Here is a 54234-nt window from a genome sequence, read left to right as displayed (position 1 = left end):
ACCCTCACCGCGGACAACAATCAGATCAGGCAGTAGAGAGATCAATAAATCAGCGTCCGGGCTGGCAAAGGTGCAGTGTCCAACGAGCTGTTGAACTTCTGGATCCGCGTCAGATGCCCCAAGCCGGAAAATACCGTCTTCACCCTCCACCGGGTGGTTGACCAAATCAGTGGGTGGCGGAGGGTCCATGCTAGAGAAGGTGAAGGATTTGACCGCAGGGATCAGCACAAAATCACCCGCATTCAATACCAATGGTTCTTTTCCTTCGACCTCCAGGCGTGCACGTCCGGTTAGAAGCGAGCAGTAGAAGGCCTCGTTTACATCCTCGCGATGCACCCGAAATGGTCCTGATGCTTGCACCAGTTTGGAATAGGACGCTTTGGGTTGAAGGAGGGTGATGATTTCAGAGAATGGATCTGCCATTTTGGACCATCGATAAAAAGAAACGGACTATTGATTATTTATAATACTGCCGACACCGTCTACTTTCAAGGCATCAAAAAATAGGAGACAACGTCATGAAGACCGTATTGATCACAGGATGTTCTTCGGGATTTGGCCTGGAGACGGCGCGTTTCTTTCTCGAACAGGGCTGGTCGGTTCTCGCAACAATGCGCAAGCCAGATGAAACCTTATTGCCGGCCTCGGATCGTTTGACGATCCTGCCACTGGATATCTCGAACAGCGAGAGTATTGCAAAGGCAGTGGATGCTGCGGGCCCCATCGACGCGTTGGTGAACAATGCAGGCGTCGGTTGGCTTTCCCCTTTTGAGGGCACATCAGAGGATAACCTGCGCCGAATTTTTGAGACCAACACGTTCGGCACCATGGAAATGGTCCGTGCGGTGCTGCCACAAATGCGCGCCACGGGGTCAGAGGTGATCGTGAATGTCTCTTCCAGTGTCACACTTAAACCGCTGCCGCTGGCTTCGGTCTACACGGCAAGCAAAGCTGCGGTGAACGCCTTCACCGAGTGCCTTGCCCTTGAACTGGCTCCGTTGGGTATTCGGACCCATATCGTTCTACCAGGTCAGGCCCCAACGACGAATTTTGGCAAGAACGCAATGGCACTGATGTCAGAATCCAATGACACGCCTGAAGACTACAAGCCGTTCGTCGAGCAAACCATGGCGGCCTTCATGAACACCGAAGGGAAAGAGTTCACCTTCTCCGAGGATGTCGTTCAGGCAATCTGGAGAGCCGTCACCGACAGCACATGTCCACTTCGGGTTCCCGCTGGAAAGGACTCGGTCGCTCTGGCGGCTTGACACCTTCAACAATCAGAAGAAGCCCTCTCGAAAATCCAGCATGGCCGACCCCAATGGCTGGCCTTTTTTACCTCAAGCTAGCATTTTTCTCGAAGCGTCCCGTGTTTGGTGCGCCTTAATCGCAGCAAGCCACTCAACGGCAACCTTCGCGCCACCAAAAGGATAAAGGTGAACCGCAACATCAGCTAAATTGCGTCGTTGCAGCCCTTGTTCGATCATGTAGATCAGACAGGAGATATCAACGATCCTGTCCACGGTGTCACTCACGTTGTTCAACCCGCTAGCCGAAACCCCGAATGAGCGTGCAAACCTGAGCAGGAGATCCCTTTTGGTCGGCCCTGGTATCCCAATTTGGATGGTCTGGCTAACACCAACGTTTCGAAGCTGGCTTATCCAGTTGAGAATTCTGATTGGATCAAAGGCAAGTTGAGTGGTTATGCTCACGCTGCACTCGTAGGACTCCAGAAGTTTTACTTTTTCCTCCAGTAAGGCCACGTCAGAACGATAACCTATGGCTGCGTTTCCCTCTGGAAAACCTGGCAAGGTGACGCTCTTGATCGCATATTTTTTAATCCACTCGGTTCGAAGGAGATCCATCGTGTTGTTGAATGGACCCGACGCATCAGATGGGTCACCGCCAACGACCATGACTTGTCCTTGTGCGCCCGCAAACCGGAGTTTTTCGGTCAGGTCAAACAAGTGTTTCTTTGATTGAAGGCGTCGAGCTGCAAATACTGGCACCGGCAATAGTCCGGCATCGTCGATCCGGCGCACCGTTCGCAGCCTGTCATAGTCATCCTCATCGTTCAGCCAGGCCACATTGACAGCGGTTCTCGCAGGAATAAGGGGTGCGGCTGTTGTGAGATCCGCAATCGTCTTTCCTGTCGCCTCAAGTGAAAAGAAATTCAAATCCATCAAGGTAACCATCCTTCGAAAGGGCTGAGAACTCGTCGGGAGGGCGGCTGGCTAGAACCCGTGCATGCGTTTGGCCCATTGGTATCCGACAATCAGGCCCTTCATGACCGGTAGCAGTGCCAAGGCACCGACTACTGCGATGACCGACATGCTCAAAGCCAACACCCAGGGTTCTGGTCTCCATGTCACCCATGCGATGTGCAACGCGAACCCCATAAGGTGGCCTACGATCAGGATCGTAAGATAAGCCGGACCATCATCAGCCCGCTGATGGCTCAGATCCAAACCGCAATTCGAGCACTCATCGTTCACTTTGATGTAGCTATGCAGCAGTTTTCCTTCCCCGCACTTGGGGCACTTGAGGCGCATCCCATTCATGATCGCGGGTTTGATGGGGCGCTCTTCGCTGTCGTCGTGGGCATCAATTGCAAGGTCGGACATCTTTGATCTCCTTCAGTTGCGCCTCAGATAGTTCATCTTCAGACAAAATGCAATCAATAACCAATCAATGCGATGGAATATGCGACAATATGTTGAAATTCACTCTCCATAAGGGTAAAAGTGACAGAAACAATCTCCTGCATTGAATGGAGCAAAGCCTTGAAGTCATGGACGCCGAATCTGCGCAACGACGGGAAACCACTCTATGTCCAGATCGCGGAAGCGATCAGACATGATGTAGAGACAGGTGTGCTTGATGCAGGTGACAGGCTTCCGCCTCAACGCAGCGTCGCCAAGCTTGTTGGCTTGGATTTCACAACTGTCTCTCGCGGGTACTCTGAGGCTGCGAGGCGAGGGTATATCGACACCTTTGTCGGCCGGGGCTCGTTTATCCGGAAACCAGAAGAAACTTCAGAGAAAGCAGACCCACGCCGCGCGCTTGAAGAAGATCCGAACATGAACATGCCCCCGGAGCCAGATGATCCGGCTCTGGTGGCCCGTATGGAACAAGGCCTCACACATGTTGCTGCGAACCTCGTTCCTCTGCTTCGCTACCAATCCATTATCGGGAGCCGGCAAGACCGGGAGACCGCAGCACGCTGGATGAACATCAACGGTATCGACGTTACAGCAGACCAATTGGCAATCACGCCTGGCGCACATGCCAGTTTGCTGTCGATCCTGACATTGCTCGCCAAGCCCGGAGACACCGTGATCTGTGAGCGCGTGACCTATCCCGGTATTCGCGCCATAGGCGCTCAACTTGGCATCCGGCTAATTGGCGTGAGATCAGACGACAGCGGTATTCTTCCTGATGATCTGGATGCCGCTATCCAAGAGCACGCGCCTTCTGCTCTTTATCTGAACCCGACGCTGCAAAATCCCCTGACGCTTACAATTCCGATGGAGCGACGTCAGCAGATCGCGTCCGTTTTGGACAAGTATGGTTTGCCTTTGATTGAAGATGACGCTTGTCGTTTTGTGTCGTCGGATGCTCCACCTCCTATCTCACAGAATATCCCAGAATTGGGGTGGTACATCGCGGGTCTTTCGAAATGTCTGGGCGCTGGTTTGAGGCTTGCGCTTACGGTGGTTCCGTCTGGGCTGTCGAAAACCCACTTCACGCGGGCCTTGCAGGCATCGAATGTCATGGCGTCACCAATCACAACAGCTTTGATGGCGCGATGGATCGAGGATGGTACAGCCGCGGCAGTGCAAAAGTTTGTCCGCAAGGAGGCGAACCGCAGACAGAACTTGGCGGCCAAGATCATGCAGGACCAAGACTTCGTCGACTGCAACGAAGCATTCAATATCTGGCTCAAGCTGCCCGAAGGGTCGAGCAGAGCTGATGTGATGAGTCACATGGCCAATCGTCAAATCGGGATCATGCCGAGCAATGCGTTTACGGTGACAGGAGAGCCCGATGAAGCGGTTAGGGTTTGCCTTGGTGGCCCAATTTCATTCAGCCAGCTGACTGAAGATCTCGAAGCGTTGAATTATGCGATTACCCATAAAAATTGGGTTCCCTAGTCTGTTAGGCGGTGACGAATATCTGAAGCGACCTTCGCCTCAGTTCTTCAATTTGCTTTATGATTACTGTTTATTTTTATACACTTAGTACCAGATTGGTAAATCGTTGAATGTCTGCTGATCTGACAGGTCGATGCTGAACGATGACGTGCCAGTAGAGCGGTGCGATAAACATATCCAGGATCATTTGCCGATCTGTGTCTTTTGTCAGCTCGCCACGCTCAATGGCTCTGTCCAACATAATCATTGCTTGGGCCCGGCGATCCCGCGTCACACTCTCCAGCAATTCTGCCAATTCATCAGAACGAGCGTGCTCAGCATGTAGGTCCGGCAGAATCCGCCTCACAAGCGGATGGCGCAGAGTTGCAGCCATTCTGCGCATAAGCCTGGCAACGTCCTTCTCAAAAGATCCCGTGTCCGGAATTGGAGTGATATTCGTGGCAGCTGATTTCACCGCTTCGGTCACCAGTTCAAACTTGGATTTGCTCCTTCGATAGAGCGCCGCCTTTCCGACACCTGCGCGAGCCGCAATACGCTCCATGCGTAGAGCCGAGTAACCCGTTTCCGCCCATTCCTCAAACAAGGCGCGTTGGATTGCTTTCGTCACCGTGTCTTGCAAAACGGCAGCCCCGGCCGGCTTCCGACGCGGCCGATCAGAATATTTTACGTCGGAACTATTGCGTTCCATCGTAATTCTCCCTTATATAGGACGAAACGGTATCGTTCCGCTGTACTTTGAGGCAAACTTGTCGATACCGCAACCCGTTTTTGGCGGCTGATGAAAGGACGCAAAGATGGATCCGAAAATCGCACTTTTGTGGTTTGCGCCTCTGCTTTGCGGGGCCTTGATACCCATCCATGCCGGAATGAACTCCGAGCTCAGCCGCGCTGCCGGCCACCCACTCTGGGCAACTTTGTTGTCGTTTGGAATTTCATTCGTTTGCCTGGTGGTCGGCATCGCATGGCTTCGACCGACATTGCCAAGCTTATCATCACTGTACGCGGCTCCTCCTTGGGCATGGGTAGGAGGTGTGATCGGTGTTATTTACGTGATGGCGACCATGGTACTGATCCCACGCTTTGGGGCCGCCGCATTTATTGCCGCAGTCGTTGCTGGACAAATGACGATGGCACTCATCCTGGACCAGAACGGGCTTCTTGGGAACGCTCCTCGACCAGCCGACTTCTATCGCATCACTGGTGCTGTGCTGTCGATTGCAGGTGTTCTGATCATGCAGTTTGGAAGAGCGACATAAGCCAAGTCATCACTCACAGAACAACCCTCCCGTTAAGGGAACAACAAGAGGTAAAGAAATCATGTCTGACACGAATAACATACCCAGCTTTGGCGCGATGCTGCGCGGTGCCCTCGGAAATGCAATCATCGCAGAAGCAGGCGAGAACTTCCTGGACATGTGTGACGAAGGCATCGTGTTCGAGTTCCCGTTTGCTCCAGAAGGCTCTGTGCGAGAACTCCGCGGCCGAGACACGATGGCAGCCTATCTGCCAACGGCAGGCGGCCTAATCAGCTTTGAATCCATGAGCCCGGCAGTCACCCATGTTGCCAAAGACGGTGAAACCTATGTGTTGGAGTTCTCCTGCAAAGGTAAAGGCGAGGCCGGGCGCTACGATCAGAACTACATCTCGGTCATCGAGGTCCAAAACGGACGTATCACGCGCTATCGCGACTACTGGAACCCACAGGTTCTGCTGAATGCCGTCGGCGGCGTCGAAGTTCTTAAGTCCAAGCTAGGAGGCTTTATCGATGACTAATTCCATTCTTGTTACTGGCGGGACCGGCAAGACTGGCAGCCGCGTCGTCAAACAGCTACATGCAAAAGGGCTGGCCCCCCGCGTGGGAACACGCAGTCCTCGAAACAAAGATGAATTACGGTTCGATTGGAGCGATCCGCCTACGTTCACTGATGCTTTCGAAGGCGTCAGAGCGGTCTACCTCGTAGCACCCACAGACGCAGTGGATTCACTGGGAGCAATGCAGCTTGGTCTTGAGGCGGCACTTGCCGCGGGCGTCCAGCGCTTCGTGCTACTCAGTGCCTCTTCTTTGGAAGAAGGCGGACCAATGATGGGCGCAGTCCACGCTTGGCTGCGCGCCAACGCTCTGGAATGGGCCGTGCTGCGTCCAACCTGGTTCATGCAGAACTTCTCAGAGCTTCATCACCGAGATTCCATTCGCGATGAATCCGCCATCTACACAGCAACAGGGGACGGCCGAGTTGGCTTTATCGATGCTGGCGATATAGCAGCCTGTGCAACGACGCTGCTGGTCACTCCTTCAGTCAAAAACACTGACTATTTACTCACTGGACCGGAAGCGATTTCTTATGATGTCGTTGCCGAAACACTGAGCAATCAATTGGGGTGGAAGACCACCCATCATCGCCTAACCGTCGATGAACTGGCAGAGCGTCATCAAAGCCTCGGATTGCCGGAAGAATACGCTAGAACGCTGGCGGCAATGGACGGCATAATTGCTGGCGGGTCAGAGGATCGCGTCACTAACAGTGTGCTGAAGCTGACTGGATCACGACCAACCTCTATCGATCAGTTCGTTCAGCAAAACACGAAAGCATGGACGCAGAGAAAAGATATCAACATGCGAGTGGCTGAGACAGTGAATATGTGAGATGCGTGTATCCTTAGCTGACCTTCGTGTTGGCTTCGGGGACGGTAGCAATGTTGCGCATGTCGAAGATTGCTAAGCTCGGCGATGAAGGTCCGCTTCGGGCTGCGACCAGTCAATCATGCAAGCCGCAGAGAGCGGCAACACTGAGCCCAAAGTTTCATTAGTCGGTGCGCAGTTTTGAGAGCATGGGGCCGACTCTCTTTTACGCGTGGGTGGCTGAAGGTGGTCGGATCAATTTCGACCTCCATGCACATGCGGGTGACCAAAACGTGACCTACGAGAAAGGGCGCGGTCAAACCGAAGGTGAGGGCAGCTTCGAAACCCCCTTCGCGGGTGATCACGGCTGGTTCTGGCGAAACAGGGACGATGAGACGGTTACCGTCACACTCAACTTGAATGGTGCTTACTCGGACGTTGTTCGGAGCGAGTGATATCGCAAGCCGCGCATCAATACAGTGGTGCGCGGCACCCAAGCGACTATTGAAGACCTATGTTCAGGTGCTCCCAACTGAAGTTGCAAAGCTCGGTTCTCAATGTCCGCTTTGGGCTGCGACCAGCCAATCATACAAGCCGCAGAGAATGGCCGCATCGAGCCCAAAATACAAAATGCTTCAACGTGCTTTAAGGTCAGCGATGCGCAGTAAGCGGACATTGCAAATCTGCAAAGTCTACCCGTTATCCACACAGGGCGAGGTCCTGATTTGTTGCCGGTTTTGTCGAGCGCCGTACGCTTTCTAAGCGGAGACAATTTGAATGGATTGTGACGCTCGTCTCGAAGCTAAGAAGCATAGGACCTTTGCTTTTGACACCAAAAAATCAAAACACCTTTGACCATAATTGAGTTCATTCGACGATCTCCACCATGAGACCTTCCGGAGATCGAACCACTGCTTCATAGTATCCGTCGCCCGTTCGCCTCGGTTTGGACACCAGCAGCCCCGCGTGTTTGAAGCGATCTGCCACCTCATCAACTTTCGATACACTACCTACTGAAAAGGCAACGTGTGCCCAGCCACCTTCCTCGTGAAAGCAAGGCTTCACCCATGGTCCTTCCATCAGTTCGATGCGAACGTCTTCGTTAGGCAACGTGGCGAAGCGGGAGGCAAAGCCGAGGCGATTCACACTCTCATACCTGTCGCTGAGTTCCGCTTCAAAAAAATGTACCCAAAATTTCGAGGAGCGCTCCAAGTCTGTTGTCCAAAGAGCAATGTGGTTCAATTTCATCCCAATCTCGCTCACATCTTTTCAGTATTGACGGGCGTCGCATAGCAGCCTATGCGGTTTATTGCAATATTCTGAAGGTTTCTGCATGAATCTGAATGTACCAGACACTCGTCAACTCGAACTGGCTCGGCGCTTGCGGGAAGGTCAACAAGTCATTGCGGTCGAGGCTGCTCAAGAATTTGACGTGTCAGTTGATACGATCCGGCGGGATATTCTCGCCCTCGAAGCAGAGGGAAAGGCCCAACGCGTTCGCGGTGGTGCTGTGCCTTTGTCCACTCCGGCACCGCCATTGCATAAAAGACTGTCGGGAGATGTCGCGCCTGACGCGAAGCTGGTATCTGCCGCTATCCGAGAGATAGGCAGTGCGGCGACACTCCTGATCGATGGAGGCACGACAACACTTGCCATAGTCGAACACCTGCCCCACGAAGAGGGTCGCCTTGTGATCACACCGTCGCCCTGGATTGCGATTGCCTGCCAGCAAAAAAACGTTCCGGTCTATGTTTTGGGTGGTAGCCTAAGGCCGCAAGGCGGCATTGCGACAGGAGACACCGCAATCGAACGGGTTGGGGATGTCGCGGCAGATGTTGCGATTCTGGGAGCGTGCGGACTGGAGGCAGAGTTCGGTTTAAGCTCGGACGATGCAGAAGAAGCCATGATGAAGAAGGCAATGCACCGGGCTGCAAGCCGCACTATTGTTGTGACTAGTCACGCGAAAATCGGCCTCAGAGCCCGTCATCGAACAGTAGCGCTCCCAGAGATAGATGCCGTTGTCACAGATTCAAACAACGCGACAACAGATTTGCTCGCGTCCCATACGCGTGTGGTGACCAAATGACCGACAGTTCTCGTGTAAGTGAACTGACCTCGAGAATTGGCCAGCCGACTAACCATTCGGCTACAAACTCGGCGCGTTTAGCCACACGTTTGGCCTTTTTTACGGCGGGTTTCTCCCTGGCCTGCTGCGCCCCCCTTTTTCCCTTTTTCAAAGAATCCGTTGACGTCGATAAAACGCAATTTGGGCTACTCCTGCTTTGTCTTGGATTTGGATCTATAGTCGCCATGCCGATTACCGGTGTCTTGGCAGCGCGCAGTGGAGCGCGTCCACTTATTTTGCTTGGAGGCTATGGTCTGATCGCCATGCTTCCCCTACTGGCACTATCGCAAACGCCAATAGCTTTGGGTGCAGCTTTTTTCGTTTTCGGAGCATCACTTGGAACCATCGACGTCGCAATGAACGTTCATGGCGCGGAAATTGAAGCTATCGAAAATCGACCACTTATGTCGAACTTTCACGCCCAGTTCAGTATTGGTGGGTTTTTCGGCGCTGGTTTGGTTACACTTTTGTTGTCGTTGTCCATCCCAGTTCTGGCTTGTGCCATCGTGGGGGCTATCGTGGCATTGGCTTCAATGCTGCTGGCCCGCTCCCGGTTTTTGGAGGTCAGTGGCAAGGATCCGGAACCCATTGTCGTTCCGCGCGGGGTTGTTCTGCTCTTAGCCATTTTGGCAGCAATCACGTTTTTGATCGAAGGTGCTCTGCTGGACTGGGGCGCTCTTCTGATCATTGATCTTGAACTCACCGAACCCGAAAGCGCCGGCGTCGGTTACATATTGTTCTCAATCGCAATGGTATTAGCCCGCCTGACTGGTGACCGAATTGTTGAGCGATGTGGGGAATATCTCGTGCTGCTGGTTGGCGGATCAATCGCAGTTCTTGGCATCGCGAGTATTCTGCTATCGACCAACTCGGTTGTTGCCATGCTTGGGTTTGTCTTGATTGGGCTCGGAGCGGCGAATGTGGTGCCGATCTTATTCAGCGCTGCTGGACGTCAAAACTTGATGCCACCGGGGATTGCTATCGCCTCGGTTACTACAACGGGATATGCAGGCATCCTTATGGGGCCAGCATTGATTGGTTTCATATCTGGGGCATCGACACTGGCGACGGCATTCTGGATTCTTGCGCTGCTCATGGTATCAGTTCCGATTTTCGCGAGACTGGTGGCAAAAGTCTGAACCCAGCATAGGCAACAGTCTCGATAATTTTCGTCAGTACCTACTCAGTGTTTCCAGTATCATATTCCGCGTATTGACGTCGTTGTGGAAAATCCTGTCGGCGAGAAACTCGGACGGAAACTCAGGCCATGTCCCGTGCATTTCAGCGACGAGCCGTCGTGCTTCTTCTGAATTTCCCAACTTATCGTACGCAACAGCTTGGAATAAGAGCGAAGGAGCACTGACTGGCGCTCCGGCAGCTGGTGCGCCCTGGAAGGCTTCAACAACATTTTCGTAGTTCCCGAGCATAAGTTGCGAAACGCCCCAGATGTTTCTCGCACCAAACCTACCAGAGCCTGATTTGGGCCTCTCCGGGTTGCTAACCTCGGCAGCAAGTTCCGGGGCGTTAGCCAAGATGGCGGTGATACCTGCAAGGTCGAGAATATGGCCATCATTCGGCGCCAGTTCGACGGACATTCTTGCGTACTTCAATGCCTCGTTTGGCTGGTTTTTGACAGCCAGCACCCAACCATTTGCGCCGTTTGCCCATGCATCGACGGGGGACAATTCAAGCCCTATTCCAGACATTTCTGAGGCTTGGTTGAAGAGATCCTCCCTCTGTGCTTCATCCGGCGACAACACTGCTAGGATCGCCAGGACCTGCGCTGATCCAGCATAGCCATCAGACAGAGCCGGGTCGAGTTCCATCGCGTGCTGGAACATTCCCAGTGCTATTTGCTGACGTTTGACATCAAAAACGGGAAAAAACATGCCTCGGGCTTGGTCCGCAAGGTTGGCAGCCTGGAGTCTTGTCAATGATTGTTCACCAAGCGCCACACGTTCTGCTTCTTCGATGGATCGAGTTGTTGGCACAACCTCCCTGTTATCCTGGCTCGTCCAGATTCCAAGCACAGCGACTAATGCAAGAACACCCAGTCCGGCTGGCAGCAGTTTCAGCGAACGCCGACGCTCATCAGGCTCATCGCTGTCCCACGCACTCGATGTGCGATCTTCATTTGTAGGTACGTAGGAAAACCGCGGCTTGTATCCGCCAGGGTCAACAAAGATGCGAACTCCATTGCCGTCCCAGTGATCTTCGTAGAACTGATGCAAAAGACGACGCAGTCGCCTAGCCTCAACGCGAACCAGGTTTTGACCACCAGTACCATCTATTCGCCGTCCATAGACCTCAACAGCGATAGCTTTACCTCTAATCTGATTGCTTCGACCAGATAGAGATTCCTCGACTATGTAGGTGAGAAATTGCGTGAGTCGGGGTGAAGCTTGAAACCCGTCGCTTGATACAATTCGACTCAGAGCTTCCTGGATGAGCTCCGGAGAAGGCTGTCCAACATGTTGATTTATTGGCAATTCGTTGGATTTGTTCAATGTCAACTCACCCCCAACTCACGGTGACTCACTTGGCCTTTGCGGTCAACCGCACTCATCTTGATTTGAGAATAGATAGTGGGTGTCGGGATTTTTCCAGTGACGGTGGACCTGATTGAAGAAATTCCAGAACTTTCCGATGTGCTGTCGAGGCACATCGAAACGGACGCGCTTCTCGGCGAGGTCATCGAAGACCTGAAGAAAGCATCTGCGTTTTCGAAAGACGCATCGATCACGGCCTCAGAGCGCGCCGAATGGGCCCACATCAAATCTGAACTCATCAACGAGCTTCGCCGGATATTGAAGCGCAAACTGTGAGATACTTTTAACTGAGGACCGATCCATGACCAAGGAAGACAATAGAAAAGACCAGGACGACAAACAGGCTCAGGCGTCAGACCAAATTGAAGACCCGTCGCGGCGGAGTGTTCTAAAGGGCTTGGCTACTGGAGCGGCTGCGACAGGGGCAGCTGGGTTTGCGGCAGGAAGCGCCGAGGCCCACGAAGGAGACGGCCCTCTAGGAGAAACACTCAAAAACCCATATGGTGGTCGACCCGCAGGCGGCATATCTTTGCCGGAGTACTTCCGTCCTACGAAGTACATGACTGGTTCAAACGCGAACTATTTTCCACTGAGTGAGGAGTTGGGGCCAGATGAGATGCGCATCTCATTCTGCGGTTCAACACCCTATCCGCCGCGCGAAGATCAGGCGGGTACTTGTATCATGGTAGAATTGGGAAATGGAAAACGGTTCTTCTTCGACTTTGGATCCGGTTGTGTCCGCAACATCATCGCCATGCAGGTGCCGGGGCAGCTGATCAACGACATCTTTATCTCTCACCTGCATGTCGATCACTACGCCGACATCCCTTACATCTACCCGTTCCGGGCCTGGTCGGGAGGGTACACTCCACTTCGTATTCACGGCCCGTCCGGTCGGACACCCGAGCTTGGAACAGCCGGAATGGTTAAAGGCATGCAACAGATGCTCAAATGGCATCTGGAGGCCTTCGATGTTTTCCCGATTGGGGACGGCTACGAGATCGAAGTCAACGAGTTTGATTTCAGCCAAGAAGGCGGCATCGTTTATGACCAAGACGGTGTGACTGTTCGATCTTGGCCCCGCAGCCACGCCAAAGACGGTGCAGTTGGGTATCGGCTCGATTGGAATGGTCTGAGCTTTGTATGGACAGGCGATGGTCGCCCGGATGAGCTTTCAAGGAAATACGGCGAAGGCGTTGATGTCTTTGTAACCGAAATGTCCGGACAGGACATAGGTCAGCTGATGACCTATAAATACGGTATCCCACAGGAATTGTTTAATTACACAATCGATACGCATCATACCTCCCACTATGCTGTGGGTAAGCTCTTTGCTGACACAAAGCCGCGTTTGGGAATGGTGACGCACTATACGCAAGACGAAGACATCGACGCTGAAATGCTGGCGGGTATTCGCGCCCATTACGACGGCCTTTTCCAATGGGGTCTCGATGTTGCCGTTGTTAACGTGACTAAGGATGCGATCTGGTATCGGAAAGCCGCATTGCCCGGAAAATCTGGCACAGTTCCGCCATTCCGCGAACTGGCTGCGGCAGCAGAGGCCGGGCGCATCGAGCTTCCAGAGGAAGTTACTTTGCCGAACCCAAGGCTTACCCGAGCGGATCAGCAAGATCAGAAGTATCGAGATATGGAGATCGATCCACGCGAATACTACCCAACTGACGTTTTCCGAGCGCCCGGCGGAGACTGGCCGCAGAACTTTACCATCAAAGTCTCGGATGTAATCGGCTCGCGCGAAGAAGACTGAGAGGAGATCCAATCATGATTGAATTCGGTTCGACTTCTGCAATCCCCGTAACGATCCTTACCGGCTTTCTCGGAGCCGGTAAGACAACACTTTTGAACCGCATCCTGACAGGTAATCACGGGTTGCGGGTTGCGGTTCTGGTGAATGACTTTGGATCAATAGACGTGGACGCTGACTTAGTAGTCGGTCTCGAAGATGATGTGATGAGTCTGGCAAATGGCTGCGTTTGCTGCTCGATCCGAGATGATCTGATCGAAACGGTGGAAGCCGTTCTCGCCCGGCCTGAGAAACCGGAATACATCGTCCTTGAAGCAAGCGGAGTGTCGGACCCGTCATCAATTGCGATGACATTCACCGATCAGAAGTTTCGGGACATGATCCGCTTGGACAGCCTCATGTGCCTGGTCGATGCGGAACAGCTATTTTCTGCGCCGGAGCAAATGGAACTGAAGCTCCGTCAAATCGCGTTCTCGGACATGGTTATTTTGAACAAGGTCGACCTCGTCGACAGGGCGGCTGTTCAAAGGGTGCACGATTGGCTTGGGTCTCGCTTCCGTCGATATCGTCTGGTCGAAGCTGTCAACGCAGACGTCCCACTGGATATACTTCTTTCCGTTGGTCGTTTTGCCGCCGAACAGCTCGAAACAGAAATACCCGATCATCACGAACATGGACCGGATTGTGGTTGCCATCACTCTGATCACTCGGACAGCTTCTCAACAACTATGATGAAAGCTGAACGCCCGATAAGCCTATCCTCTCTCAGGAGTGCAATTCGGAAGCTTCCGGGCGACGTTTATCGTCTCAAGGGTTTTGTTTTCAGCGAGGAGGATCCAGATCATCGCATTCTTGTTCAGGTGGTTGGAAAACGTATGGACATCGCACGGGATGGTGCTTGGGGTGACCGCAAACCCGAAACACGGCTTGTCGCTATAGGCGCACCGGGGGCGCTCTCCGAGGATGTCCTTTCGGATACGCTTATGGAGACAGTCTGAAAGCCAAGTTCGATGAAGTATTTGGGCTATAAGTCAGCCGTGCTGAATAATTTCATCTAGTTCGGCGGCGGCGGACTGTGAGTGGGCCATTGATTTCATTGCCAACCTGGCGATCTCAAGTGCAAGCCACCCATGAGAAAACGGCCAGCTGAAGGGAACCGCCTATGAATCTAAGGTTGCTACGCTGCTCCATACTTGCCGGGATTAGTGCCCTTTCTGGTACTGCGTGGGCAGAGTCCCAGGAAGAAGAACTAGCAAAGCAACTTGCTAACCCAGTGGCCGCTCTCATTAGTGTGCCATTCCAGCTGAATTATGATCAGAATTTGGGTGCCGACGGAAATGGTTCGCGTTGGATATTAAACGTACAACCGGTTGTTCCCTTTGATCTTACGGATGATTGGAACCTCATATCCCGAACGATTCTTCCAATTGCCTCCATAGATGGCGGCCTAGCGGGTTCCGGTTCCGAAACTGGGCTAGGAGATACCGTCCAAAGTTTTTTTCTTTCGCCCAAAAAGCCGAGCGCTGGCGGTTGGATCTGGGGGGCTGGACCCGTTTTTCTGCTGCCGACGTCGACAGATAACAGTTTAGGTCTCGGAGAGTGGGGTGCTGGAGTTACCGGCGTGGCTCTCAAACAGCAGGGTCCTTGGACATATGGTGGCCTTACAAATCACATTTGGGACATTGATGGTAACACCGACATCAACCAGACGTTCTTACAGCCATTTATTTCCTACACAAATTCGAACGCGTGGACGTTCACTTTAAACACTGAGTCCACCTACGACTGGGAAAACGATCAATGGTCTGTGCCAATCAACGGTGTTGTCACCAAAGTTACCCAACTCGGCGATCAACTTATCAGCGTAGGCGGAGGAATACGCTATTGGGCCGACGGCCCCGATAGTGGGCCCGACGGTTGGGGCGCGAGACTTGTGGCTACCTTTCTGTTTCCCAAATAGTTGAGCCTTTCCTCAGTGAATATCGCTACCGGATGCAGGCATTGCGCGGATTAAAGTGAATAGCGGTTTTGTCTCTCGAACGTCTGGGTCGTTGCGCAACTCGGAGTTTGCAAAACACGATTTTGAAGGTCTGCTTTGGGCTGCCATCGGTCACAGATGAGAAGAGCTACGGACTGACACCTTTAGAATTGATATTTCGAAGTGAACCTTAGTTAGCAACGCGAAATGCGTTAATCATTCACCTTAATTCTAGGTTTCGCCAGCCAATAAGACATTTTGCTCGGCTGTGTGTTTCAACGCAAGTTTGGGAACTTGCAGGCTTAGCAAAATGCCCAGGCACAAGTTTTGGTCACAAAAATCTATTCGTCTGTTAATTTTGGTTCAGAGGAATTGGTTTAGCTAAAAGGATCACATCGACTGATGAAGCGGAAAATTGCTGCGATCCTAAGCCTCGATGTCGTCGATTATACCAAGCGCATGTCAGAGGATGCTGAGACCACGCTGAACACTCTACAACGCATTTTGGACGATGTGATCAGACCGTTGGTCCATGAAAACAAAGGACGAATATTCAAGCTGATGGGAGATGGTGCTTTGGTTGAGTTTGTTGCAGCCACAGACGCAATTAATGCTGCCAGCCAGATTTTCAATCAGATGAGAGATGAAGACGTAACACTTCGAGGAGGTCTCCACGTTGGCGACGTAATGCCAAATGGCAAAGACTTGTTCGGAGAGGCCGTGAATGTTGCGTCTCGCCTTCAGTCCAGCGCGCATATTGGAAGTTGTCTCGTCAGCAAGACAGCTGCTGAAGTTGCGGGAACTTCGCTGGCGGTTGCTTTGCGACCAGAAAGCTCGATACGGTTGAAGGGAATTCCAAATCCAGTGGAAGCCTACTCTATTGATTTAGATGGTGACAAAAGACGCGCAAGGAACAAGCTGCTGGCTAACTCTCAAGACGTCCGCTTTGCAAAATCAAAAGACGGTACAACGCTTGCCTGGACATCCACTGGAAGCGGTAGAAAGTTACTGGTCACACCAAACTGGCTCAGGCATCTGGAATACGATTGGACGATGAACACCATCGCCGGGTGGTTGCCGCTGCTTTCTGAAAATCACTGCCTTTATCGGTTTGATGGTAGAAACAATGGCTTGTCCCAGCGGGGCGTGCAGGATGTGTCTTTGAATCGAATCGTCGAAGATGTTGAGGCCGTACTGGACGCAGCCGGGATCGAAAAAGTTCCATTGTTTGGCATTTCTTTTGGGGCAACCATTGCGGCGGCCTTTGCCGCACATAATCCTGACCGTGTTTCGGGGTTGGTTCTACTCGGTGGATTTGCACAAGGACTCGCGGTGCGTTCACAGCCCGGAATTGCCGCGCTTGGGCAAGCAATGATGGATATGAGTCTTGAAGGCTGGAACGATGAATACCCTTCTGCAAGAGACTTGATGGCCCAATCATTTGCTCCAACCGCAAGTCCGCATGACCAGCGCACTTATGCAGAATTTATGAAAGTGGCAATGGACCATCAGGATTGGCTCAAGATTGGACCACTGGTCGCAGGGGTCGACGTAACCGATCTACTTCTGCGGATCACCTGTCCGGCTCTGGTTATGCACGCTAATCGAGACAGGATGCACAGTGTTGAACAAGGTAGGATATTCGCCTCCGGCATCAAGAATGCGCGCTTTATTGGCCTTGAGACAGCAAACAATACGATGCCAGAGTATGATCCTGCCTGGCCTAAAGCCCTAGTGGAAATAGAGCGTTTTTTGAATTCAATTTGAGCAGTGTACGTTGTTCATCGCCAAAACTTTATTGTTCGAAGGTAAGAGGATGCCGTGCGCCCTTCGATTTTCGATACTGGAATTTGAAAACTCTAGGCTTCTCGTCATCGACCGCTTTGTCCTGATCTCGGAAATAGCAAAGTCTTGTTACGAATGTCCGGTTTGGGCTGCGATCAGCTAATTGTGTAAGACGCATCCAGCAGAGTCGTGGCTCCTAAAACTACATTCCACCACTGGGTAAACCCGACACCGACTGACAGCTATTTTTAGTCCAAGTATTCAACAACCATCCTGTTGTTCTTGTCTTTGTGCATATCCCAATAACTCTTGGTAATCTGACTTGTGATTTGGCCGGGAGAACCAGTGCCAATGCTTTGGCCATTCACTTTGGTCACCGGCATGATCCCTCCGGCGGTTGAAGATATAAACACCTCATCTGCACCGAGAAGTTGGTCTTGGGGTATGTCGACGGCTGAGCAGTCGATACCCAGGTTCGTGCAAATGTCGAAGACCGTCTGACGAGTGACCCCGAGAAGCACGCCGAACTTCGGAGTTAGAACTTTTCCGTCGATGACGGCAAAAATATTGAATCCGGGCCCTTCAGATACGTTACCATTTGTATCGACAAGGATCGCAGTATCAGCACCGCGGTCGTAAGCCTCGTAGAGGCCTTTGACCAGATCCAACCAATGATAGTTCTTCACAGTCGGATCAACTGACTGCGGAGAAATGCGGACCAAGGATGATATTGCTGCATTTAATCCATGTTTCATCTGCTCTGGATTGGCCACCGATCCAAACGGTATTGCGAATGCGATGAACTGGTTGACCGCATCACGTGGATCCCGACTGAGTGTCGGAGACATACCGCGTGTACAAATGAACTCGACGTAGGAGTTCTTTAACCCTGACAGTGCGACGCAGTTGTGCAGTATCTCGATGACCTGTTCTCGGTCATACTCAATTGACATATGCAGCTTTTCCAAACCTGCAAAGAACCGATCAAGGTGATTTTCGAGTCGAAAGAAGGCTCCGTTCCAAACATGGACGACATCATACGTCGCGTCGGAATGAAGTAGCCCATAGTCCAGCACCGAAATCTTGGCTTCCGAAATCGGCAAATACTGCCCGTCCATGAAAGCCACGCCGGGAGGATATGTTTTTGGGTCAGAGTAATGCTCGGAGAGATTGGGTAAAACAGTCATGAATAGAAGCTACCGGAGTACGGACAGAAATCGCAATGTCCGTTTTGGGCTGCGAGCGCTGAAGCATCTATCTGCAATGGAAAGCTCTCAAACTGGGCTTTAGGGCAATTTAGGTTGACAATTCATCTGTGAAATCGCCGGATTTCTTGGGTAACAATTTTGGAGGTGGTGAACGCTCGCCGCTCCGGTCTGCGGCTGACACCAAATTAGGAGATACGCAATTTCTATCGACAGTTTTGCGGAAACCGAGATTGGAACACACCTCGCCGACGCTGCACGTCGTTGCCGCATGGTTTTCTTCACTGGATTACCGGCGTCTGGAAAGTCATTTCTGTTGCGCCAGCAAATATCCATTTCGGTCTCCTTGGGACGTCGCGTACATATCATGCGGTGGGATAAAGGACTCGCGGCGTTTCAGACCGAAGACATTCTAGCAAAGTATCCAGATGTTTCAGATGGAACTCATCCGTTGATCCGCAAGGCAGCCGGATTGTGGGGCCGGAGAGCCCTGGCGCGATGGCTGACAGAGACTACCGATCCCACAGACATGATTGTCGGTGAAGTCCCTATCATCGGAAACAGGTTTTCCGAGTTCATCCAGGCGCAGCCGGATCAGGTTGAACCAGCCTTAGCATCCGAGGAAACCACATTCATCTATCCTGTTCCTACAAAGAACTTGCGTGCCAAACTCGAAGCTATCCGAAGGTCTACATTTGCGAACCCCAGACATACTGATGAGGCCAGAGATGCGCCTCCATCGACAATGGAACTGGCTTGGCGTTTGACGTGTGCCAAGGCCGCAGAGTTAGGTTTTGTCTCTGAAGCGGACAGTCATTCTCCGTACGAGGAGATTATTTATGTGCGGTTTTTTGAGCATCTACTGCAACATCGAAACGCCATCAGAATTGGGGTCGATACGATTTATTCAAATGCCGGGTCAGCCCATGATCTGGGGGTGAGTATTTTAGAACTCAATGCAAGCCCGGATGAAGTACGGTGTGTAGTCGCAGAGGTAGAGGCTGCATTTACAGTCGAGGAAGCTATCCGAGACGTTGAAAACTGGTATCGGGTGTAGCCTCGTGCAAAAGTTCGCTCTTTGGCATTTTGGAAACTGCAAAGTCTAATTTTGCATGTCCGCTTTGGGTTCGCGCTGCCGAAAAATAGGGCGCAGAGAAACGCATAATTGAGGCCGCGCCGGTTGGGCAAAAGAGTTAATGTCGGCGTCAGCCGGTCAAACTTGCCGCCCGTAACCCATTGGCAAGACGTTCAAAATCATCCGGTCGTCGCCACATAGACCGAAACCCGCGGGCAAGACTATCTACTGTGTCATCCTCATCCACAATACCTCGGCTTGTGAACTCATCGTGACGTTCGGTGACGAATTCTCGCAATGCGTCGGAGGCGTCTCGCTCTCGTCCGAGCTGCGCGTAAGACGCGGCAACAAATGCAGTGGCCAACGAGTTAAGCCGCGCTGCTCCCATTAGAAAACCAAGCACTGCTTCATAGTTACCGTTGAAAAATTCGACCTGCCCCATAATCCAGTCGATGGCAGGCGGATGTAGCGGGTCCAGCGCCATAGCTTCCGAAACTACGTCGCGTGCCTTTTCGTGCTGGCCGAGCAGTAGGAAAGCATAGCCACACCAAGCCATCGACTCCGCCTCGCTTTCTATCATGGAAAGTGTCTTGTTGAATTGCGCTTCGGCCTCGCTCCACAGCCCGGCACAGAGATAAGCAAACCCAAGCTGGTCTTGAATGTAGACGTCCCGGTTATCCAGTGCCACGCCCTTTCGGGCGATCTTCAACGTGTGGGCCGGTGCGTCAGCGTCTGCCAGACCAAGCCACAAGTCTATGACATATGTGTCCGAAAGATACATGTAAGATCGCGCGATGGTCGGATCGAGCGCGACCGCTCGTTCCAACAACGCTCTCGCCTTGGCCGTATCTCGTGCGTTCAAGCCGTCGCGTAGTGCCTTGCCCTTGAGCATCAGCTCATAGGCCTTCATCTGATCCGTTGGTTTCTGTGTCGAACGGTCGACGACATCGTGCTGGACCCTGCCTGGCAACACTGCGACGATATTTCGGGCCACCTCGTCTTGTACCGCCAGAACGTCCTCCAGTTCGTGGTCGTATCGATCCGACCAAAGTTGAGTACCTGTACGGGCGTCTGCGAGCTGTACCGAGATCCTCACGCGGCTGCCAGCCTTCCGCACGCTGCCTTCAACCAGGTAATCTGCGCCGAGAGCCTCCGCGATTTTGGCTGGATCTGTGTCCTGTGTCCGGAACCTGAAAGACGCATTTCTGGAAACAACCTTGAGCGTCCGAAAACGCGATAAGCCCACAATAATGTCTTCCGCAATCCCGTCGCTAAAAAAGGCCTGCTCGGGGTCATCGCTCATGTTGTGTAGAGGCAAGACAGCAATAGTGGCTTTTCCTGATGATTCAGGCTGAGGCGGTTTAGCGCGTACTGCGCTTGACCCCCCAATGCGCCAAGCATGTACCGGTTCGGCAACGTTCTTTACCGTGTGCTGACCAGTATCCTCCCAGGCGACCGGTATACGGTTCCCGACCACACGATAAACAGCGTCCGACACCAATACACCGCCGGGTGGGGCAAGCTGCTCCAACCTCGACGCAAGGTTCACACCGGACCCAAAAACATCTCCGTCGCGCATGATGATGTCGCCAAGAGTGACGCCGATGCGAAAGCGAAGCGGGTCGGAGCCCACTACCGCCGAATTTTGCCATTCAACCGCGCAGGAAACGGCATCGACAGCGCTGTCGAAACTGGCGAGCAGACCGTCACCCATTTGTTTGACGATGCGACCGTGATGCCGACCGACAAGCGGTGCAGCAATATCTTCAATGTGCGCTGAGAGGACTTCGAGCGTGCCTACTTCGTCCCGCTCCATCCGGGCGGTGAAGCCGACTAGATCTGCAATCAGGATGGCCGCCAGCTTTCGCTCCACGTGTTCTCCTCCTTTCTGTTACATACTGGTCGCTATGTGTTTAGACCATGCGAAAGTGAACAGGGGCGGTGTCTGATCTTGTTTGAAGTCTGTTTCGGCGTTCCAGAACTATGCCAATAGTCTGTGCTTAAAGCTTAAAGCCCAAGTAGAAATAGAGCGTTTTTTGAGTTCAATTCGAACAGTGTACGTTGTTCTTCGCCGAGTCTATATTGGTTGAAGGAAAGAGGGAAAGGTCGGTCTGGGTGTCGACTATGTCAAAAATTTCATTCGGTCGCAGTTCATGAGCAATGTTTCTTATGATTTTTCGGGACGCGTGGCGGTTGTCACGGGCGGATCAAACGGCATTGGAGCAGAGATTGCCCGCCACTATCACGCCGCTGGCGCGCAAGTTGCAATCTGGGACCTGGCACTGCCAGAAAACGTAAATATCCCGCATCAGTTTTGTCAGGTAGATGTGAGCGATCTGAAGCAGATCAGAAGCGCTGTTGCGGACACCGTGCAACAACTTGGAGGCATCGACTTTCTTTCACACAACGCCGGGTTTGCAGGGTCGACAATTCCTGTCACAGAATATGACCCAGATGAATGGCAAAAGATCATTGACGTAAATCTGACTGGAACCTTTCGGCTGTGCCACGCTGTGGTTCCTGTCATGCGCCGGGCCGGGTTCGGGCGAATTACAAATATGGCATCCCTTGCTGGCAAAGAAGGGACCCCAAACGCATCTGCATATAGCGCGGCAAAGGCGGGAGTTATTGGCTTCACCAAATCTTTGGCCAAGGAACTGGCGGAAACAAATATTCGTGTGAATTGCGTCGCGCCTGCTGCCGTTAAAACCGCAATCCTCGAACAGATGACTCCAAAGTTTGTTCAAATCATGATCGACAAATCGCCAATGAAGCGCCTAGGAGAAATCGAAGAAGTCGCCGAACTGGTAATGTGGCTCAGTTCGACCGCGTGCACGTTCAACACTGGCGCCGTTTTTGATCTCTCTGGTGGCAGAGCAACTTATTAATCCTACTCACCCGTGCGAGCTTAGTAGCAAAGGTCGGTTGCGTCTGGTTCCGGAGCAACGAGGACCAGACTTTGGTGCGAGTGCTGCAAAAGCTCGCTTTGTCCGCATCTCAGAGATTGCTAAGCCTAGTGATGAAGGTCCGCTTCGGGCTGCCACTCGTCATTAGAGCGAACAGTGGTGAACGCGGCTTCGAGCTTAACGCCGCTAATTCGCTGGAGCGGCAAACCCTCTATTCCAAAGTTGTATTGGGCCGCAGCAAGCGGTGATGCCGCCACGGCCCACATGCTATTGCGTCAATTCGTTGGGGTCACATCGACCAACGTGGGTTCTCGATCACCGCTGGTTTCAAAGACGATCATCTCGTCTCCCATAGCTCCGAAGTCAACTTGCTTCATATCGACCATGTGCACCGTTCGGTCGTACATCGTGTGATAGTAGTAGACAAGGTTTAGGGAGTCCGCAGCGGTCGTGATCTGCGTTGCGCTGTAAAGTAGGTCGTCCGATTGCACATCGTCTTGAGCGCCCTCCGCTGCATCGGCCGGAATGTTGAAATTATCCAGAATGCGAAACGCCTCGCGCACGGTGTCATAGCCACCTTGCGTCTCCCGCGCCGTCTGGGAAAAGGCGACTGCGCGGACAAACCGGGATGGGGGTGTGAAGTCGCCTGGCAGCCCTATCATTCCACTCCCAGCGCCAAGGGGCGCGAAAGTAACGCCACTTGCCTCAACTTCCGGAAGCCCAAGGGCCGACAGGTTTACGTAGTTGTTTAGGTTCGTCATGTGCCAATCGTAGTTTGGCGAATTGGTGATGACGCCAAGCGGGGCATCGAAAATCGTCAGCTCGCCATCAATGTACTCAACCACGATCTTTCCGCCGAGCCGGTCAGCAACCAACATGTGAAAGGGGAAGGGAAATCCGAGAGTCTCATCCACGACCCCGACGACACGGACATCCGCCAACCCGGTGGCAGCCTCTTCAACCGTCTCAAACTGGGAAAGAACATAGCTGGCTAGCAAATCGCCGGGGATCGTGTTGTCAGCAAGGTCAGGATCGTACTCCTGATACTCGGTAAATCCGGGCAGATAAAACAATCCGGCGGTCAATCCAGCTTCGTTGATCCCATCTGCGGGAGCCCCATGATCCAACATGCTGATACCGACCATTCCAAATCGGCCGGTCCAGTTTGCTCCGTCTTGCCCATCTGGCATTTCGCCTGCGGAATACGTGAAACCTCGCGGAATGATGTTAATCTTTGTCTCAAGATCGAACGGCCCCCATTCGGCGGTCCTAGCGCGAACGATGCTTCCATCCTGTCCTGTCAACATGATGCCAGTGCATCCCCAAGCCATCGATACAGACGCTATAAAGGCCATGGCTGCTTTTGGCAGTGTCCGAAACATATCAATATGACGCATGGTCGTTCTCCAATTGGACTGATCTCATGAACTCACTCGACCAAGCTACCACACCGGTTCTCAAGTTGAATGATGTTTGCATGATCTCTAAATAGGCAAAAAAGTCCGCCTATTCCGTCCTTCGGACTTTGCAAAGTCCGTCTCTGAATGTCTGCTTCGGGCTGCTTACAGCCAATTATGCGAGAGGTAGCGAAGGTCGACTACGAGTCCATTGTGCCCGACGCTGCGGCGCGCATCAAATTTTGCATTGGGCATTCTTTAAACTAATTCACGTTGACTACCTTCAGCACAGAGACGCGGAGTGCATCGAGCAGTTGCACTAAGTGCTTTCTGTTTTTCGCCGTGTATTTTGCCGCCGTCGCAGTGCGTTGGATAAAGTCTGCATATTGGGCCACCGACAAATCCGCAGCCCTAAGGTCATCCGAGAAAGGCTCTAAAATTCGGGCAATAATCTCAGTGTTCCGTTGAGCACCTGCTTCAAGCTCCTCCTGCGAAGAAGCGGTTACGCCCGCAATGATGTCTTCGGCATTCGGCGAGGATTGAAGGACATCGTAGTGCTCAATCACGGTGTGCTGGAAGATCACATCCAATTGCGCACTGAGTCCCGTTGCATTCATTAGCCCGGCCTCAATGTCTACGACAACCTTGTCCGCCATTGATCGGATCGTGGCCTGTAAAACTGCGTCTTTATTGGCGAATGCCTTGTAGAGCGTCTGTCGCGATAACCCTGCTTCTTCCGCAATGTCGTTCATGCTTGTCCGTTTAACCCCGAAACGAAGAAAGAGTCGGACTGCTGCGTCGAGGATGTGGGCGTCGCGATTTTTCATAAAGGGCATATTGACATTGCGTGGATGACTGTCAATATTTACAATCAGACATCAAATGTAAAGTTTGTGGAGCCATTCATGACCACCACTTCCCAAAAAATTGCCATTGTCACCGGAGCCAACAATGGCATCGGATTTGAAACAACAATCGGCATGGCCCAGGCCGGGTTCCATGTAGTGATGGCCTGCCGCAATCTCGAAAAGGCAAAAACCGCTCGGGACGACGTGCTGGCACGCGTGCCGTCAGCGTCGCTTGATGTGATGCCGCTAAACCTAGGCGATTTTGCCTCCGTCAGAAGCTTTGCCGAGGCGTTCCGCGCGCGCTATGCGAAGCTCGACGTGCTGATCAACAATGCGGGCATCCTGCTTTACACCGCTGAGACGAATGGCGATGGGATCGAACTGCAATTCGCGACCAATCACCTCGGTCATTTTCTTTTGACGGCGTTACTGATCGACCTCGTGCCAGACGATCCGGCATCCCGGATCGTGGCGCTTTCAAGCCTCGGGCACAAGGGTGCCACCATCGAGTTTGATGATCTGACCTGTGGCCAGGATGGCGGCATTGCTTATGGTCAATCGAAACTCGCGAACCTTTTGTTTGGGGACGAGCTAAACCGTCGCCTACGGGCTTCTGGGCGTAGGCTAAAAGCACTGTCCGTCCATCCCGGCGGTTCTGAGTCCGGTCTGTTCCATAACGTTGCCCCGGATCAGCTCGCGCAGATGAAGGCACAAGTTAAACAGTTCCTACATTCTCCAGAAGAAGCCGCGAAACCCACCCTGTACGCCGCCCTGTCCACGGATGTCCAAGGAGGCGATTACTACGGCCCCACCGGCCCCCAGGAAATGAGTGGGGAGGTCGGAGTGGCCACCCGCGATCCGATTACCGTGAATATCGAGATTGCTACCCGGCTATGGGCCCTGTCCGAAGAGCTTACCGGCCGATCCTTCAAAATCTGACCCCGCCATCCATTCCAGAAGCGACAGTGCTGACCTCCCAAAAGGAAAGATCATGCAAGATTTCAAGAGCAAGACCGTTGTCATCACCGGCTCCGCGACGGGGATCGGTAAAGAGCTCGCCCTCCAGACGGGGTTGGAAGGCGCAAAAGTCATCATCTGCGGTCGCCGTATGGATCGCGTTCAAGAGACAGTGGCGGAATTGAAAGCCAAAGGGATCAAAGTGGCGGGAACCGCCTGCGATGTCGCGGATCGCGAACAAGTGGAAGCGCTGGCAGACTATGCCGAGGCAGAGTTTGGTCTGGTTGATGTGCTCATCAACAACGCTGGCATCGGCCAGGATCCCACGCCGCTGATCGACATGGATCTGGATGTGTTCCGGTGTGTCTATGAGATCAACATATTCGGAACGCTCAATGGAATTCAGGTCTTTGGGCGCAGAATGCTCGACCGCGGAACACCATGCGCGATCTACAATCTTGGCTCCGAAAACAGTGTCTTCACGGCCGTACCTTCCTCACATGCCTATGTCTCGTCCAAGCATGCCCTTTTAGCCATCACGGAACTTCTGGCTGAAGAGACGCCGGACTTCATGGACGTGGCCCTGATCATGCCCGGCTTGGTAGTTTCCGAGATGAGCCTGGGCCTTGGCATGCCGACGGACCAGTTTGTAAAGCGGGTGCTTAATCAGCTGAAAGCCCGCGAATTTTTCGCGGTTAGTCATGCCTACAACAAGGTTCGCATTGATGACCGCTATGGAAAACTCGCGCGCGCCTATGACACCTACGCCCCGCGATACGAAGGCGACATCGAATACGATATCCGCAATTTTCTAGAGACGTCGGCGGTCGGGGCTTAGGCCCTGCCAGGTAACCTTCCAATTCACATCAATCATTTGGGAGCCGAGTCTCCGGGACGGTAGATCATGCAAAAAACACTTTCACGCATCTTCAGTTTGTTGTTGATCCTCGCTGCTCTGATCATGCTCAGCTGGGGTCTCTTAGGCTTTCTGGAGCACTTCGCAGGATTTGCCCCGCTGATGCCCCTACAAAACGAGACATTCCCAATTGGCATGCAGACCCTACATTGGGTTTTGATCACTGTGTCGGGGGCCACGTTCCTTGCCGGTTACACTTTGCGCTGGCGCTACACGCCCATCGCAATGCTTGTGATGTTTACAGCACTTGCCACGATGTGCGCGGTCCAAACCTTCGACATGCTGCAAAACCCAGATCGCTACCGCAACTTCGTGGTGGAGTGCATCAACTACACTCTCATTTCTATCTACCTCTTCCGGTCGCAGCGCATGCGTGGCCGGTTCGGGCGGATCACCGTTGAGACGGCGCTCCGCGCCGCGCCTCTAGAGGCTTGAACCGATCAAAAAAAGGAAGATCATGGAAACTGGTAGAACTGAGAAGGTCAGCTTCTCTCATCACAAAATCCACACCGACATCATCATCAACACGGTGCCCGAAGCCGTTTGGGCGGTTCTAACCGATACTGCCAACTACAGCTCCTGGGCTGCGTTCCTTGTGGGAATCGAAGGCCAGATCGCGGACGGTGAAAGCATCAATGTTGCCTTCCAGCTGGATCCCAACAAGGACAAGCTCACACGGATTGATCACACGATCACTATGGTAGACGGCCACGAGTTCTACTGGGCTGAAAGAGGACCCGGCGGCATCCGCGATAACCACCATTTCAAGGTTGAGGCCGCCGCAGATGGAAAGACCCGGTTCGTGCAATCGGACGAGATCATCGGCGGCATGACTTTCCTGATGGGTGGACGGTTGGCGAAATTGTACCTGGAGGGCTACCAGGCATTTAATCGCGGCCTGAAGGCGGAAGCGGAGCGACGCGACAATGTCGGATGATCCCACCGTAAGAGCCCTCGGGCGCGTTCTGCTTACAGGGGCAACCGGCATGGTCGGGTCATCTGTTCTGACTGCATTGCTGGAGGAGGAGAGCGTAACAGAGGTTGTTTCTCTTGGGCGGAGATCTTCGGGTCGCAATCACGCCAAGCTGACCGACGTCAGCTTTACGGATTTCGGGAACTCAGACTCATATACCCAGTATCTGACCAGTATCGACACGGTGTTTCATTGTCTGGCAACCTACTCAGCCCGCGTCAGTAGGGAGGCTTATTCCGAGATCACCGTCGATTGGCTGATCAACCTTGTACGGGCTTGTGAGGAAACAACGCCGGAAGCAACATTCTGCCTGCTCTCGGCCCAAGGTGCGCGAGCCGACGGGGGTGGCATGTCGTTTGCTTTGAAAGTCAAAGGTGAAGCTGAGACTGTTTTTTTCGCCTCCCATATCAAACGCAAGTTTGCCTTTCGCCCCGGCTACATCGCCCCATCGGAACGAAGAAGATGGAAACCGGTAGACTATCTGTTTGCACCGCTTCAAAGCCTAGCTCCGTCTATCGGCGTGACATCCGATGAACTAGCACAAGCTATGGTCAGAACGGCCATCAACAACGCTAGGTCTTCCGCTCTCCTGGAAAACAGTGAAATGCGAGCTTTATTGGGGTGAATAGCGAATTTCTGGACCTTGAGAGATATCGGCCGCAGGCAAAGCGGTCATTGGCCAATTTGGAGCAACGTCCGCAATGTCCCCTATCGGTAGCTGCAAAGTTTAGTTGGGAATGTCCGGTTTGGGCTGGACCAGTCGCTAAGGCAACTAGAAGCTTGACCAAAGGATCAAATAACTCTCGACGTAGAACACGAAGTTCGCTGAGGGTCCTATTTTCATCTGCCTTCATCTGGCCTGAGTAGTTTACTACATCAGCAGAGAGTACTGCGGAAAGTCTGCGGTCTCCATTCATGTCTATTGGTAGCGCAAATTACGTTGATTGGAAAAGACAACATGATCTCCCGGACGTCGCGCATTACCTAGCCAACGGCTTGGTGCACTACTGAAAAGCCTGACTGTGAGTGTCTGCTTCGGCCTGGATCTGTCGCTGACGTCGTCTTGCTCGTAAGTTACTGCACTGATACCCTGTTAATGCGCTTGGCGCGGAAGCTAGGCGATGGAGATTTTATGTTTACGATTGCGGGAAACCGCTAAGTCCTGAACGGCAGGACGACCAAGCTAAATAGAGCCTGCGTAAAAGCGGCAGGCTTTCCTTTTTGCATGGCTCGTGAACAATCAAACTAACATCACCGATGCATGAGCTTTGCGCCCGTCACATCAAGCATCTTTGCTTGTTTGACGGCACGAAGAAAGACGAAAGACCAATGAAAATACGACTGACAAAGCAAGACGATATCGCTGCCTTGCAGGAGGTGCTTAACGGCACGGAGCTTTTCCCTAGTGAAATGCTTCCTGACATGGTGGATGGCTTCCTATCCGACGGTGAAAGCTCTGATATTTGGCTGACATGCAAAGCAAACGGTAAGGCCGTGGGCTTCTGCTACGCAGCCCCAGAGGAACTTGCCGAAGGTGCATGGAACATGTTTGCCATCGCAATTCTGCCAACCGAGCAGGGTAAAGGTTTTGGCGGTGCCATCGCTAGGCATCTTGAGATCGAACTCAAGAAGCGTGGACAGCGCATCTTGATAGCTGACACTTCAAGTACAGATGAGTTCGCACAGACACGCGAGTTCTATCGCAAGAACGGCTACAGCGAGGAAGCTCGTATCAGGGATTTCTGGGCGGTGGGGGATGACAAAGTCGTCTTCTGGAAGTCACTAAGTTAACCCCAAGGAGCCGGTGCTGGCCTGTCTTCGGGCAGGTCAGTTTCATTTGTTCGCTCGATTTGGCAACGGCAGCTTTGTTGCGAAGGCAGACTTGGACGTGACGTTCGCTGCACGATGTGTGATTTTGATGGGCAATAGGGGCTATCCCGCGCGGGAAAGGACACGCTATGAAACTGAATAGTAAGTCCCGCCGTAACCTTCTAGGCGGCATTGCAGGATTAATGGGCGTCGGTTCGCTGGGGGCGAGAGCCGCTGCGGCTGTACTCACACCAGACGCCGCAGAAGGGCCGTATTATCCAACGCCGGCCATGCGGAGGCCTGATATAGATAATGACCTCGTTAAGATCAAAGGACGTGTTGAAGACGCTGGCGGCGAAGTCTTTACACTGCGTGGAACGATTACAGCCGCCAATGGACAACCCCTTGCAAAGCATCGCATCGAAATCTGGCAATGCGACATGGACGGCAACTATATGCACCCTCGCGACCGCCGCAGTGTTAATTTTGATCAGGCTTTCCAAGGCTTTGGCCATGACGTAACTGACAACGGCGGGAACTATGTGTTCCGCACAATTAAACCTACGATCTACCCAGGGCGTACTCCACATATTCATGTAAAATTGCTTGATGGAAATCGCGAACTGTTGACGACGCAGTTTTACATTAAAGGCCATCCGAACAATTCCCGCGATGGGCTGTTCAACCGTATGTCCAAGGCAGAGGCAAGTGCAGTGTCTATGGTTTTTGTACAGGGTGCGAATGGACTTGTAGCGACCATCAATGTTGTCGTCTAGAGAGCAAGCCTCAGTTCGCAAAGTTGGAGTTGCAAAGCTTGATCTTAGATGTCAGGTTTGGGCTGCTACTGCCTTCCCTAAGCGCCAGAAAACTAGGTTAACCGGTGCACTTGAAATCAAACGCGGCAGCGCGCTTGTCGTCTTTTTTGAAGAACTTCACCTGACCACTCGCTCCTTGGAACACTCCAGTGCCGCCGACAACCGCTAATTGAGTTTCGAAATGGGGCACAGTGTCGGGACTGCTCGGGGCTGGGTAGGAGCCAGAGTAGATCAGTTGGTTGCTGTCGATTGTTAGGTAAGCGTTAACGATAAGCTGGGTTTTGCCTTCACCTGCGCCAGGCGCTATCAGCGTCGTGACATTCTGCATACCAACAACCTGGCCATCTTCACTGAAAACCGTGACGTGCCCAACCGCGACATCCCCGATTTCGTCGCCACCAGACGTGATCTTTAGGTCTTCTAAGTAGACAGTAAATTGGCCGCATTCTGGAGCGCTGTTCGCTGAAGCAGGAAGGGCGTGGGTGAGAAGAATCATGGCGGCGAGAAAACGCATTTTGGCACTCCTATGTAGAACAAAAAAGGGCTGGCGAACTATTTCGACAAGCCTGCGAAGGATTGAGATTGAAAAAAGCCTGCGTGGATGTTCGCTCATTGTTTTCTAAGCTCAATCGTCAACAACCAGATTTCAAAGGCGTATCTGCCCCCTCCTTCTTTGATGGTCGCTTCGAAACGATCATAAAACTGATCCAGAAGAGTTTCAGTTTTCTGCTCGGATTCGCCGCGTAACAAGGATTGCCTGAACGTGGACTCGGTGAAGGAGCGAACAAAGCCCTTATAGCTTGCTGCGTACTCTTGGGGTGTATTGATCCGGTCTGCAAAGATATCTTGCGGGCTTTGCTGAGCTGGAGCTACCTCTGCTCTTTCAACCACAAAGCCATCTGCCAATTCCTTGTTGCGTTGAAAGGGTTCAAGAGCTTCCTCCCTGGACATAAACCAAATTGGCATAATGAAGTCGCGAAGACCGGGTTCAGAAATCAATCCGTCGTTCACCATCGTTTTGGCAACGTCGTACATAGCGCGATAGGTGTGCCGGCCAGAACTGCAAATTCCATTGACCTCGCCCGCATCAGGAATTGCCCCCAACGTCGAGACCATAAGCCTGCCGCCGCTACGTAGCTCTCGCAGTCGTAAAGACAGGAAGTTTTCCCAATCTCGCTGCGCTTGTGTTTTTAGCTTCAAGCGCGCTTCTCCCTGCAAATCTGCAAACCAAAGCGTGCCCTTTGAATAGACAACGGGCTGTGTGCTGAGCCAATGGCTCGCACCGAATGAAGTTCCAACGTCAATAGACGATGCCGGTGCAACCATCGAGAAAAAACTACCCACACTTGCAAGGGGGCGAATGCTAGCAGAGAGGTTGGAGTAACCGTCTTGGTTCACAGCACATTCAAACAGAGTATTCCAATCGTTTTCCGCCTGGTCGACATGGTGAACAAAGATGGAGCGACCTGGATAGCGGTCAGCAAAAGACTGTACGGCAGGCTTGACTGACAAAATCGCGTTTGATCCGGTGCCACAGCCATAGTCAGCAATGTGTATCTCATCTGATGAGGCCAAAACTTTGTCGGCCATCTCTCGAACATCGTCTGTGCGGGATTGAATAGAGTGCTTCTGTGGGAGGGAATTCCCAACATAGTCTATCATTCCCTCGGTTGGGCTGCTCCTATCGTCCATTCGATCCTCCCACGTGCAGTTGGGTTGGCAGCTAGAGCTTACAGTTTACACAAAGCGTTGCCTAAAATCGAAGAATTACTGGGCAAAGAACAGATCTAGGCGGTTGTCATCTGCCTAACAGAAACATGGAGATTAGGCTCTCGGCCTGCATCGGAGCCAGCGCAAAATCCAGTTGTAGATTCATTTCGCTCAGTTCCAACACCAAATAGCTACGGGCAGCCCACGTCAGCTCCATTTCTCATCTATCTCAATTCCGTTAAACCTGCCATTGTTGGCTCACATCTCGGACGCGAAGCGCAAAAAAAGCAGCCCACGCAAGTGCGGCTAGTGGTAAGGTTCTACAGCCTAAAAGAAACTGCAAAACTTGATTTTGAATGTCCGCTTTGGGGCTGAGATCGTTGTTTTGCCGTGATTAGCTTTGATGCTTGTTATGGCAGACGTCCTTCCTCAAGTTTTGAATCTACTTTTCCTAATCAACCACGTCCTCATACGTTTGTGGCTTGACTTAAAGATCCAGCGCACCACTCGTTGAGAGATGCTACGAAAGACATTCCTGACTATTTTCACATCTGTATTTCTCTTAGCCGTACCTGCCGCCTCACAGGCGACGGAAGTTGATTTAGAGCTTGTTCTTCTAGTCGACGTCTCTCGATCCATGACCGAGCGAGAACTCGAGATTCAGAGACAGGGCTATGCCGCAGCCTTGCAGTCTGACGAGGTTTTCACGGCCGTTCAGTCGGGCCTTTTGCAAAGGATCGCTTTTACATACGTCGAGTGGGCCGGCACGCAAGAAGTGGTTGTTGACTGGCGACTTGTGGAAACGCGAGCTGATCTTGAAGGGTTTGCGCGCGTCCTTACCACGCGTTTCAATCCCGCACTGCGCAGAACTTCAATCTCTGAAGCGCTGATCTTTGGTGCCGCGATGATTGAAGAGAACGAATTCCAAGGCCTGCGCAAGGTGATCGACGTTTCAGGCGACGGGCCTAACAATCAGGGGCGCCCAGTACTCCGTGCCCGTGAAACCGTGCTATCAAAGTTGATCACCATAAACGGATTGCCGCTGATGACCCGGGAAGGTTTGGGCAACCAATGGCATCTCGACGACCTCGATGTTTACTACGAGAATTGCGTGACGGGCGGGCCAGGTTCTTTTGTCGTTCCGGTGCTTGACTGGCAGGATTTCGCAGAGGCTGTGCGCCGAAAACTGGTGCTGGAAATCGCGTCGATACCGGCGCTCGAATACGTCAGATCTGCGCAGTATACTTCGACCAATGCCTATGACTGCTTGATAGGTGAGAAAACTTGGGAACGGAACCGGCAAATCTGGAGCGAACCCTAGTGGTGGATGCCTTGGCACCGAATTACACGCGCTTTCTCTGAAATCTGCGCCTCGGAACAAAATAGACAGCAAATGTAATCTGGGTAAGAAGTCTGCTTCGGGGCAGCCGAGCAGCCACTCATGCGCGGTGCTGGGAGTGCCGCCCGCGCTCTTACGCGATGCGTATCGCAAGTGTGGGGCCGATACAGGCCTAACTCGCTCCTTTGGCCGTAACAGCCTGCCCGGGTTCACTCGACATGACGTCAAAACCTTGAACCGCGTGTTAGCCGGTTTGTGTAGCACCAACTTCGCGTGGGTTCGCTGACGCATAGTGACTGTGCGTTCTCGTTAGTGGCGAGCAGTTGCCCGACCTCCCATCTTTGGCCTGAAAGGAGACAACCGATGCTCGATACATATACCATTCGCCAAGACGACATGCCTCAAGAAATGCGGTTTCTCTTTGACCATTACCCCCGCGACAGTTGGGAAGCCCATCCAGGTTTCAAAGAAAAAACCAAGCATTGGCTCGGCGCGCATGAGATGTTCCGTCGTATTGCGGAACGTATTCGCCTGGATACAGAAGGGGTTTTGAGCAACCAGATGGGGTTGGACGACTACGTGGGGCGGCTGTCCTACTATGGCGGCAACCTGGTTGGGAACCTGCAAGGTCATCACGGCTGGGAAGATCACAGCTATTTCCCTGAACTGTCGGCTGCGGACCCGCGTTTTGATGCGGGGCTTGAGTTGCTGGAGCAGGATCACACCGATCTGGATAAGGTGCTGAGTAACTTTACCCGGACGGCGAACCGCGTGATCAAGCTATCCGCACTTGATGAGGCGCAAGCTTACGATGAAGCCGGACAGCTCCATGCAACGAGCAACACGATTGAAGCGTTCCTGAAACGGCATCTCAGCGATGAAGAAGAATTGGCCGTGCCAATCATCTTGCATCACCGGCTCAGAGGATGATGCTGAAGTCATGACCGACACTTCTACCGAAGAAGACCAAACTGATATCAACAAGCGCCGCGCACGGGGTGAATTCGTGCGCGGTGTCAGCGGCTTTCGCCATGCCATTGGCGATCCAATGTTTCCAGCAGAACTTAATCGCTATCACCTGTTCGTAGCACTGAATTGCCCGTGGTGTCACAGGGTCACGCTGGCGCGCAATGTGCTGGGCCTTCAAAACAGCATCACGATGGACGTTGCATTTCCAAACCGCTCCAGCGACGACGATCCAGAAGCGCCAAACCTATGGGAGTTTGCACCTGATCGGATTGCATCGCTCACAGGTGAGACTTTGCCAGAATGCACGAGCGAGACCGGCACCGGCAAAGGACTGCGCCTTGCCAAAGAGATCTATCGTGCCGAAGGCTCTGAAGAACAATCTCTTCCAATCCTGTATGACAAGATACAAGGACGCATTGTTAACAACGAAAGCGCTGAAATTGTCCGAATGTTGGAAGCTGCGGCGGATTCTCTTGGCAGCACAATCCCGGCAGCTGAACGCGTTAGGCTTTACCCCGACGAAGTGCCGCGCCACCAAATTCACGACCTGAACGAACGGATATATACAGCGATTAACAATGGTGCCTACAAGGCCGGGTTCTCGTCTGATCAAACGATCTATGAAGCAGCTTTTGACGCCTATTTTGAGACACTCGAGTATTTGGAGGAGCATCTCTCAGATGGCAGGCCCTATTTGACAGGCAACCACTTTTCAGAAGTAGATCTTCGCCTGTTCCCGACACTCTATCGCCACGATCCCGTCTACTATCTTCGGATGAAGCTCAACGGTGCGAGGATCCTGGATTACCCATACTTGTGGCGTTGGCTTTGCCGTGTATACGCGCTGCCCGGAATTGCGGAGGCAGGGTCTCTTGTACACTGTCGTCAGGGTTATTTCGGGCGCAGTTGGAATAGCGTTGTGCCCAACGGGCCATTCAAGCCAATGTCGTACCCTGAGGCCTATCACCACCCTGAACTCGCGGCGCTATAGGCCTCGTCAAGGTGTATTCGAAAGTCCCGATTCCATAACCAAACTTTGCTATTTTGGATTGCTGACGCGCATTTTCTCCGCGCCAGGGAAACTGAAAAGTTCAGTTGCGAATGTCCGGTTTGGGCTGCGACCAGCCAATCATGCAAGCCGCAGAGAATGGCCGCATCGAGCCCAAAATACAAAATGCTTCAACGTGCTTTAAGGTCAGCGATGCGCAGAGAGCGGACTTTGCAAAGTTCGGCGTGCGTCCCAAACCTGTAGTTCGCTGGAAGCAAACGTCGCTGCTTTACCTAGTGAGAGCAATCGCTAATCGTTACGGCTCCCGGTCTCATGGTTTGGCGGCAGACCGCTTATTGCGCATCGCTTTAACAATTGGCCAGGCGATGACCAGAAGTGTGGCAATTGCCAACATGGCTGAAAGCGGTCGAGTAACAAGTTCGGTCACGTCACCGCGGCTGATCAGTAGTGCCCGCCGAACGCTTTGCTCCGCCATCGGACCAAGGATCATGCCTAGAATGATCGGAGCTAAAGGAACGTTGACCTTCTCAAGAAAATACCCGGCGATTCCGGCCAGGAACATGACCCACAGATCAACCGGGCGACCGTTGATTACGTAGACACCCACACACATCAGGATCAAGATGGACGGCACCAGCAAGACACCGGGAAGCCGTTGGAATTGCGCAAATACGCGCGTGGCGACGGCGCCTCCGAGCAGGAAAATCAGGAGAGAGGTGATCAGCATCTCCATCATGAATCCGCCAACAAGGACAGGGTTTTGGTGGAAAAGCTGCGGGCCAGGCTGCAAACCGTGGATGGTAAGTGCGCTTAGAACAAGAGCCGCGACAACATTGCCTGGGATGCCCAGAGACAATGCCGGAATCATAGACGCGGCGTTGTCGGCGTTGTTTCCGCATTCTGCGGCCGCGACGCCTTGCGGATTTCCTTTACCGAAGCTCTCAGGATCGTCGGAGGCATTCTTGGCAGCGTTGTAGCTGAGGAAAGCGGCAATGTTGCCACCTGCACCGGGTAGAATACCAACGCTGATCCCGATACCAGAAGACCGCAGCCAGGTCGGGATCAACTTACGCTTTTCACCAGCTTTGAACGGGACATCAGTCAGCTTGAGCTGTGCTGCGGACAGACCCTTGAGGTCGCACTTTTCTGCTAACTGCAAAACGGGCGGCAGAGCATAAAGGCCCACCAGAACAACAATCAGGTCAAGGCCACCCAACAGCCAAGTTTGATCGAATGTATAGCGAGCCTGCCCTGATAGGTTGTCGATGCCGATGGTGCCGATCAGTAGCCCCAGAACCGCCGCCATCATGCCTTTTACCGGGTCAGAACCGACCATCACTCCGACCGACGCCATGCCGAAAATCGCGATCCAGAAGTATTCTGCCGGGCCGAAGAACAACGTGACACGCGCGAGCAACGGCCCAACGGTCATCAAAGCAATAGCACTCGCGATGCCGCCCACAGCGGAGGACCAACACGCGATTTTCAGCGCCTTGGCTGCCTCCCCCTTATCGGCCATCGGAAAGCCGTCAAATGTGGTAGCAATCGAGGCTGGCGTACCGGGGATGCGCAACAGGATTGCCGGAATGGCTCCGCCATACATTGACCCGTTATAGATGCCCGCGACCATGGCCAAGGCGACTAGCGGGTCCATCGAATAGGTCAAGGGCAACAGCAGTGCTATGGCCATGACCGGGTTCAGTCCAGGCAAGGCACCGATAAAGACCCCCAGGAGGGTTGCACCGATCATGGCAACAAGTGGCCACACCGTCAGCACATTGCTCAGTGCCTGCGAATAGAACTCCATCTCAGCCCCCAAGTTCAACTAGTGCAGGCAGGGCCCCACGCGGCAGCGGCTTTTCCAGAAGCAGCGAAAAGACGAGATAGATAATACCCATGAAAACAGCAGCGACGATCAGAGCATAGAGGCCGCGCCGAAACCCCAATGCGATTGGTAACATCAGCATCAAAAGGAAAGAGGCCGGGTAGAAACCCAGCGGCACAATCGACGCCACATAAATGATGCCAATCACAATCGTGACCAGCATCTGCGCGGGCGCATCGACCAGCTTGCGCTCATACGTCGAGCCCGCGCGCGCGGCTTTGAGAACGACAGTTGCACCGATAAGCGTCAGGATAATGCTAAGTACCAGGGGATAGATGCCGCTTGCCCCGGTATAAGATGTGGCCATCCACGCGGCGACGCCACCCAGCCCAATAAAGATAAGGCCAAGTACAATATCCTGACGCTGTTCCATCAGTTCGACAGCCCGAGGCTTTTGGACACCTCTGCCAATCCGTCAAACTCGGCTTGCAACCGGGCACCCAGATCATCGCCTTTCACGACATTGGGCACTTCACCTTTGGTTGCTAGGAACTCAACATAGCTTGGGTCGTTTACCGAAGTTTCAATTACGTCGGCGAGTTTTTCGACAATGGCGGGATCCATGTCTTTTGGCCCCAGAATTGCGCGCCACAACAGTGTTTCTTTGTCTCCCATACCAAGCGCATCCAGACCGGACGCATTCGGCAATGCGGCGACGTCAGCGGCCGACGTCACGATGGGGCAAGCGGCTTCGCCACTTTCGACGTAGGGCAATACCGTCGAGATTGACCCGCCATAGATGTCCACATGCCCACCAAGGAAGTTTTGCAGCGTCTCGCCAGCACCGCCGAAGGGGATCGGAACGGCGTCAATACCTTTGGCTTGGAAAATGCGTTCGGCTGCCAACTGCATTGTGCCACCGATTCCGTCATTGCCATATGTGTACTTACCGGGGTTGGCCTCAAGCTCGGCCAGGAAACCGGCTCCGTCCGTTGCCGGGAAATCGGTTTTGACACACAGCGTATACGCCGTCTCAGAGGTCGAGGCGATGGGCGTGAAGCTGTCCAGTGAATAGGCTACATTCTGCACTTGGGGAACGGTGGTCAGCGGGCTGTTCCAAGTCGCAAATAGGGAATACCCGTCTGGCTTGGCCTGCATGAATTGCGATGCTCCGACCGAGCCGCCGCCGCCACCGACATTCAGGACCGCAATGGATGTTCCCAGCGCCTCCTCCAGCAGGATAGCCAGTTTGCGGGCGCTGGTGTCGGTGCCGCCACCGGCACCGGCCGGGATCGTCAACTCAATGGCGCGTTCGGGATATTCGGCAAAAACCGGCGTCGCCAGCGTGGCAGCGGTCAATGCACAGATTATGGTTTTCTGGATGGTCATCTGGTCCTCCCTGGACAATCAGTTGTCAGTTGATCTCGCTGCGATAGCGGAATTGTGCCGCGCTTCCGCGAGCAATACGCCATTCAACGGGCTTGTGCTCGATGTCGAAGGCAGTTCTGTGAATGACCGCCAATGGATCGCCTGTTTTCAGTCTCAACTGTTTGGCAACGGTTTCATCAGCCGAGCCAAAAGTCAGATCGTCGGTGGCGCGCTTTACCAGCACCCCAAAGCGCTCGAAGTAAATCGGGTAGAGGAGCGGTCCCAGCGCATCTTCATTCAGTGTTTCAAATCCTGCGAATAGTGACGCGGGCACATAAATCTCCTCGAACAAAACCGGAAGGTCACTCAGGCTACGTACCCTGACGATCTTGATCACATCGTGCGTTCCCAGAGCTTCTGCGGCCTCTGTCGGGGCGGATGCCCGTGTGCGAACGATCAACTTGCTGTAGGGGATTGATAGCTGCGACCCATCCACCTCGCGCCACTGAAAGAAACGGAACAGCGTCGCATCGAATGACGGTGCCTTGACATATGTGCCCGAGCCTTGTCGCCGCTCCAGCAGACCTTCGCCAACGAGACCGTCGATGCTTTTGCGTACGGTGCCGACCGACAGCCCGTACTCCTTAGCCAGTTTCGTTTCAGATGGAATCGGCTGCTCTGCGGTCCAATCGCCTGCCGCGATTTGGGCAGCCAGAGTATCGCGCAGCCGAATATAGGCCGGAAGCCTGTCATCTGTGGTGTGAAATTGTGCTGCCATTTCTTTCCTCCCAGGAATCCTCTACCTCATATTGACCTATATAGTCAACTAGTTATATATATGATTTGGGAGGCCCGCCAATGATCGACTTCGATTGCCATGCGCATGTCTACGAACAATTAGTTGCAGTTGAAGGTGCGCGTTATGCCCCTAACGCCTTGGCTCCATTGGACAAATGGCTTGAGCATCAACGGACACATGGCCTGTCCGGCGGAGTTGTTGTGCAGGTCAGCTTCTTGGGAGCCGATAATTCCCAGCTTCTTTCGGCCCTTGCCGGATTGGACAAGTCGCGGTTTGCTGGAGTCGCCGTGGTTCCAATCGATATCGGCGCTGAAGAGCTGGACGCACTAGTCGATCAAGGTATTCGCGGTGTGCGATGGAACCTGGTGCACGGCGCGGCCATTCCTGACTTCGGGTCAAAACCTGTCAGCGACTTTCTTGTTAAACTGCGCGCCCGGAACCTGCATCTCGAAATTCATCTCGAAGGCTCCCGCTTGGCTGACATCCTCGACCCGTTAACGGATCAGGGCCTTAAAGTCGTAATCGATCATTTTGGATTGCCGTCCGAAGCTAACCCGCTGCGAGACCGGATGGTTACAACGATCAAATCCCTTCAGCGCGAAAATCTGTACATGAAATTCTCGGCACATTACCGAACGCCGTTCGATCTGAGCCCCCATGCCCACGAGTTACTGTCGGCTTTATCAGCGGACAAAATAGTTTGGGGCAGCGACTGGCCACACACCCAGCACGAAACCGTCGCTGATTTTTCGGGCTGCATTGAGTTTGGTCGGAGCCTATGGCCTGCTAGCGATAATAGTGCAGTCACATCCCTTTACGGGCTGAAAAGGCTTCAGCGCGTTTAGACATTTAAACAATCAGGCACAGGAGATAGATCTAGAGCACAGGTCTGTCAGGTTCTAGGGCTTCCAAAAGCTGAGTGGCGAATGACCGGTTTGGGCTGCGACCCGCCAAGCATGCAAACCGCAGAGAACGGCAATATTGGGCCCCAACCAGCTCGTTTGTCAGTGCGCAGCGAATGACGGCTTCTTTGAATGGTGCATTCTGTTAAGGTCGTAAAAACGCTGGATGGAGAAACCCAATGAGCCCTGAAATTTCGAGTTTATTTTTGGCCCTAGGAATTTTCTCGGTTGGTTTCGTCAGCATTGGGCCGAACATCCTTGCTATTATCGGAACTTCGATGGAACGCGGGCGAGACGCCGGGGTAAAGCTGGCCCTTGGCGTGGGTTCTGGTTCCGCTGTTTGGGCGACTTTCACCGTCGCTGGCCTTACAGCTCTCATCACCGCTTTTGCCGGCATCGTTACACTTCTCAAAATCTTTGGAGCGGCATACCTATTGTGGCTCGCCTATAAGGCGTTTCGCTCCGCTGCAACGCCCGCTCATTTGCACAAACCTAAGGCAGCGCGCGGTAAGAACCTTTATCTGCAAGGCATAGCAATCCAACTCACGAACCCGAAAGCGGCGCTGCAATGGATTGCCATCGTCGGGATCGGTCTTGGCAATGAGGCCCCATTATGGGTGGGTTTAGCGCTTATCCTGATCGCCACAACACTGTCTCTGGCGGTCCACGTTCTTTACGCGGTCACGTTTTCCACTACCCCGGTGGTAGCGGCTTACCAGCGCGCGCGACGTTGGATAGAAGGAGGGCTTGGCGTCTTCTTCAACTTCGCCGCGTATAAGATTGCGACGTATCGTCAGTGACCAAATGCTGACATTGAACGAACGGCAACAAAGCCCCCTTTGTCGGGATTTGCAAAGTTCAGTTGAGAACGTCCGGTTAGGGCTGACTACGGTCCTTTAGAGTAAAAATGCGGATGGCCGCAAAGTCCCGCTTTCCGCTTTGATCGGCCTTGCAGCTAAGGTCTGGAGCGAGCCCAAACTACTCGATGCTGCGATATGAACGGATGCCTGTTTTAGGCGGATGGTATTTGAAAGGTCGAAAAGGCGTCGTCCTGCGGTGCGTACCCAAGCACTTTGCAAGTTTCGGTTAGATCCAGCCGCTTAAATCGATTGTTAGAGATGCCGTGCGCGATAAAGCTCCCTTTGATTTCGGCTTGAATCGCCCGGTCAATCAGATGCGTCGCGTCTCGGTGACTGAGCCACGCGCTGAGATCACGCAGGGTTTCAAGTGGCGGGCCGTCGGCAGGCTCAAACGCCCCTATTCTCAATGAGACGCAGGACATGCCGTTCCGCGTCGCATAAAGCGAACACAAGGCTTCCCCATAGCACTTGGAGACGCCGTACAGATTGGCCGGGGCAACAGCCATTCCCGGAACGATTTGCCGGTCTACGGGGTATCCTTCGATGGTTTGTGCACTGCTCGCGAAGACGAAGCGGCGGACGTTTGCCTGACAAGCAGCTTCGATCAAGTGGGTTGTCGCCAATATGTTGGCAGGCAGCACATCATCAAATAGTGCGTTCGGGTCGGGTACGCCTGCGAGATGCACAACGGTATCCACGCCTTGGCACAAATCCGCTGCCGCATTTGCCTCTGAGAGATCAGATCGCACGAAATGATGCTGACCCGAAACAGAGTACGTGGGTTCATTCAAATCGGACAACACAAACTGATACCGCTCGTGATATGCGGCAAAAAATGCCCGCCCAATCCGACCCGACGAACCAGTTACAAGCACCTTCTGCATGGTCTGTCCTCCCAACCTCTGCGACACGGTGGTTAGCTCTAAAGCGACCATAAGCCGAAGGAAAGCAGACATTCAGTTCGGTCTGCTTTTCGGTAACTTTGTTCGCAAGGCAGACGTTGGCTCCTTGTTGTGAACTTCGAATGTCTGTTTCAGAACCCAGTACGTTCGATGCTGCACTCTTTACGAGTGTCAGCTTTGGGTCGAGCTCTGATCTTGTCGCGTTGAGGTTTCTTCAAGGCGTGTTTTGAGATGGTCAACAATATTTTGCGCTGATGCAATATCATCTGGCGACAGACCTTTCGAGAGTTCATTCACCCATGGGATTTGCTTCGCAATCGCAGCTTTGTACAACTCCTGCCCCTTTTGGGTCATGACAACCAAGTGCGCCCGCTTGTGGTGTGGGTTCGGCTGAAACTCCACCATGCCTTCTTTGCTTAATTCATTGATGATCCGTTGTACGCCCTGCCGGTGAACGCCCATCGTCCGTGCATGCCAGGCAACGGATTCCGGTCGATCAGAATAGGCGATGGCACCAAGAATCTGCCATCGGGCACTTGTTAGACCGAGTTCTGATACGAGGCGATCACCGGCAAGCTGCAATCGACCGTTCAACCGAAACACATCCAGTATCAAGGCTGTCACGGCTTCTCCTTCTTCAGTCCTTCGCGCATCCGGCATGTCGATTCCTCATTTCATTTGACAACGTATTGTCATTGTGTTTGGTGCTTCCTAAATATGACAACATGACACCAAAATGAATCCACTTTCAAGGAGCACCGAAATGGTAAGTTTCAAACCCCTCGACCCGGAGTTTCCCATTGAACGGCAATTGGACATCGACGCTGGCCCCGTCGTTCTCGTCAATCTCTTCACAGTCGATCCCGTTGACCAAGTCGCCTTGGTAGAAGCTTGGAAGTGCGATGCCCAATGGATGAAGAAGCAACCGGGTTACATCAGCACCCAACTGCACAAAGCCGTTGGTGACGGTAGCATGTACCTGAACTACGCGGTTTGGGACTCTGTTGCGGACTTTCGCGTCGCGTTTTCCAACCCCGAGTTTCAGCAGCAGCTCAGCCACTATCCCTCAAGCGCTGTGACCGCCCCCCATCTGTTCGAGAAGGTTGCGGTGCCGAGTTGCTGTACGGCCTGACGTAATCCTTTCCAAAAGCCAATTTGAGTGAACCGCTATGAAAACAAAGATTCACGCCATCGCGGGCGGCATCGGCTTTGTGATGATCCTCCTCTTCTGGACGTCAACGGCCACCAGCGAACTCTTTGCGAGCCATGAAACAGTCGCGACCGTCAAGGCATTGATCCTAAAAGGCATGTTCATCCTCATCCCGGCAATGGCGATTGCTGGCGGAGCGGGCATGGCAATGGGTCGGAAACGCAAGGACGCGCTTACGAAAGCTAAGAAAAACCGAATGCCCGTCATCGCGCTGAACGGCTTGTTGATCCTCGTACCTGCCGCTTGGTTTCTGGCTGGCAAAGCCGCTGCTGGCGAATTCGACAGCACATTTTACACGGTACAGGTGATTGAATTGATTGCTGGGGCAACCAATCTCACGATGATGGGACTGAACATTCGTGATGGCTTGCGAATGACCGGCAAAATTCGAAGGCCTCGTTGAAAGCTCGATTCTAGTCCAACCACTGGCGAAATTGCCGACAACCGAGCAAACGCAGCGAACTAGCGCTATGTCCGCTTGTCGGGATTTGCAAAGTTCAGTTTGGAATGTCCGATTAGGGCTGAGGGCAGTCATTTATTTGGAGTTCAGAGATGGACGGTTCTGAACCCTGCGTGAAGTCAACTATCCTTCTGCTGTTTCAATTTTCCACGCCTCTAGCAACCGCGGAAGTGCAGTACCCCAATCCATAACACCTGTCCGTTTGGCCCAGTCGTTGTATTGGCCAACTAAGTCTGCCTCTAATTCGACGTTACTCCCTCTCAAATCAGTCAACTCTGTGCGGTCCGCTTCGATGTCATAGAGTTCCCAATCTTGCCCATACTGCCTGACAAGTTTAAACTGACCCAGCCGTACCGCCGAATTCCCCTCATGTTCGAAAAAGATAGGCTCTTCTCGCGCCCAATCCTTGCCGCGGAACAAATCCATCAATGACTGCCCTTGCAGGGGCTGAATTTCGTGACCACCAACCTCACTTTGGTACTGGCATCCAGTTGCTTCTAAAATAGTAGGTAAAATATCTACGACGTGACAGGCGGCGTGCGCGTTTGCCCCGGAGGCAAACCCCTTGGGCCAATGCGCTATAAGCGGCGTCGAAATCCCGCCTTCATGAACGTAGTGTTTGAACAACCGAAATGGCGCATTCGAGACATTTGCCCACGGCTTGTCGTAGCTCTGGTATGTCTGGGCACCGCCCGGCATCACGTCGGGGCGATTTCCCATTTCAATGGGTAGGCCGTCATTTGTCATATCTGGGAAGAACTTTGCCCATCCGTCTTCCGCCATGAATTCAGCGCAACCGCCGTTGTCGGACAGGAACAAAATCAAGGTGTCTTCAAACTGCCCCAAACGCTTTAACGAAGCGATGAGCCTGCCGATAGATTGATCCATCCGGTCAACCATCGCAGCATAGGTGGCCATCTTTCGTGCCTCCCAATCGGTATTCTGTTCAACCTCCCAAGGGTGAACAGCAACATCACGCGGAGATATTTCCCAGTTCTTCTGAAACAGGTTCATGCTGTTCATGGTTTCGTGTCGTGCGGTACGGATTGCGTCCCAGCCGCCTGAATACACCCCATCATAGCGAGCGATGTCCTCGGGATTGGCATGCAACGGCCAATGCGGTGCAGTATGTGCGAGATAAAGAAAAAATGGCTGGTCGTCGGGCGTTTCTTCGATCATTTCAATCGCCTTGTCGGTGATCGCATCCGTGAAATAGAAGTCATCGGGGAATGTCATGACACGGCTGTCATCTTCGAGCATGTAATGCGGCGAGAAGAAGTGGGTGACGCCATCAACGATCCCATAGAAGCGATCAAAACCGCGCTGTCTCGGCGTTGGATGCTCAACATCTCCAACTCGCCAACTGTCTACTTCGCGCGCCATGAAATCTCCGGCGACATGCCATTTGCCGGACATCAAGGTCCGATAGCCACCTGCACGTAGGTGCTCCGCAATGGTGGCGCTGTCATTGCGCAAAAACCCCTGGTATGCGGGTGTTCCCAGATTGGCCCCCATGTGGCCCACGCCGGCGTTGTGCGGGTACAACCCTGTCAAAATAGACGCCCGCGTAGGACAACAGCGGGCGCAGTTATACATTGCCGTAAGCAGCACACCATCCCTCGCAAGGCCATCGATATTTGGAGTGCGTATTTCCGATCCAGTGGCACCCAAATCTGCAAAACCCAGATCATCGGCCAAGATCAATATCACATTCGGTCGTTTTCCTGTCGGCATTCGGAGGCTCCATTGCTGCACTTATGAGCTTACCTCAATATCGACGATGATCCTGTCTCTAAGCGACTAGACAACAGAGGGGTAAGGGAAGTTGCCAACCACTGCCTTCGGCACAAAGGTTTCTAGAGCGAGAATGGAAGCGGTTCCGGATTCGCGCCGCGGACAATTGACTGACTTACCGTGTCGCAAAGCGACGTGATCTATTCCTTGGCCCATGGTAGTGGCCCGATGAAGGGGCACTCCATGACAGCGGAACACAAACTACAAAACCCGACAGTTGGTATTGCGTTCGTACTAATCGGAATATTGGCGATTTCTATCAATGATATGCTGATCAAATTCCTTTCTGGCGGTTACCCCTTGCACCAAATGGTGTTTTCAAGATCGTTAATCGGGATCGGATTCAGTTTTGCTCTGGTGCAGATGGAGGGTGGTTGGCGCATCCTCAAAACCGACCAACCGGGGCTTCACCTTTTACGTGGCTTACTGATTGTCATTGCCAATCTGACGTTCTTTACGGCCCTGGCGGTTATGCCTCTGGCAGAAGCCACTGCTGTTTTCTTTGTGGCGCCCTTGATGATCACTTTGCTGAGTATCCCACTGCTTGGCGAAAAAGTTGGGCCGATGCGGATTGGTGCCGTACTTGTGGGATTTTTTGGCGTAGTGATAATGACCCGCCCATGGGAGGCCGGTGGCGAGCGTGAGGTCGGTCTGCTGATGTATGCCCTTCCGGTTCTTGCTGCGTTTACCTATGCACTCAACAACGTGATGACGCGTTTCCTTGGCGCAAAGTCCAAAGCCTCAGCAATGGCTGTGTACATTCAGGCGTGCTTTATCGTTGTCAGTCTGTTGTTCTGGTCAGTGGCGGGGGATGGGCGCTTTGCGAGCGCGTTTGAAAATGAAAGCTTGATCTTCTTGCTGCGTGCTTGGGTTTGGCCCGAAGGGGCTGACCGTTTGTTGTTTATTGGGCTCGGATTCAATTCTGCAATCATCGGGTATTGCCTCGGCCAAGCTTACCGCATGGCGGATGCGGCTACGGTTGCGCCGTTTGAATATGTTGGTCTTCCTATGGCTATTTTCTGGGGATGGGTCATATGGGGAGAACTCCCAAACCTGCCCGTTGCGATTGGCATCGCACTGATTTTGGGGTCAGGATTGTTTGTCTTTTTGCGCGAGCGCCAGAAAAAAAGGCACGTTGTTACTGAAAAAAGAGTTCACCGTCGGTACTAGGTGCCAAATCACTTCGGGCCAAAAGCCGCTCAGCAATATCCAAGGATATTGAATATCAACCGCGGTTGAGCACTGATAATTCTCATAGTTAATGGGATGAGAATTTTGATGCGATATACAGCCGTTCTTGCTGCGCTATTTCTTGCCGCTTGCGGCAATGAACCCGCAGAGCCAATAACCCGACTTTATCCCGGCGAGACGCCCGAGCTGCGCCTGATGATCAACGAAACCGCAGACGCAAACGAAGTGCCGCGTAGCCTTGTACACCGAGTGATCCAGCGAGAAAGCGACTATCGTCCCTATGCCCGCAACGGTCCCTATTACGGGTTGATGCAGATTTTGCCGGCGACAGCGCGCCAAATGGGGTTTCGCGGAGAGGCTTCTGACCTCTTGGACGCGCAAACCAACCTGACATACGCCGTGAAATACTTGCGTGGCGCCTGGATGGTTTCAGATGGAAGTGAGCCCGAAGCGGTCATGTGGTATGCCCGCGGGTATTACTACGAAGCCCGAAACAGATGCATGCTTGTCGCCACGGGACTTAGAGAAACTGAGGTCCGAAAATACTGCGGCTGACGTCCTTCCTACAGGAGTTGCACAAATCTTCCGATAAACTGCAAACAGCCTTCTTCAAACAAAGTAGCTTGTACAACGGAGTAATTTTGTTGCGCGTCCGACCAAGTTCAGGAGACTGACATGTGTGCCAAAAACTCAAACCAATTCAGAGGGTTCCGCGACAATCGGCCGATTATTTTGTTCGTTGCGGGATTCGGCGACAATGGGAGCATGTTTGAAGGATTGGCTGAGACACATCTTGCCATCAGCCATCGTTTGTTGCCCATCAATCTTCCAGGATTTGGTGCTCAGCCCCTGGCTGGGAGAACAACTCTCGAAGCTCTGGCGAAATATGTGAAAAATGAAGCAATAAAGTATGAGGCAGAGATTATTGTCGCCCATTCGGTCGCTTCAATCATAGCTTCCTTGGCCGCCGGCCGGGCTGACTGCCCTTTGACCACCATCGTTTCGTTGGAAGAAAATATTACCGCCGCAGATGCCTATTTTTCCGGGACAGCCGCTGACTACAGTGACCCGGCAGAATTTCGCGGAGCGTTTCTAATGCGGCTGGATGAAATGGCGAAATCCGCACCTATCATAAGAATATATCGCGACGAAGTCTCAAAGGCCGATCCTGTAGCGCTTTGGCAGCTCGGCATCGACGCCCGGAAGTTTTCAACACACCACGTACCTGGTGAAGTCTTGCAACGTGCAGCAAATATCACCTACCTTTATAACCCCGACAATTGCCCCGAAGGCACTGTCCGTTGGTTAGAAGAAAACAAGATAAGCCGGATCGTCTTGGAAAACGCCACACATTGGCCGAGCGTTGATCAGCCAGAAATGCTCGCGAACAAAATCGCTGAGGCGCTCGAAGAAGCCTAAAGAGTCCACAAATCGGAGTCGTATGAAAGCCTGGTTAGGTATTTCGGAATTATAAATGCTCAGTAATGAAGCTCAACTTCTAGTTGCCTCTACCGTCTCCCCGAAGTCAGAGCTCTTACGGCTTTCTTTGCTCCGGAATATTGCGCGCTCATTCGGGGCACTTAAAGGTGTCTAGCTATCGTTGCTTTCTGCTTTCAGGATACCGTCTGCCGAAGCGCCTGCGGTCAGATTAGCGTCAGAAAAGGATCTGCTTTCCGGAAGTTCGAGGTGCAGAGAAGATGTATGGTCAATTTCCAATCGGCCACTGGAAAGGGTGTAATCGAGTACATGCCCACCTTTACTCAAGTCGCTCGAAATAAAGTGAAGGTGGTAGCCCGGCACACCGATACCCACCGCATAGTCCGGGCACCGAAACCCCAGAATTGTACCGTCCACGTCATTCAGCTCAAATTCTGCCTGAGTTTTCACGACTTCCAGCAGAGGTCTATAGGGTTTGTCCTGACGCAGGACGTTTCTATACTTGATGTGTTTGATGCGCCCAGTAAATCGAACGGCATAAAATAGGTTCTTCGCTTCTGCTAGCCCATCCAGTCGACCTTCAAAGGAGTGTTTGTCTGTTGTCTCATCCAGCGAAAGCGACACTGTGGGTTCGAAATTGATGACAGCAGCATAAGGGGTCATGGCTGTGTCACTTGCAATTGTTGCTTTTCCTTCACCATCCAGTCGATACGCTACGCCGTCAATTACAATCATCTCGCCGTCGAGCGCGTCGAACGTACCGAGGCCAAAGTTCCCGTGTTTCAGCAAATCACCAATAGTGACGGTTCCGTCGTAAACACCTTGCATTACAGCACTCAGCAGCGACGCCTGATAGTATTCGTGCACATGTTCATTCGGTTCAAATCGCTGTTCATTGCTATGGCTGGCGGCAGCGGTTGCAAAGGTGAACTCTGTGTCCTTAGGCATGAATTTCCACCACTTGGTGTTTCTGGACATTATTTGGAATTTGGATTGGAAGCACGAACAGTATCTCGCTCTCCATATGATCAGGCAACAGCAAAGGCCCGGCTAGTTTATGCGGGCCTTCGTTTGGTTTGTGAAGAACCTGGTGAATGACTGCTCTCCTCCCAGTCGCGAATCTGCAAGCCCGCTTATACACCACGCGAAGAATGAGTTTGAATGTCCGGTTCGGGCTGACAGCCAGCATTGCCAGTAGGGTGTACGGCAGAATCTTGAATGCAAAACAGCCTATTTGCAGGCCGGAGTTATGTAAGCGCGTTCGTTAGCTGGGAGCTTCCGCTGGCGCCAAGATCGTCATTCCCACTCGACCTGCCACGGCCATAATCGCCGGAATGTCTGGCGGTCCATCTGGCACCGGAATATCGGTCGTGCCGTCAGGCATTGCTTCACCGGCTTCAGTAAAGAATGTGTCATGCATAGCGCCAGGGGCGTTTATGCAAAGTAACCGGCCAGGCCGTTCCCCAGTACATGTAAAGGCGTGCACTGCGCCGTCCGGAATTTTGACGAAGTCACCAGCTTTTGCGTTGACTGTCTCGCCATTCAAAAAGAACTCGAATTCACCGTCGAGTACATAGAAGCTCTCATCTTCGCCAGCATGATGATTGGGCGGTGCACCGGCACCCGGTGCCGTCTTTATCTCGACGATTGTGCAACGATCTCCTGTCTCACTGGGAAAGGCGTGAAAGGTCAGCAGGTTCCCAAGAAGATGATAAATTCGCGGGCGAGGTTCAGTCATTACTGCGACTCCCTTTACTTAAAACACACTGCGCTTATGATACATATATCTACTTATGAGACAAGTGTATCACAAAAGGTTTGAACTTGGCGCCTCGTACAAATCAAATCAATCGAACGCGAGAAGCACTTCTTTCGGCTGCTCGAGAATTGATGTCGGAGGGCAAGGAAGTCACGCTAGCAAAAGTCGCTGAACGCGCCAAAACCAGCCGTGCGACGGTCTATCGTTACTTTTCAGACCCAAGTGTTTTGGCTTTGGATGCGACGCTTGATCTTGATGTCACCCCAACGTCAGAGCTTCTCGAGGGACTGGATGACGTCAGGAACCGTGTACATGTCGTCGCACGCTATTATCTGGATTTTTCTCGGGTTCATGAGGCGCACTTCCGGCAGTTTCTGGCTGAATCACTCAAGGCATCACTTGAGGATGGAACGGTCAAAATGCGTGGCGCCAGAAGAGTGGCGGCTTTTTCTGAAGCACTTGCACCAGTTTGCCCATTGATGGAGCCGAAGGAAATTGACAACCTGGCGAAGCGACTATCCATGACGACAGGCATGGAGCAACTTATTATTCTTGAAGACATTCTGCGCGTGGACAAAGCAACTGGCTACCAACTTCAGGAAGGGTTGGTCGATGCCCTGTTGGATCGATACTTGCCAAAACTTTGAGGCCGAATTCAGATGCTGACTTTTTCTTAAAACTGCTGGCAAAAAAACGCCAGTTTGATTTCCGCTTTAGGCTGCGACCCGTCGATGCTGCGCGTTGAAGAGAGCGACGGGAGCAAGCCCTAGTGCCAAGCCTGCCCAGTTCACTAATCGTCAGTGTTTGGTTGAAGGCAAGCGAAATAATGTGCGAGTTGTGCAGCATAGCGCTACGCACACGTCAGGTGTTCGTGGGGTTCGTCCCAAGGCTGCGCCATTTCGCCATATACAATGAATGCCGGACTAAATTTGGAAGGGTCGTCTAAAGTAGCTGCATGAACGTAGATGCGTTCAGGAAATCTCTCGGTTCGACTGGTTAATGGTGAACCGCACTCCGGGCAAAACCCCGCGTTGGTGATCGCTCCATTGTCGCTCGGAGAAGCGAATTCTTTAATAACACCTGAGACTTTGAACTCAGCCTTAGGGATCGCAAACGCAGAAGAATGGCCGCCGCCTGTGGCCCGCTGACACTTCCGGCAATGGCAATTGAACGAAAACTCGATCTTTGCACGACATTCAAACCTTACCGCACCGCAGGCACAGCCTCCGTTGATTGTGTCAGTCATCTTGCCCCCTAAATTGCCGCTTTAGTTTTTCAAACCCACTGGACCATCCGAATTCGAGAGCTTGCTTGCCTTGGCGTGTAGGTATTTTTTTGTGCACCAAAGTCACCCGAGCACCACCGTGCTCAGGGGTAAATCGGACACATACAAGCGTCTCGCGCCCTTCGGTCAGGTCTTTTTCCTCTTCACTTTCCCAAGTGAAGGACAGGAGCTTGTCAGGTTCGACTGATCTGTAGCGACCTCGGTGATGCGAGGCTTCGCCAGATTGCGAGATCATCTTGAATCGCCAATTTCCGCCGACCCTAACATCCATTTCGAGCACCTCCGCACGAAAACCTTTGGGGCCGAACCATTGTTCGATTTTCGAGGGTTCGGTCCACGCACAATATGCCTGATGAACGTCTACAGCATACCAGGCTGAAACGCTCACTTCATTGACGTCAGATACAGCTTCACTGTTCATCAGTCTTCTCGCGAGCCAGGAACGCACCCAACGATTCAAGGTTGTCACCCCAAAAGGCAGCGTATTTTTCAGCCCATGATAACGCAGGTTGAAATCCCCTCTCGTCCAACTCGATGTGATGTTGTCGACCTTTTAACGTCCTGCGAACCATGTGTGCCTGCTCAAGCACTTTTAGATGTTGAGAAATCGCACCTGGTGAGAGCTTATGATCCGATCCCAACTGGTTCACTGTGGTTGGGCCACTTAAAAGCCGATCCAACATCTGTCGTCTGACGGGGTGAGCTAGGGCCGAGAAAGCAACATCAGTATAGGACATGATTTGAAGATACCTAAATAGTTTAGTTGAACCTAAATAATAGTGAATACTTGTCAAGTGACCGCTTGAGATTGAAAGCAGTGGAGCAATCCACTCACGCCTAACTCAGACTTCCCGCGCAGCTTGAGCGCGATGCAGCAGGTTCGTGAATTCCCGGTTACGAAAAGAACAGCCAATTGCGCTAAATGCACAGTGCTGTGGCAGAGTATCCAAAATCACGGCTGCGGTGCCGGCTGTGAGGCACCACTTTTCGGACGATAAAATTGCATCGTTACACCATTTCCGCAGTGCTCAAATCTGATCAGCTTCAGTTGGCTTGGTGGGTTGCCGTTCTCAAAAAGACGCTTGCCGCCGCCTACAACCTCTGGAAAGACCCACAAGCGGAACTCATCAATAAGCCTATGGGCAAGAAGGGCTTGTATCAGGCGGGAACTGCCATGCACCTGCAACAGAGGCCCATCCTGTGCCTTTAAAGCCGATATTTCGTCTGCGACGCTACCGTTGACCGGGTGCGCGTTCTGCCAGTGCAAAATGCTAGGTTGTGAGGTCACAACGTATTTTCGAGCATTATTGATACGGTCGGAAAGTGCGGACTTCGGCGCGTTTGGCCAATGGCCTGCAAAGAGGTCATAGGTCTTGCGGCCAAAAACCATATCATAAGGATCAGACATGGCGTAGTGCTCGACCTGGTCCATGACGCCGCCCCAATACGGTGCGGCCCAGCCACCATGTCGAAATCCACCGGATGGGTCTTCTTCCGGCATGCTTGGGGATTGCATTACTCCGTCGAGCGTCAAGAATGTCAGAACGGCAAGCTGTCGCATGGGGTGCCCGTCAGTCTGAGCTCATTGAAGCCAGATACTCGCCAAGCTTGTCAAAGGCCTGGTTCCAACCACCGGCACCAGCTGTGCCCTCTTCGACACCGATATGGACCATTGTCATCAGCGTTTTTCCGTTCGCCTCCGAGAGTTCAACAATGATCTCGGTGATGTCAGGAAAATCATCCGGCATTCCCATCGCCTGAGGTGCGATTAGGTTGCCATCCTCGTCACACATACTCTCGGTATAAACGAGGCGGCGCGGGCAAGTGACTTCCTTATATACGCCAGTGAACCACATTTTCATGGGTCGTTCGGCTGACGTCATTTCCATACAAACCTTACGCGTGCCGCCAACAACCACATCCATTTCTGCCACCGGAACGGACATACCGCGGGGTCCGTACCACGCACGAAACAGAGCCGGGTCAGTCCACATATCCCATATAGCCTCAATCGGGGCATCAAACTCGCGCTCGATCTTCACCCATTTGTATTCCTCATTCATCGGGCGTTCCCTTCATTCCATTCAGAATTCTGTCCATTGCGTCGAAGCGAGCCTCCCAGATGAAGCGGTATTGTTCAGTCCAGCTTGCAACGGCCTCCAAAGGTTTTGTCTCCAAGGCACAGGGTCGGAACTGGGCTTCCTTCCCACGTGTGACGAGGCCGGCGGCTTCGAGCACCCGGATATGTTTGGAAATCGCAGGCAACGTCGCATCAAACGGTTCTGCCAGTTCATTCACCGTGGCTGAGCCTTGTGCCAAACGTGCGAGGATCGCGCGCCTCGTCGGGTGAGCCAATGCGGAGAAGGCAGCATCGAGTTGTTCATCGCCAATCATGACTTCATTATTAAACCAATCAGTTAATTAATCAACTGGTATAATTGGGGCCAACAAAGTCAACCATGCGGCTGTGCGTTGGGGGTACGGACTTGGCAGAAGAACCTGTCTTGTTCCGGCCTTGGTTAGCATGGTCTACTTCCGGTGACGAATGAACCAAATGAAACGCGCATTATGACATCCCAAAAACAGTTACTCATGAAGCTCCTCAAAGGTATCGAAACCGGCGATCCAGAGGCGGCCGCTGTCGTCAACGAAAGCAAGTATATTCAGCATAATCCACGTACTGGCGAAGGAAGCCCCGGACTGGCGGAACTATTTGCGCGTCTCGCCAAGACAAACCCACGCGTCACCTTTTTTCGGGTCTTCCAGGATGGTGATTTCGCCTTTGCTCACAATGAATATGACTTCAACGGCGTGGAAGTTGCGTTTGAGGTATTTCGCTTTGAAGATGGGAAGGCGGTTGAACATTGGGACAATATTCAAGAGATCCAATCTCCGAATCCATCAGGCCGAACAATGCTGGATGGGGATACCGCAATTACAGATCTCGACAAGACCGAAAGCAATCGGGAATTGGTCCGGGACTTTGTCGAACGCGTTCTGATCGCACGGAATTTTGAGTCGATGGCTGCATATCTCGCGACCGACCTAATCCAACACGATCCAGGGATCGCTGACGGCATTGCTTCCCTTCGCGTTGCACTAGAAGAAGAGCAAAATGGTGAGCTTAGAATCGACCATCAGAAACTCCATCGTATCCTTGCCGAGGGAAACTTCGCCCTTTGCATGATTGAAGGCCAACGGGATGGACAACATGCTGGCTTATTCAGCCTGTTTCGACTTGCCGATGGCAAGATCGTCGAGCACTGGACCACGTGCACGCCCATTCCACCGCGCCATGAATGGAAGAACAACAACGGTAAGTTCTAGCAGGCACTGAAAAGACCGACGTGTCTCTTTCAGCGGTGAAAGAAGCCGTTTTTGGGCTGAGAGCGGTCTTAGATTTTGGATAGTGCAGCTTAGGTTCTGGACCCATTAAATTTGTTGCTGTGTCTCGTTTGCATGATTCAAGCCCCTGAGTTTCAGAGGTGTATCATGAGCAATCTATTCTGGCTGACTGACGAACAGATGGAGCGCCTTC

The 54234-nt window shown here is 52.8% G+C and carries 61 protein-coding genes (1 of these 61 only partly in view); 34 read left to right on the top strand and 27 right to left on the bottom strand.

The window, feature by feature from the left end; genetic code table 11:
- Nucleotides 1-423 carry the 5' portion of an AraC family transcriptional regulator gene (locus ACR0EZ_RS21750; RefSeq protein ID WP_480616864.1) on the bottom strand. Its footprint begins 492 nt before the window's first position, so 423 of the gene's 915 nt are visible here — the first part of the coding sequence; the start codon lies at nucleotides 421-423; the stop codon falls past the left edge of the window.
- A gap of 95 nt (nucleotides 424-518) precedes the next feature.
- Here ACR0EZ_RS21750 and ACR0EZ_RS21745 point away from each other — a divergent pair, with 95 nt between their 5' ends.
- Nucleotides 519-1268, top strand: coding sequence for an SDR family oxidoreductase (locus ACR0EZ_RS21745; protein ID WP_480616862.1), 750 nt, complete (start codon nucleotides 519-521; stop codon nucleotides 1266-1268).
- A 72-nt stretch (nucleotides 1269-1340) separates the two neighbouring features.
- Here the strand turns inward: ACR0EZ_RS21745 and ACR0EZ_RS21740 are convergent, their stop codons facing one another.
- Together ACR0EZ_RS21740 and ACR0EZ_RS21735 are read right to left on the bottom strand one after the other, a co-directional pair.
- Nucleotides 1341-2183, bottom strand: a complete 843-nt coding sequence (locus ACR0EZ_RS21740; protein WP_480616860.1) for a methylenetetrahydrofolate reductase — start codon at nucleotides 2181-2183, stop codon at nucleotides 1341-1343.
- Between the two features lie 51 nt (nucleotides 2184-2234).
- Nucleotides 2235-2624, bottom strand: a complete 390-nt coding sequence (locus ACR0EZ_RS21735) for a DUF983 domain-containing protein (RefSeq protein WP_170515877.1) — start codon at nucleotides 2622-2624, stop codon at nucleotides 2235-2237.
- Between the two features lie 120 nt (nucleotides 2625-2744).
- On the opposite strand from ACR0EZ_RS21735, the gene ACR0EZ_RS21730 reads away from it, so the two are divergent.
- The gene (locus ACR0EZ_RS21730) at nucleotides 2745-4154 is read left to right on the top strand and encodes an aminotransferase-like domain-containing protein (protein ID WP_480616858.1); all 1410 of its coding nucleotides are present in this window, start codon (nucleotides 2745-2747) and stop codon (nucleotides 4152-4154) included.
- A 76-nt stretch (nucleotides 4155-4230) separates the two neighbouring features.
- Here ACR0EZ_RS21730 and ACR0EZ_RS21725 read toward each other — a convergent pair whose 3' ends face one another.
- Nucleotides 4231-4842, bottom strand: coding sequence for a TetR/AcrR family transcriptional regulator (locus ACR0EZ_RS21725; RefSeq protein ID WP_480616857.1), 612 nt, complete (start codon nucleotides 4840-4842; stop codon nucleotides 4231-4233).
- A 106-nt stretch (nucleotides 4843-4948) separates the two neighbouring features.
- Here ACR0EZ_RS21725 and ACR0EZ_RS21720 point away from each other — a divergent pair, with 106 nt between their 5' ends.
- From ACR0EZ_RS21720 to ACR0EZ_RS21705, 4 genes are all read left to right on the top strand, one after another.
- On the top strand, nucleotides 4949-5410 hold the full coding sequence (locus ACR0EZ_RS21720; RefSeq protein WP_480616855.1) for a DMT family transporter: 462 nt from the start codon (nucleotides 4949-4951) through the stop codon (nucleotides 5408-5410).
- A gap of 61 nt (nucleotides 5411-5471) precedes the next feature.
- The gene (locus ACR0EZ_RS21715; RefSeq protein WP_480616853.1) at nucleotides 5472-5927 is read left to right on the top strand and encodes a nuclear transport factor 2 family protein; all 456 of its coding nucleotides are present in this window, start codon (nucleotides 5472-5474) and stop codon (nucleotides 5925-5927) included.
- Entirely contained in the window at nucleotides 5920-6798 is an 879-nt protein-coding gene (locus ACR0EZ_RS21710; RefSeq protein ID WP_480616851.1) for an ergot alkaloid biosynthesis protein, read from the top strand. The genes ACR0EZ_RS21715 and ACR0EZ_RS21710 overlap by 8 nt, the downstream gene beginning before the upstream one ends.
- A 185-nt stretch (nucleotides 6799-6983) precedes the next feature.
- Nucleotides 6984-7229, top strand: coding sequence for a hypothetical protein (locus ACR0EZ_RS21705; RefSeq protein ID WP_480616849.1), 246 nt, complete (start codon nucleotides 6984-6986; stop codon nucleotides 7227-7229).
- A 412-nt stretch (nucleotides 7230-7641) separates the two neighbouring features.
- Here ACR0EZ_RS21705 and ACR0EZ_RS21700 read toward each other — a convergent pair whose 3' ends face one another.
- Nucleotides 7642-8022 carry a VOC family protein gene (locus ACR0EZ_RS21700; RefSeq protein ID WP_480616848.1) on the bottom strand — a complete coding sequence of 127 codons (381 nt, stop codon included), beginning with the start codon at nucleotides 8020-8022 and terminating at the stop codon, nucleotides 7642-7644.
- A gap of 85 nt (nucleotides 8023-8107) precedes the next feature.
- On the opposite strand from ACR0EZ_RS21700, the gene ACR0EZ_RS21695 reads away from it, so the two are divergent.
- Complete coding sequence (locus tag ACR0EZ_RS21695) at nucleotides 8108-8860, top strand: DeoR/GlpR family DNA-binding transcription regulator (protein WP_480616846.1); 753 nt, start codon at nucleotides 8108-8110, stop codon at nucleotides 8858-8860.
- Nucleotides 8857-10038, top strand: coding sequence for an MFS transporter (locus ACR0EZ_RS21690; protein WP_480616844.1), 1182 nt, complete (start codon nucleotides 8857-8859; stop codon nucleotides 10036-10038). Before ACR0EZ_RS21695 ends, ACR0EZ_RS21690 begins: the two co-directional genes overlap by 4 nt.
- A gap of 33 nt (nucleotides 10039-10071) precedes the next feature.
- Here the strand turns inward: ACR0EZ_RS21690 and ACR0EZ_RS21685 are convergent, their stop codons facing one another.
- Entirely contained in the window at nucleotides 10072-11412 is a 1341-nt protein-coding gene (locus ACR0EZ_RS21685; RefSeq protein WP_480616842.1) for a tetratricopeptide repeat protein, read from the bottom strand.
- Nucleotides 11413-11505: 93 nt separating this feature from the next.
- Between ACR0EZ_RS21685 and ACR0EZ_RS21680 the strand changes: the two genes are divergently transcribed.
- From ACR0EZ_RS21680 to ACR0EZ_RS21660, 5 genes are all read left to right on the top strand, one after another.
- On the top strand, nucleotides 11506-11724 hold the full coding sequence (locus tag ACR0EZ_RS21680; protein ID WP_170624857.1) for a hypothetical protein: 219 nt from the start codon (nucleotides 11506-11508) through the stop codon (nucleotides 11722-11724).
- Nucleotides 11725-11749: 25 nt separating this feature from the next.
- Nucleotides 11750-13216: a guanitoxin biosynthesis MBL fold metallo-hydrolase GntH gene (gene gntH, locus ACR0EZ_RS21675; RefSeq protein ID WP_480616840.1), complete on the top strand. Its 1467-nt coding sequence runs from the start codon at nucleotides 11750-11752 to the stop codon at nucleotides 13214-13216.
- A 14-nt stretch (nucleotides 13217-13230) separates the two neighbouring features.
- Entirely contained in the window at nucleotides 13231-14211 is a 981-nt protein-coding gene (locus tag ACR0EZ_RS21670; RefSeq protein WP_480616838.1) for a CobW family GTP-binding protein, read from the top strand.
- Nucleotides 14212-14375: 164 nt separating this feature from the next.
- The gene (locus ACR0EZ_RS21665; protein ID WP_480616836.1) at nucleotides 14376-15173 is read left to right on the top strand and encodes a transporter family protein; all 798 of its coding nucleotides are present in this window, start codon (nucleotides 14376-14378) and stop codon (nucleotides 15171-15173) included.
- Between the two features lie 420 nt (nucleotides 15174-15593).
- Nucleotides 15594-16958 carry an alpha/beta fold hydrolase gene (locus ACR0EZ_RS21660; protein ID WP_480616834.1) on the top strand — a complete coding sequence of 455 codons (1365 nt, stop codon included), beginning with the start codon at nucleotides 15594-15596 and terminating at the stop codon, nucleotides 16956-16958.
- 266 nt (nucleotides 16959-17224) lie between these two features.
- Here the strand turns inward: ACR0EZ_RS21660 and ACR0EZ_RS21655 are convergent, their stop codons facing one another.
- Nucleotides 17225-18163 (bottom strand): aminotransferase class IV, encoded by a 939-nt coding sequence (locus ACR0EZ_RS21655; protein ID WP_480616832.1) that lies wholly within the window; start codon nucleotides 18161-18163, stop codon nucleotides 17225-17227.
- Between the two features lie 289 nt (nucleotides 18164-18452).
- Here ACR0EZ_RS21655 and ACR0EZ_RS21650 point away from each other — a divergent pair, with 289 nt between their 5' ends.
- On the top strand, nucleotides 18453-19238 hold the full coding sequence (locus ACR0EZ_RS21650) for a hypothetical protein (RefSeq protein ID WP_480616830.1): 786 nt from the start codon (nucleotides 18453-18455) through the stop codon (nucleotides 19236-19238).
- 148 nt (nucleotides 19239-19386) lie between these two features.
- Here the strand turns inward: ACR0EZ_RS21650 and ACR0EZ_RS21645 are convergent, their stop codons facing one another.
- Nucleotides 19387-21129: an adenylate/guanylate cyclase domain-containing protein gene (locus ACR0EZ_RS21645; RefSeq protein ID WP_480616828.1), complete on the bottom strand. Its 1743-nt coding sequence runs from the start codon at nucleotides 21127-21129 to the stop codon at nucleotides 19387-19389.
- Nucleotides 21130-21409: 280 nt separating this feature from the next.
- Between ACR0EZ_RS21645 and ACR0EZ_RS21640 the strand changes: the two genes are divergently transcribed.
- Complete coding sequence (locus tag ACR0EZ_RS21640) at nucleotides 21410-22144, top strand: SDR family NAD(P)-dependent oxidoreductase (RefSeq protein WP_480616826.1); 735 nt, start codon at nucleotides 21410-21412, stop codon at nucleotides 22142-22144.
- Nucleotides 22145-22437: 293 nt separating this feature from the next.
- On the opposite strand, the gene ACR0EZ_RS21635 is transcribed toward ACR0EZ_RS21640, so the two are convergent.
- Together ACR0EZ_RS21635 and ACR0EZ_RS21630 are read right to left on the bottom strand one after the other, a co-directional pair.
- Nucleotides 22438-23559 (bottom strand): linear amide C-N hydrolase, encoded by a 1122-nt coding sequence (locus tag ACR0EZ_RS21635; RefSeq protein WP_480616824.1) that lies wholly within the window; start codon nucleotides 23557-23559, stop codon nucleotides 22438-22440.
- A 263-nt stretch (nucleotides 23560-23822) separates the two neighbouring features.
- The gene (locus ACR0EZ_RS21630) at nucleotides 23823-24386 is read right to left on the bottom strand and encodes a TetR/AcrR family transcriptional regulator (protein ID WP_480616822.1); all 564 of its coding nucleotides are present in this window, start codon (nucleotides 24384-24386) and stop codon (nucleotides 23823-23825) included.
- A gap of 78 nt (nucleotides 24387-24464) precedes the next feature.
- Here ACR0EZ_RS21630 and ACR0EZ_RS21625 point away from each other — a divergent pair, with 78 nt between their 5' ends.
- From ACR0EZ_RS21625 to ACR0EZ_RS21595, 7 genes are all read left to right on the top strand, one after another.
- On the top strand, nucleotides 24465-25346 hold the full coding sequence (locus tag ACR0EZ_RS21625; protein WP_480616820.1) for an oxidoreductase: 882 nt from the start codon (nucleotides 24465-24467) through the stop codon (nucleotides 25344-25346).
- Between the two features lie 52 nt (nucleotides 25347-25398).
- Nucleotides 25399-26202 (top strand): SDR family NAD(P)-dependent oxidoreductase, encoded by an 804-nt coding sequence (locus ACR0EZ_RS21620; RefSeq protein ID WP_480616818.1) that lies wholly within the window; start codon nucleotides 25399-25401, stop codon nucleotides 26200-26202.
- A gap of 66 nt (nucleotides 26203-26268) precedes the next feature.
- Nucleotides 26269-26715, top strand: a complete 447-nt coding sequence (locus ACR0EZ_RS21615) for a hypothetical protein (protein ID WP_480616816.1) — start codon at nucleotides 26269-26271, stop codon at nucleotides 26713-26715.
- Between the two features lie 22 nt (nucleotides 26716-26737).
- Nucleotides 26738-27217, top strand: a complete 480-nt coding sequence (locus tag ACR0EZ_RS21610) for an SRPBCC family protein (RefSeq protein ID WP_480616814.1) — start codon at nucleotides 26738-26740, stop codon at nucleotides 27215-27217.
- Nucleotides 27207-27878: an NAD-dependent epimerase/dehydratase family protein gene (locus ACR0EZ_RS21605; RefSeq protein ID WP_480616812.1), complete on the top strand. Its 672-nt coding sequence runs from the start codon at nucleotides 27207-27209 to the stop codon at nucleotides 27876-27878. The genes ACR0EZ_RS21610 and ACR0EZ_RS21605 overlap by 11 nt, the downstream gene beginning before the upstream one ends.
- Before the next feature lie 632 nt (nucleotides 27879-28510).
- The gene (locus ACR0EZ_RS21600) at nucleotides 28511-29044 is read left to right on the top strand and encodes an N-acetyltransferase family protein (protein ID WP_480616810.1); all 534 of its coding nucleotides are present in this window, start codon (nucleotides 28511-28513) and stop codon (nucleotides 29042-29044) included.
- Nucleotides 29045-29211: 167 nt separating this feature from the next.
- Complete coding sequence (locus ACR0EZ_RS21595; protein WP_480616808.1) at nucleotides 29212-29838, top strand: dioxygenase family protein; 627 nt, start codon at nucleotides 29212-29214, stop codon at nucleotides 29836-29838.
- A 97-nt stretch (nucleotides 29839-29935) separates the two neighbouring features.
- Here the strand turns inward: ACR0EZ_RS21595 and ACR0EZ_RS21590 are convergent, their stop codons facing one another.
- Together ACR0EZ_RS21590 and ACR0EZ_RS21585 are read right to left on the bottom strand one after the other, a co-directional pair.
- Complete coding sequence (locus ACR0EZ_RS21590; protein WP_480616806.1) at nucleotides 29936-30391, bottom strand: hypothetical protein; 456 nt, start codon at nucleotides 30389-30391, stop codon at nucleotides 29936-29938.
- A 95-nt stretch (nucleotides 30392-30486) separates the two neighbouring features.
- The gene (locus ACR0EZ_RS21585) at nucleotides 30487-31467 is read right to left on the bottom strand and encodes a class I SAM-dependent methyltransferase (RefSeq protein ID WP_480616804.1); all 981 of its coding nucleotides are present in this window, start codon (nucleotides 31465-31467) and stop codon (nucleotides 30487-30489) included.
- A 637-nt stretch (nucleotides 31468-32104) separates the two neighbouring features.
- Here ACR0EZ_RS21585 and ACR0EZ_RS21580 point away from each other — a divergent pair.
- From ACR0EZ_RS21580 to ACR0EZ_RS21570, 3 genes are all read left to right on the top strand, one after another.
- On the top strand, nucleotides 32105-32908 hold the full coding sequence (locus ACR0EZ_RS21580; RefSeq protein WP_480616803.1) for a DUF1194 domain-containing protein: 804 nt from the start codon (nucleotides 32105-32107) through the stop codon (nucleotides 32906-32908).
- A gap of 381 nt (nucleotides 32909-33289) precedes the next feature.
- Nucleotides 33290-33856 carry a hemerythrin domain-containing protein gene (locus ACR0EZ_RS21575; RefSeq protein ID WP_480616801.1) on the top strand — a complete coding sequence of 189 codons (567 nt, stop codon included), beginning with the start codon at nucleotides 33290-33292 and terminating at the stop codon, nucleotides 33854-33856.
- A 10-nt stretch (nucleotides 33857-33866) separates the two neighbouring features.
- Complete coding sequence (locus ACR0EZ_RS21570; protein ID WP_480616799.1) at nucleotides 33867-34886, top strand: glutathione S-transferase C-terminal domain-containing protein; 1020 nt, start codon at nucleotides 33867-33869, stop codon at nucleotides 34884-34886.
- 328 nt (nucleotides 34887-35214) lie between these two features.
- Here ACR0EZ_RS21570 and ACR0EZ_RS21565 read toward each other — a convergent pair whose 3' ends face one another.
- From ACR0EZ_RS21565 to ACR0EZ_RS21550, 4 genes are read right to left on the bottom strand one after another with little or no spacing between them, the layout of a single operon-like run.
- The gene (locus ACR0EZ_RS21565; protein ID WP_480616797.1) at nucleotides 35215-36711 is read right to left on the bottom strand and encodes a tripartite tricarboxylate transporter permease; all 1497 of its coding nucleotides are present in this window, start codon (nucleotides 36709-36711) and stop codon (nucleotides 35215-35217) included.
- 1 nt (nucleotide 36712) lies between these two features.
- Nucleotides 36713-37162: a tripartite tricarboxylate transporter TctB family protein gene (locus ACR0EZ_RS21560; RefSeq protein ID WP_480616795.1), complete on the bottom strand. Its 450-nt coding sequence runs from the start codon at nucleotides 37160-37162 to the stop codon at nucleotides 36713-36715.
- Nucleotides 37162-38118, bottom strand: coding sequence for a tripartite tricarboxylate transporter substrate binding protein (locus ACR0EZ_RS21555; protein WP_480616793.1), 957 nt, complete (start codon nucleotides 38116-38118; stop codon nucleotides 37162-37164). Before ACR0EZ_RS21555 ends, ACR0EZ_RS21560 begins: the two co-directional genes overlap by 1 nt.
- Before the next feature lie 25 nt (nucleotides 38119-38143).
- Nucleotides 38144-38875 carry a GntR family transcriptional regulator gene (locus ACR0EZ_RS21550; protein ID WP_480616791.1) on the bottom strand — a complete coding sequence of 244 codons (732 nt, stop codon included), beginning with the start codon at nucleotides 38873-38875 and terminating at the stop codon, nucleotides 38144-38146.
- Between the two features lie 80 nt (nucleotides 38876-38955).
- Here ACR0EZ_RS21550 and ACR0EZ_RS21545 point away from each other — a divergent pair, with 80 nt between their 5' ends.
- Together ACR0EZ_RS21545 and ACR0EZ_RS21540 are read left to right on the top strand one after the other, a co-directional pair.
- Nucleotides 38956-39741, top strand: a complete 786-nt coding sequence (locus tag ACR0EZ_RS21545) for an amidohydrolase family protein (protein WP_480616789.1) — start codon at nucleotides 38956-38958, stop codon at nucleotides 39739-39741.
- A 236-nt stretch (nucleotides 39742-39977) separates the two neighbouring features.
- Complete coding sequence (locus ACR0EZ_RS21540; RefSeq protein WP_480616787.1) at nucleotides 39978-40598, top strand: LysE family translocator; 621 nt, start codon at nucleotides 39978-39980, stop codon at nucleotides 40596-40598.
- A gap of 212 nt (nucleotides 40599-40810) precedes the next feature.
- On the opposite strand, the gene ACR0EZ_RS21535 is transcribed toward ACR0EZ_RS21540, so the two are convergent.
- Together ACR0EZ_RS21535 and ACR0EZ_RS21530 are read right to left on the bottom strand one after the other, a co-directional pair.
- Nucleotides 40811-41542 carry an NAD-dependent epimerase/dehydratase family protein gene (locus ACR0EZ_RS21535; protein WP_480616785.1) on the bottom strand — a complete coding sequence of 244 codons (732 nt, stop codon included), beginning with the start codon at nucleotides 41540-41542 and terminating at the stop codon, nucleotides 40811-40813.
- A 189-nt stretch (nucleotides 41543-41731) separates the two neighbouring features.
- On the bottom strand, nucleotides 41732-42220 hold the full coding sequence (locus tag ACR0EZ_RS21530; RefSeq protein ID WP_480616783.1) for a MarR family winged helix-turn-helix transcriptional regulator: 489 nt from the start codon (nucleotides 42218-42220) through the stop codon (nucleotides 41732-41734).
- Between the two features lie 103 nt (nucleotides 42221-42323).
- On the opposite strand from ACR0EZ_RS21530, the gene ACR0EZ_RS21525 reads away from it, so the two are divergent.
- Nucleotides 42324-42692 (top strand): antibiotic biosynthesis monooxygenase family protein, encoded by a 369-nt coding sequence (locus ACR0EZ_RS21525; protein WP_480616781.1) that lies wholly within the window; start codon nucleotides 42324-42326, stop codon nucleotides 42690-42692.
- A 37-nt stretch (nucleotides 42693-42729) separates the two neighbouring features.
- Nucleotides 42730-43173, top strand: coding sequence for a hypothetical protein (locus tag ACR0EZ_RS21520; RefSeq protein ID WP_480616779.1), 444 nt, complete (start codon nucleotides 42730-42732; stop codon nucleotides 43171-43173).
- 180 nt (nucleotides 43174-43353) lie between these two features.
- On the opposite strand, the gene ACR0EZ_RS21515 is transcribed toward ACR0EZ_RS21520, so the two are convergent.
- Nucleotides 43354-44964: an arylsulfatase gene (locus ACR0EZ_RS21515; protein WP_480616778.1), complete on the bottom strand. Its 1611-nt coding sequence runs from the start codon at nucleotides 44962-44964 to the stop codon at nucleotides 43354-43356.
- Nucleotides 44965-45207: 243 nt separating this feature from the next.
- Here ACR0EZ_RS21515 and ACR0EZ_RS21510 point away from each other — a divergent pair, with 243 nt between their 5' ends.
- From ACR0EZ_RS21510 to ACR0EZ_RS21500, 3 genes are all read left to right on the top strand, one after another.
- Entirely contained in the window at nucleotides 45208-46194 is a 987-nt protein-coding gene (locus tag ACR0EZ_RS21510; protein WP_480616777.1) for a DMT family transporter, read from the top strand.
- A gap of 108 nt (nucleotides 46195-46302) precedes the next feature.
- The gene (locus tag ACR0EZ_RS21505; RefSeq protein ID WP_480616775.1) at nucleotides 46303-46770 is read left to right on the top strand and encodes a transglycosylase SLT domain-containing protein; all 468 of its coding nucleotides are present in this window, start codon (nucleotides 46303-46305) and stop codon (nucleotides 46768-46770) included.
- 120 nt (nucleotides 46771-46890) lie between these two features.
- The gene (locus ACR0EZ_RS21500; RefSeq protein ID WP_480616774.1) at nucleotides 46891-47634 is read left to right on the top strand and encodes an alpha/beta fold hydrolase; all 744 of its coding nucleotides are present in this window, start codon (nucleotides 46891-46893) and stop codon (nucleotides 47632-47634) included.
- 171 nt (nucleotides 47635-47805) lie between these two features.
- Here the strand turns inward: ACR0EZ_RS21500 and budA are convergent, their stop codons facing one another.
- Nucleotides 47806-48600 (bottom strand): acetolactate decarboxylase, encoded by a 795-nt coding sequence (budA, locus tag ACR0EZ_RS21495; RefSeq protein ID WP_480616772.1) that lies wholly within the window; start codon nucleotides 48598-48600, stop codon nucleotides 47806-47808.
- A gap of 316 nt (nucleotides 48601-48916) precedes the next feature.
- Complete coding sequence (locus ACR0EZ_RS21490; RefSeq protein ID WP_170515975.1) at nucleotides 48917-49390, bottom strand: cupin domain-containing protein; 474 nt, start codon at nucleotides 49388-49390, stop codon at nucleotides 48917-48919.
- Nucleotides 49391-49470: 80 nt separating this feature from the next.
- Here ACR0EZ_RS21490 and ACR0EZ_RS21485 point away from each other — a divergent pair, with 80 nt between their 5' ends.
- On the top strand, nucleotides 49471-50058 hold the full coding sequence (locus ACR0EZ_RS21485) for a TetR/AcrR family transcriptional regulator (protein ID WP_480616770.1): 588 nt from the start codon (nucleotides 49471-49473) through the stop codon (nucleotides 50056-50058).
- A gap of 203 nt (nucleotides 50059-50261) precedes the next feature.
- Here ACR0EZ_RS21485 and ACR0EZ_RS21480 read toward each other — a convergent pair whose 3' ends face one another.
- The 6 genes from ACR0EZ_RS21480 to ACR0EZ_RS21455 all read right to left on the bottom strand — a co-directional run bounded on the left by ACR0EZ_RS21480 (nucleotide 50262) and on the right by ACR0EZ_RS21455 (nucleotide 53090).
- Complete coding sequence (locus tag ACR0EZ_RS21480; protein ID WP_480616768.1) at nucleotides 50262-50657, bottom strand: GFA family protein; 396 nt, start codon at nucleotides 50655-50657, stop codon at nucleotides 50262-50264.
- Nucleotides 50650-51117, bottom strand: coding sequence for an SRPBCC family protein (locus ACR0EZ_RS21475; protein WP_480616766.1), 468 nt, complete (start codon nucleotides 51115-51117; stop codon nucleotides 50650-50652). Before ACR0EZ_RS21475 ends, ACR0EZ_RS21480 begins: the two co-directional genes overlap by 8 nt.
- On the bottom strand, nucleotides 51107-51433 hold the full coding sequence (locus ACR0EZ_RS21470; RefSeq protein WP_480616764.1) for an ArsR/SmtB family transcription factor: 327 nt from the start codon (nucleotides 51431-51433) through the stop codon (nucleotides 51107-51109). Before ACR0EZ_RS21470 ends, ACR0EZ_RS21475 begins: the two co-directional genes overlap by 11 nt.
- Before the next feature lie 215 nt (nucleotides 51434-51648).
- Nucleotides 51649-52257, bottom strand: a complete 609-nt coding sequence (locus ACR0EZ_RS21465; RefSeq protein WP_480616763.1) for a dihydrofolate reductase family protein — start codon at nucleotides 52255-52257, stop codon at nucleotides 51649-51651.
- Nucleotides 52258-52267: 10 nt separating this feature from the next.
- Entirely contained in the window at nucleotides 52268-52759 is a 492-nt protein-coding gene (locus ACR0EZ_RS21460) for an SRPBCC family protein (RefSeq protein WP_480616761.1), read from the bottom strand.
- Nucleotides 52752-53090: an ArsR/SmtB family transcription factor gene (locus tag ACR0EZ_RS21455; protein WP_480616759.1), complete on the bottom strand. Its 339-nt coding sequence runs from the start codon at nucleotides 53088-53090 to the stop codon at nucleotides 52752-52754. Before ACR0EZ_RS21455 ends, ACR0EZ_RS21460 begins: the two co-directional genes overlap by 8 nt.
- A 144-nt stretch (nucleotides 53091-53234) precedes the next feature.
- Here ACR0EZ_RS21455 and ACR0EZ_RS21450 point away from each other — a divergent pair, with 144 nt between their 5' ends.
- Entirely contained in the window at nucleotides 53235-54023 is a 789-nt protein-coding gene (locus tag ACR0EZ_RS21450) for a nuclear transport factor 2 family protein (RefSeq protein ID WP_480616757.1), read from the top strand.
- Nucleotides 54024-54234: the final 211 nt, after the last annotated feature.

The sequence above is a fragment of the Ruegeria sp. AK4 genome, from assembly GCF_056541025.1.
This window is presented reverse-complemented; position numbering and strand designations above follow the sequence as displayed.

What these genes read in the sequence shown, in the direction of transcription:
- ACR0EZ_RS21745 (WP_480616862.1), top strand. Translation starts at nt 519, where the DNA reads ATGAAGACCGTATTGATCACAGGATGTTCTTCGGGATTTGGCCTGGAG.
- ACR0EZ_RS21740 (WP_480616860.1), bottom strand. Translation starts at nt 2,183, where the DNA reads ATGGATTTGAATTTCTTTTCACTTGAGGCGACAGGAAAGACGATTGCG.
- ACR0EZ_RS21735 (WP_170515877.1), bottom strand. Translation starts at nt 2,624, where the DNA reads ATGTCCGACCTTGCAATTGATGCCCACGACGACAGCGAAGAGCGCCCC.
- ACR0EZ_RS21725 (WP_480616857.1), bottom strand. Translation starts at nt 4,842, where the DNA reads ATGGAACGCAATAGTTCCGACGTAAAATATTCTGATCGGCCGCGTCGG.
- ACR0EZ_RS21720 (WP_480616855.1), top strand. Translation starts at nt 4,949, where the DNA reads ATGGATCCGAAAATCGCACTTTTGTGGTTTGCGCCTCTGCTTTGCGGG.
- ACR0EZ_RS21715 (WP_480616853.1), top strand. Translation starts at nt 5,472, where the DNA reads ATGTCTGACACGAATAACATACCCAGCTTTGGCGCGATGCTGCGCGGT.
- ACR0EZ_RS21710 (WP_480616851.1), top strand. Translation starts at nt 5,920, where the DNA reads ATGACTAATTCCATTCTTGTTACTGGCGGGACCGGCAAGACTGGCAGC.
- ACR0EZ_RS21705 (WP_480616849.1), top strand. Translation starts at nt 6,984, where the DNA reads ATGGGGCCGACTCTCTTTTACGCGTGGGTGGCTGAAGGTGGTCGGATC.
- ACR0EZ_RS21700 (WP_480616848.1), bottom strand. Translation starts at nt 8,022, where the DNA reads ATGAAATTGAACCACATTGCTCTTTGGACAACAGACTTGGAGCGCTCC.
- ACR0EZ_RS21695 (WP_480616846.1), top strand. Translation starts at nt 8,108, where the DNA reads ATGAATCTGAATGTACCAGACACTCGTCAACTCGAACTGGCTCGGCGC.
- ACR0EZ_RS21690 (WP_480616844.1), top strand. Translation starts at nt 8,857, where the DNA reads ATGACCGACAGTTCTCGTGTAAGTGAACTGACCTCGAGAATTGGCCAG.
- gntH (WP_480616840.1), top strand. Translation starts at nt 11,750, where the DNA reads ATGACCAAGGAAGACAATAGAAAAGACCAGGACGACAAACAGGCTCAG.
- ACR0EZ_RS21670 (WP_480616838.1), top strand. Translation starts at nt 13,231, where the DNA reads ATGATTGAATTCGGTTCGACTTCTGCAATCCCCGTAACGATCCTTACC.
- ACR0EZ_RS21665 (WP_480616836.1), top strand. Translation starts at nt 14,376, where the DNA reads ATGAATCTAAGGTTGCTACGCTGCTCCATACTTGCCGGGATTAGTGCC.
- ACR0EZ_RS21660 (WP_480616834.1), top strand. Translation starts at nt 15,594, where the DNA reads ATGAAGCGGAAAATTGCTGCGATCCTAAGCCTCGATGTCGTCGATTAT.
- ACR0EZ_RS21655 (WP_480616832.1), bottom strand. Translation starts at nt 18,163, where the DNA reads ATGACTGTTTTACCCAATCTCTCCGAGCATTACTCTGACCCAAAAACA.
- ACR0EZ_RS21650 (WP_480616830.1), top strand. Translation starts at nt 18,453, where the DNA reads ATGGTTTTCTTCACTGGATTACCGGCGTCTGGAAAGTCATTTCTGTTG.
- ACR0EZ_RS21640 (WP_480616826.1), top strand. Translation starts at nt 21,410, where the DNA reads ATGAGCAATGTTTCTTATGATTTTTCGGGACGCGTGGCGGTTGTCACG.
- ACR0EZ_RS21635 (WP_480616824.1), bottom strand. Translation starts at nt 23,559, where the DNA reads ATGCGTCATATTGATATGTTTCGGACACTGCCAAAAGCAGCCATGGCC.
- ACR0EZ_RS21630 (WP_480616822.1), bottom strand. Translation starts at nt 24,386, where the DNA reads ATGAAAAATCGCGACGCCCACATCCTCGACGCAGCAGTCCGACTCTTT.
- ACR0EZ_RS21625 (WP_480616820.1), top strand. Translation starts at nt 24,465, where the DNA reads ATGACCACCACTTCCCAAAAAATTGCCATTGTCACCGGAGCCAACAAT.
- ACR0EZ_RS21620 (WP_480616818.1), top strand. Translation starts at nt 25,399, where the DNA reads ATGCAAGATTTCAAGAGCAAGACCGTTGTCATCACCGGCTCCGCGACG.
- ACR0EZ_RS21615 (WP_480616816.1), top strand. Translation starts at nt 26,269, where the DNA reads ATGCAAAAAACACTTTCACGCATCTTCAGTTTGTTGTTGATCCTCGCT.
- ACR0EZ_RS21610 (WP_480616814.1), top strand. Translation starts at nt 26,738, where the DNA reads ATGGAAACTGGTAGAACTGAGAAGGTCAGCTTCTCTCATCACAAAATC.
- ACR0EZ_RS21605 (WP_480616812.1), top strand. Translation starts at nt 27,207, where the DNA reads ATGTCGGATGATCCCACCGTAAGAGCCCTCGGGCGCGTTCTGCTTACA.
- ACR0EZ_RS21600 (WP_480616810.1), top strand. Translation starts at nt 28,511, where the DNA reads ATGCATGAGCTTTGCGCCCGTCACATCAAGCATCTTTGCTTGTTTGAC.
- ACR0EZ_RS21595 (WP_480616808.1), top strand. Translation starts at nt 29,212, where the DNA reads ATGAAACTGAATAGTAAGTCCCGCCGTAACCTTCTAGGCGGCATTGCA.
- ACR0EZ_RS21590 (WP_480616806.1), bottom strand. Translation starts at nt 30,391, where the DNA reads ATGCGTTTTCTCGCCGCCATGATTCTTCTCACCCACGCCCTTCCTGCT.
- ACR0EZ_RS21585 (WP_480616804.1), bottom strand. Translation starts at nt 31,467, where the DNA reads ATGGCCGACAAAGTTTTGGCCTCATCAGATGAGATACACATTGCTGAC.
- ACR0EZ_RS21580 (WP_480616803.1), top strand. Translation starts at nt 32,105, where the DNA reads ATGCTACGAAAGACATTCCTGACTATTTTCACATCTGTATTTCTCTTA.
- ACR0EZ_RS21575 (WP_480616801.1), top strand. Translation starts at nt 33,290, where the DNA reads ATGCTCGATACATATACCATTCGCCAAGACGACATGCCTCAAGAAATG.
- ACR0EZ_RS21570 (WP_480616799.1), top strand. Translation starts at nt 33,867, where the DNA reads ATGACCGACACTTCTACCGAAGAAGACCAAACTGATATCAACAAGCGC.
- ACR0EZ_RS21565 (WP_480616797.1), bottom strand. Translation starts at nt 36,711, where the DNA reads ATGGAGTTCTATTCGCAGGCACTGAGCAATGTGCTGACGGTGTGGCCA.
- ACR0EZ_RS21560 (WP_480616795.1), bottom strand. Translation starts at nt 37,162, where the DNA reads ATGGAACAGCGTCAGGATATTGTACTTGGCCTTATCTTTATTGGGCTG.
- ACR0EZ_RS21555 (WP_480616793.1), bottom strand. Translation starts at nt 38,118, where the DNA reads ATGACCATCCAGAAAACCATAATCTGTGCATTGACCGCTGCCACGCTG.
- ACR0EZ_RS21550 (WP_480616791.1), bottom strand. Translation starts at nt 38,875, where the DNA reads ATGGCAGCACAATTTCACACCACAGATGACAGGCTTCCGGCCTATATT.
- ACR0EZ_RS21545 (WP_480616789.1), top strand. Translation starts at nt 38,956, where the DNA reads ATGATCGACTTCGATTGCCATGCGCATGTCTACGAACAATTAGTTGCA.
- ACR0EZ_RS21540 (WP_480616787.1), top strand. Translation starts at nt 39,978, where the DNA reads ATGAGCCCTGAAATTTCGAGTTTATTTTTGGCCCTAGGAATTTTCTCG.
- ACR0EZ_RS21535 (WP_480616785.1), bottom strand. Translation starts at nt 41,542, where the DNA reads ATGCAGAAGGTGCTTGTAACTGGTTCGTCGGGTCGGATTGGGCGGGCA.
- ACR0EZ_RS21530 (WP_480616783.1), bottom strand. Translation starts at nt 42,220, where the DNA reads ATGCCGGATGCGCGAAGGACTGAAGAAGGAGAAGCCGTGACAGCCTTG.
- ACR0EZ_RS21525 (WP_480616781.1), top strand. Translation starts at nt 42,324, where the DNA reads ATGGTAAGTTTCAAACCCCTCGACCCGGAGTTTCCCATTGAACGGCAA.
- ACR0EZ_RS21520 (WP_480616779.1), top strand. Translation starts at nt 42,730, where the DNA reads ATGAAAACAAAGATTCACGCCATCGCGGGCGGCATCGGCTTTGTGATG.
- ACR0EZ_RS21515 (WP_480616778.1), bottom strand. Translation starts at nt 44,964, where the DNA reads ATGCCGACAGGAAAACGACCGAATGTGATATTGATCTTGGCCGATGAT.
- ACR0EZ_RS21510 (WP_480616777.1), top strand. Translation starts at nt 45,208, where the DNA reads ATGACAGCGGAACACAAACTACAAAACCCGACAGTTGGTATTGCGTTC.
- ACR0EZ_RS21505 (WP_480616775.1), top strand. Translation starts at nt 46,303, where the DNA reads ATGCGATATACAGCCGTTCTTGCTGCGCTATTTCTTGCCGCTTGCGGC.
- ACR0EZ_RS21500 (WP_480616774.1), top strand. Translation starts at nt 46,891, where the DNA reads ATGTGTGCCAAAAACTCAAACCAATTCAGAGGGTTCCGCGACAATCGG.
- budA (WP_480616772.1), bottom strand. Translation starts at nt 48,600, where the DNA reads ATGCCTAAGGACACAGAGTTCACCTTTGCAACCGCTGCCGCCAGCCAT.
- ACR0EZ_RS21490 (WP_170515975.1), bottom strand. Translation starts at nt 49,390, where the DNA reads ATGACTGAACCTCGCCCGCGAATTTATCATCTTCTTGGGAACCTGCTG.
- ACR0EZ_RS21480 (WP_480616768.1), bottom strand. Translation starts at nt 50,657, where the DNA reads ATGACTGACACAATCAACGGAGGCTGTGCCTGCGGTGCGGTAAGGTTT.
- ACR0EZ_RS21475 (WP_480616766.1), bottom strand. Translation starts at nt 51,117, where the DNA reads ATGAACAGTGAAGCTGTATCTGACGTCAATGAAGTGAGCGTTTCAGCC.
- ACR0EZ_RS21470 (WP_480616764.1), bottom strand. Translation starts at nt 51,433, where the DNA reads ATGTCCTATACTGATGTTGCTTTCTCGGCCCTAGCTCACCCCGTCAGA.
- ACR0EZ_RS21465 (WP_480616763.1), bottom strand. Translation starts at nt 52,257, where the DNA reads ATGCGACAGCTTGCCGTTCTGACATTCTTGACGCTCGACGGAGTAATG.
- ACR0EZ_RS21460 (WP_480616761.1), bottom strand. Translation starts at nt 52,759, where the DNA reads ATGAATGAGGAATACAAATGGGTGAAGATCGAGCGCGAGTTTGATGCC.
- ACR0EZ_RS21455 (WP_480616759.1), bottom strand. Translation starts at nt 53,090, where the DNA reads ATGATTGGCGATGAACAACTCGATGCTGCCTTCTCCGCATTGGCTCAC.